Raw genomic sequence first — 42,726 nt, forward strand, 5'->3', positions numbered from 1 at the left:
TCGCCCGGTCCGCGCCCATCGCCAAGGCCGTGCGCAGCGTCTCCTGCGCCTTCGCAGGCCCCACCGATACCGCCACGATCTCCGATACCACGCCCTTCTCCTTCAGGCGGATCGCTTCCTCAACCGCTATCTCGTCGAACGGGTTCATGCTCATCTTCACGTTCGCAAGATCAACACCCGTTCCATCACCCTTCACTCGCGGCTTCACGTTGTAATCAATCACCCGCTTCACGCAGACCAGGGCTTTCATCGCAGCTTTCCTCTCTTCGACGGGCGGCAGGCGCGGCCCCGAATGATTTATTCAAGTTCCAGAATGATGGCGTCCACGGCCAGACTGTCGCCCGCCTTGGCATTGACGGCCTTGACCTTGCCAGCCTTTTCCGCGCGCAGGATGTTTTCCATCTTCATCGCCTCGATCACGGCGAGCGGCTGCCCCGCTTCCACCGCATCGCCTTCGCCCACGTTCAGCGCCACGAGCAGGCCCGGCATCGGGCAGACGAGGTACTTCGACATGTCGGGCGGCACCTTCTCGATCATGTGCCGCGCCAGATGCGCGATATGCCCCGGCAGAACCTGGACATCGTGGATCGCCCCGCGCGTGGTCAGCCGCAGGCCCGAAGCCTTCGCCTCCACCTTGACGATCAGCGCCTCGCCATCGGCCTCGGCATGGATGATGCGATCGCCCGGCGTGTATTCGAGCGCGAGGTCAATCTCGGCCCCGTCGACGGTGATCGTATCGCCGCCCACTTCCACCGCATGGGTTTCACCGGCGATCTTCACCGCCCACGCCGACGGGGGATCGAGTTCGTCGCCCAACTGGCCGTCGATCTGACGCGAGCGGTCGGCCCGCGCGGTGGCGAGGAAGCCCGCCAGCCCCGCCAGCGTGCGCTTCAGCGCATCCGACGTCGCCGCGCCGTGGAAGCCTTCGGGATATTCCTCGGCAATGAAGCCCGTGGTCAGCTCGCCCGACCGGAAGCGCGGGTGCTGCATGATCGCGCTGACGAAATCGATGTTGTGGCCCAGCCCCTCGATCTCGAAGGCGTCCAGCGCGGCGATCTGCCGGTCCGCCGCCTCGTCGCGCGTCCGCCCCCAGGTGATCAGCTTGGCGATCATCGGGTCATAGAACATCGAGACTTCGCCGCCCTCGTAGACGCCATCGTCCACGCGCACGCCGTCCACGCCGCGCCGTCCGTTGGCCTCGCCATCGTCGGTCCAGCCGGCCAGCGGCGGGTTGTAGCGGACCAGGCGTCCGGTCGAGGGGAGGAAGCCGCGATAGGGGTCTTCGGCATAGACGCGGTTCTCGATGGCCCAGCCGTCGATCTTCACGTCGTCCTGCGTCATCGCCAGCTTCTCGCCATAGGCGACGCGGATCATCTGTTCGACCAGATCGATGCCGGTGATCGCTTCGGTGACGGGATGCTCCACCTGCAGGCGGGTGTTCATTTCCAGGAAGTAGAAGCTCTCGCCCGTCTTGTCCGCGCCCGAGACGATCAGTTCGACGGTGCCGGCCGAATAATAGCCCACCGCGCGCGCCAGCGCGACGCACTGTTCGCCCATCGCCTTGCGCATGCTGGGCGTGACGAACGGCGAAGGCGCTTCCTCCACCACCTTCTGATGGCGGCGCTGGATCGAGCATTCGCGCTCGTTGAGGTAAAGGATGTTGCCGTGCTTGTCGCCGAGGATCTGGATCTCGATATGCCGCGGATCGAGAATGAACTTCTCGATGAACACGCGATCGTCGCCGAACGAATTGAGGCCCTCGCGCTTCACGCTTTCGAAGCCCTCGCGCACGTCCTTCTCGCTGTAGGCCAGGCGCATGCCCTTGCCGCCACCGCCGGCCGAGGCCTTCATCATCACCGGGTAGCCGATCTCGTCGGAGATGCGCACCGCGTGCTCGGTATCCTCGATCTCGCCCACGAAGCCGGGCACGACGTTGACGCCCGCCTGCTTGGCCAGCTTCTTGGATTCGATCTTGTCGCCCATCGCGGCGATCGCGCCCACCGGCGGGCCGATGAACGCGATGTTCTCCGCCGCCAGCGCCTCGGCGAACGAGGTGCGCTCGGACAGGAAACCATAGCCCGGATGGACCGCTTCCGCGCCGGTCTGCTTGCACGCCGCGATGATCTTGTCCGCGATCAGGTACGACTGCGCGGCCGGCGACGGACCGATATGCACCGCCTCGTCCGCCATCTGCACGAACGGCGCCCGCGCATCGGCATCCGAATAGACGGCCACCGTCTGGATACCCATCCGGCGCGCGGTCTTGATGACGCGGCAGGCGATTTCGCCACGGTTGGCGATGAGGATTTTCTTGAACATGCCTATCTTTCCGTCGCTGGAATTACTGTAATTCAGACCTGTTCGAGGGCCTGCGCCAAATCGGCCACGATGTCGTCGATGTGTTCAATGCCCACCGAGACGCGCACCGTGTCCGGCCCGGCGCCGGCGGCGACCAGTTCTTCCTCGCCCAGCTGGCTGTGCGTGGTCGAGGCGGGGTGGATGATGAGCGAGCGGGTATCGCCGATGTTGGCGAGGTGGCTGAACAGCTTGGCCGACTGGACCAGCTTCACCCCCGCCTCGTACCCGCCCTTCACCCCGAAGGTGAACACCGCGCCGCCCTTGCCGCCGAGGTATTGCCGGGCCAGCTGGTGATAGGGGTCTTCCGGCAGGCCCGCATAGCTCACCCACGCCACCTTGGGATGGTTCTGCAGCCACTGTGCGAGGTGCAGCGCATTGGCGCAATGCCGCTCCATGCGCAGGGCCAGCGTTTCCATGCCGGTCAGCGTGAGGAAGGCATTCATCGGCGCCATGGCAGGGCCAAGATCGCGCAGGCCCAGCACGCGGCAGCCGATGATGAAGGCGATCGGGCCGACGGGCTTCAACGCCTCGGTCAGCACTGCGCCGTGGTAGCTGGGGTTGGGCTGGGTGAGCGAGGGGAACTTGTCGCTGGCCGCCCAATCGAACTTGCCCGAATCCACGATCAGACCGCCGATGGAATTGCCGTGGCCGTTGAGGAACTTGGTGCAGGAATGGACGACAATGTCCGCGCCGTGTTCGATCGGGCGGCACAGCGCCGGGCTGGCCATGGTGTTGTCCACGATCAGCGGCACGCCCGCCGCATGGGCCACGTCGGCAATCGCCGCGATGTCCTGCACCACGCCACCGGGGTTGGCGAGGCTTTCGATGAACACGCCGCGCGTCTTGTCGGTGATCGCGGCGGCGACCGCAGCGGGATCGTCGGCATCGACGAACACCGCCTTCCAGCCGAACTTGGCGAAGCTGTGCGCGAACTGGTTGAGCGTGCCGCCGTAGAGCTTCTTGGCTGCCACGATCTCACAGCCCGGCTCCATCAGGGTGTGGAACACGATGAACTGCGCGGCATGGCCCGATGCCACGCCCAGCGCGCCCACGCCCCCTTCCAGCGCCGCGATCTTCGCTTCGAGCGCGGCATTGGTCGGGTTCATGATGCGGGTGTAGATATTGCCGAATTCGGCCAGGGCGAAGAGGTTCGCCGCGTGTTCGGCACTGTCGAACACGTAGCTCGCCGTCTGGTAGATCGGCGTGATCCGCGCCTTGGTGGTCGGATCGGGCTCGCACCCGGCATGGACCGACAGCGTCTCAAGCTTCTGCGTCATGGCATCCTCCTTGGCATAGGGCACAGGACCCTATCACGCCGCTTCGATCTCGCTACCCTGCGGCGGCATGTTGTGGCCCAGCAGCCGCAGCATGTCGGCCGCGCATTCCACCACGTTGGAGCCGGGACCGTAGATGCCCTGCACCCCCGCTTCGCGCAGGAATTCATAGTCCTGCGGCGGGATCACGCCCCCGGCGACGACCTTGATGTCCGCCCGGCCGGCGGCCTTCAGGTGCCCGATCAGTTCGGGGATCAGCGTCTTGTGCCCGGCGGCAAGGCTCGATGCCCCCACCGCGTCGACGTCCTTTTCCAGCGCCAGCGCGCAGGCTTCCTGCGGGGTCTGGAACAGGGGACCGCTGGTCACGTCGAAGCCCATGTCGCTGAACGCCGACGCGATCACGTTGGCGCCGCGATCGTGCCCGTCCTGGCCCATCTTGGCGACGAGCATCCGGGGCTTGCGGCCCAGGCGGCGAGTCACGGCCTCGACGCCGTCGAGCACCTGCCGGTAGCGGCTGTCGCCGGCATAGGCCGCGCCGTAGATACCCTTCACCGGGGTCGGCACGGTGCCATGACGGCCGAAGACGATTTCCATCGCGTCCGAAATCTCGCCCAGCGTGGCACGGTGGCGCGCGGCCTCCACCGCGAGTTCAAGCAGATTGCCGCCCGTCTTCGCGCCTTCGGTCAACGCATTGAGCGCGGCCCGGCACCGCGTTTCGTCACGCCCGGCGCGCACCGCCTTCAACCGCGCGATCTGCGCGTCGCGCACGGCGTGGTTGTCGACTTCGAGCGTTTCGATCTGGTCTTCGCTGGCAAGGCGATACTTGTTGACGCCGACGATCACGTCCTCACCACGGTCAACGCGTGCCTGGCGGCCGGCGGCGGCTTCCTCGATCATCGCCTTGGGCCAGCCGCCGGCAACCGCCTTGGCCATGCCGCCCTCGCTATCGACGCGCTCGATGATCTCCCAGGCCTTGTCGACCAGTTCCTGCGTCAGCGCCTCGATGTAGTACGACCCGCCCAGCGGATCGACCACCTTGGTCATCCCCGTTTCTTCCTGGATCACGATCTGCGTGTTCCGGGCAATGCGGGCGGAGAAGTCGGTGGGCAGCGCGATCGCTTCGTCCAGCGCGTTGGTGTGGAGCGACTGGGTGCCGCCCAGCATCGCCGCCATCGCCTCGATCGTGGTGCGGATGACGTTGTTGTAGGGGTCCTGCTCCTGCAGCGAGACGCCGCTGGTCTGGCAGTGCGTGCGCAGCATCTTGCTGCGTTCGTCCTTGGCGCCGAGCTTCGTCATCACACGGTGCCACAGCACGCGCGCGGCGCGCAGCTTGGCCACTTCCATGAAGAAGTTCATGCCGATGGCGAAGAAGAACGACAGGCGCCCGGCGAACTTGTCGATGTCGAGGCCGCTGGCCACGCCGTACTTCACGTATTCCATGCCGTCGGCGATGGTGAAGGCCAGCTCCTGCACCTGCGTCGCGCCGGCTTCCTGCATGTGGTAGCCGGAGATCGAGATCGAGTTGAACTTCGGCATCTCGCGGCTGGTGTAGCCGAAGATGTCCGAGATGATCCGCATGCTGGGTTCGGGCGGGTAGATGTAGGTGTTGCGGACCATGAACTCCTTCAGAATGTCGTTCTGAATGGTTCCGTCCAGCAGCTTGCGGTCGACGCCCTGTTCCTCGCCCGCGACGATGAAGAAGGCGAGGATCGGGATCACCGCGCCGTTCATGGTCATGGAAACCGACATCTGATCGAGCGGGATGCCGTCGAACAGGATTTTCATGTCCTCGACGCTGTCGATGGCGACGCCCGCCTTGCCCACGTCGCCCACCACGCGCGGGTGGTCGCTGTCATAGCCGCGGTGGGTGGCAAGGTCGAAGGCCACTGACAGGCCCTTCTGTCCGGCGGCAAGGTTGCGGCGATAGAACGCGTTCGATTCCTCGGCGGTGGAGAAACCGGCGTACTGCCGGATCGTCCAGGGCCGGCCAGCGTACATGCTGGCGCGCACGCCGCGCGTGAACGGGGCGAAGCCCGGCAGGCCCGGATCGACGGTCGCGTCATCGGCGGTGTAGAGCGGCTTCACGGCAATGCCTTCCGGCGTTTGCCAGGTGAGGTCCTTCCCCTTCACTTCCTTGGCGGCAGCGGCCTGCCAGTCTTCGATATTCGCCATGATCTTGTCCCTAGGCCCGTTCGGTTCGAGCGAAGTCGAGAACCCTGCGCGCCCGTGTCTCGACTTCGCTCGACACGAACGGTGTGTGGTCAGTGCGCCCCCTTGGGCGTTTCCATGATCTCGGTCAGTTGCCCGCCCATGTCGCGGGGATGCACGAAGAAGATCAACGTGCCGTGGGCGCCGATGCGCGGTTCGCCCAGCACGCGCTTGCCCTTGCTTTCGAACCAGGCCTTGGCCGCGTGGATATCCGGCACTTCGTAGCAGAGGTGGTGCTGGCCGCCGAGCGGGTTGGCGGCGAGCCACTTGCCCACCGCGCTGTCCGGGCTGGTCGGCTGGATCAGCTCGATCTGCGTGCCGGGGGTTCCGTCCTCGCCCGGCGTGTTGACGAAGCACACGCGCACCTGCTGGCTTTCCAGCACGAACGGCTCTGTGATGTCCGTCGCCCCCATCACGTCGCGATAGAACGCGATCGAGGCGTCGATGTCGGGCGTTGCCACGCCCACGTGGTTCAGGCGTCCCAGCTTCATGTCACACGCGCTCCACAACCATGGCGATGCCCTGCCCGCCGCCGATGCACATCGTAATCAGGCCGTACTTCCCGCCGGTGCGGGCCAGTTCGTAGATCGTCTTGACCGTCAGGATCGCGCCGGTGGCACCGATCGGATGGCCCAGGCTGATGCCCGATCCGTTGGGATTGGTCTTGGCCGGATCGAAGCCCAGCTCCTTGGCCACGCCACAGGCCTGCGCCGCGAACGCCTCGTTGCTTTCGATCACGTCGATCTGGTCGAGCGTCAGCCCCGCGCGCTTCAGCGCCACGGGCACCGCCTTGACCGGACCAAGACCCATGACATTCGGCTCCACGCCCGCATGACCCCACGCGAGGATCTTGGCGAGCGGCTTCAGCCCATGCTCGGCCACCGCCTCGCCGCTGGCCAGCACGACCGCGCCCGCGCCATCGTTGATGCCGCTGGCATTGCCGGCGGTGACAGTGCCATCCTTCTTGAACACCGGCTTCAGCGTGGCCATCGCCTCGACGCTGGCATCGGCACGGAAATGCTCGTCCGTATCGAAAACCGTCACGCCCTTGCGCGTCTTCACTTCGACCGGAACGATCTGCTCCTTGAAGTAGCCCGCCGCAGTGGCCGCCGCCGCGCGCTTGTGGCTTTCCACCGCCAGCGCGTCCTGCTCCTCGCGCGTGATCTGGTGGCGTTCGGCCACGTTCTCCGCCGTCACGCCCATGTGGATGTTCTCGAACGGATCGTGGAGCGCGCCGAGCATGGCGTCCATCATCACCTGATCGCCCATCTTCTGCCCGTTGCGCGCCGTCAGCACCATGTGCGGCGCGTTCGACATGACTTCCGCGCCGCCGCCGATGGCAATCCTGTGCTCGCCCAGCGCGATGCCCTGCGCCGCCGAGACGATCGCCTGCAGGCCCGAGCCGCACAGACGGTTGACGTTCATCGCCGGACTTTCGATCGGCACGCCGGCGTTCACCGCCGCAACACGGCTGACATAGGCGTCCTTGGGCTGCGTCGGCACCACCGTTCCGATGACCACGTTCTCGATCGTGTCAGGCGTCAGGCCCGCGCGGGCAATCGCCTCCTTGATCACGATGGTGCCCAGATCCGCCGGGCGGAACGAGGCGAGACTGCCGCCAAACGTGCCGATGGCCGTGCGCGCGCCGGAAACGATGAAAATGTCGGTCATGGTCGGTCCTCAGCCCAGATCCGCGCTTACAGCGGAATGTTGTCGTGCTTCTTCCAGGGGTTCTCGAGCGCCTTGTTGCGCAGCTTGCGCAGCCCCAGCGCAATGCGGCGACGCGTGGAATGCGGGTGGATCACCTCGTCCACGAAGCCCTTGCTGGCCGCGACGAACGGGTTGGCGAAGCGGTCCTCGTATTCCTTGGTCTTGACCGCCTGCTCCTCGGTCGAAAGGCCGCGGAAGATAATCTCCACCGCGCCTTTTGCGCCCATCACCGCGATTTCGGCGGTCGGCCAGGCGTAGTTGAGATCGCCACGCAGGTGCTTGGAAGCCATCACGTCGTAGGCGCCGCCATAGGCCTTGCGGGTGATCACGGTGATCTTGGGCACGGTCGCCTCGGCATAGGCGAACAGCAGCTTGGCGCCGTGCTTGATGATGCCGTTGTGCTCCTGGCTGGTGCCCGGCAGGAAGCCCGGCACGTCGACGAAGGTCAGGATCGGGATGTTGAACGCATCGCAGAAGCGCACGAAACGCGCGGCCTTCTTCGATGAATTGATGTCGAGCACGCCCGCCAGCACCATCGGCTGGTTGGCGACCACGCCCACCGCCTTGCCCTCGATCCGGCCGAAACCGCAGATGATGTTGGCGGCGTGCCTGGGCTGGATTTCGAAGAATTCGCCCTCGTCCACCGTCTTGCGGATCACCTCGTGCATGTCATAGGGCTGCGCGGCGGACGCCGGGATCAGCGTGTCGAGGCTGTGTTCCTGCCGGTCGTAAGGGTCGGACGTCGGCCGTTCCGGCACGGCTTCCTTGTTCGACAGCGGCAGGAAATCGAAGAATTCGCGCGCCTGCAGCAGGGCTTCGATGTCGTTTTCGCAGGCGAGGTCGGCAACGGAGGTCTTGGTAGTGTGCGTCACCGCGCCCCCCAGTTCCTCCTGCGTGACGATCTCGTTGGTCACCGTCTTGACCACGTCCGGCCCGGTCACGAACATGTACGAGCTGTCCTTCACCATGAAGATGAAGTCGGTCATCGCCGGGGAATAGACCGCCCCGCCCGCGCACGGCCCCATGATCAGGCTGAGCTGCGGCACCACGCCCGAAGCCAGCACGTTGCGCTGGAAGATTTCGGCATAGCCACCCAGCGAGGCGACGCCTTCCTGGATGCGCGCGCCGCCGGAATCGTTGAGGCCGATCACCGGCGCGCCGACTTTCATCGCCATGTCCATGATCTTGCAGATCTTCATGGCGTGCCGTTCAGACACCGCGCCGCCGAACACGGTGAAGTCCTGGCTGAACACGAACACCAGCCGGCCGTTGATCGTGCCCGAACCCGTGACCACACCATCGCCGGGGATCACCGTGTCCGGCATCCCGAAATCGACGCAATTGTGCTCGACGTACATGTCGACTTCCTCGAAGCTGCCTTCGTCCAGCAGCACCTCGAGCCTTTCGCGCGCGGTCAGTTTGCCCTTGGCGTGCTGCGCGTCGATGCGCTTCTGCCCACCGCCCATCCGTGCGGCATCCCGACGCTTTTCCATTTCGGCGATATTCGCAGACATATCCTCGCCCCAAACTGACCTGATAATCGGCCGCGATGGCGCAAGGGAGCGGCAGAGTCCAATGTTAAGTTGCAAACTTGCAAAGCATGAATTTGCAAATTATCGACCAAAGGATGAGCAAACGCCGCGTCTTTGCCGGAAACCAGCTGCGCACATTGCGAACGCGGCGCGGTTTGTTGCAGACCGCGATGGCGCGCGCGCTGGGCATCAGCGCTTCCTACCTGTGCCAGCTTGAAAACGACGAGCGCCACCTCACCCCCGCGCTGGCCGACCGGCTGCGCGCGCAATTTCCCGTGGATTGGGAAGATCTTGCTCCGGACCGGCAGGATCTGCTGGCCGATGCGCTGCGACAGGCGGTGGCCGATCCGCTGCTGCCCGCGGCGTTGCCCAGCGAACAGATCGAGCGCGTGGCCGAACAGTTCCCCGCCTTCGCCGAACAGTTCGTGCGGATGCACGCCATCCACCGTCGCGACCGGCAGCGGCTGGAAATGCTGGACGAAGCGCTGGGATCGGACAGCGTGGCGGCGGGGATCACCGGTGGCCGCCTGCCGTGGGAGGAAGTGCGCGACTGGTTCCACCTCGCCAACAACTACGTCGATCTGGTCGACCGCCACGCCGAAATCCTGGCGCGGGAACTCGCCCCCGATCAGGCGTCGCCCTCAATCGACCGGATGGAAGCGTGGTTCGCGGCGCGCGGCGTGACCATCGACTACCGTCCCGGCGGCCCGTTGCGCCTGTTCGATCCGGCACAGCGGCGGCTGGTGATCGATTCCAGCCAGCCGGTCGAAAGCAGCCGGTTCCAGATGGCCTACCAGTTGACCGCCATGGCGCTGGAGCAGGACATCGCCGCGATCGTCGAGGACACGTTGCTGGCCAGCGATGCCGCGCGGGAGCTGCTGACCGTGGGTCTGGGCAACTACGCCGCCGGCGCGCTGCTGATGCCCTACGAACAGTTCCGCACGGCCGCGCGCGCGCTGCGGCACGACGTGGACCGGCTGCGGCAGGTGTTCGGCACCAGCTTCGAACAGACCTGCCACCGCCTGTCCACGCTGCAACGCCCGCAGGCGCGCGGCATCCCGGTGTTCTTCTGCCGCGTCGACATGGCCGGCAACATCACCAAGCGCCATTCGGCCACGCGCCTCCAGTTCGGCCGGTTCGGCGGCGCCTGCCCGCTGTGGATCGTGCACGAGGCGGTGGCGATCCCCGACCGCATCCACGTGCAGGTGGCCGAGATGCCCGATGGCGTGCGCTATGTCTCGATCGCCAAAGGGCTGGTGAAGCCGTCGGCCAGCTTCTACCGCCCGCCGCGCCGCTATGCCGTGGCACTGGGCTGCGAAGCGGCGCTCGCCAGCGAGTTCGTCTATGCCGACGGCCTCAATCTCCAGCGCGACGAGGCGGTTGCGCGGATCGGCGCCTCCTGCCGCATCTGCCCGCGCGATACGTGCGACCAGCGCGCCTTTCCCCCCAGCGACAAGGCGATCATGGTCGATCCCAGCCAGCGCGATCTGGTGCCCTACCGGATCGGGGAATAGCGGCAATCCAGCACCGGCAAATCCGCCACGACACTTGACCGGATTACGAGTTATCAAGACTTGGCCCTTAAATGCGCGGCGAAGGGTGAAATTCGCCATGATCCCAGTGCCTCGCACCGCTCATGCTATCCTGCGTTTTCTTGCGCTGCGACGTATCGTCCTAGGCGATTTGCCCAGCAACCCCGCCCTGCTGGCGTTGCTGTGGGTCGCGACCTCCGTGATCAACGTGATCGATGCGGTTATGATCCGGCGAGACGAATACATCCCGCCCAGCCTGGCCCTGCATTACAGCGGGAGCCTTGTCCTTACCGCACTGATCGCGGCTTGGGCTATCGGACGGCGAACCGATGCGATCCGGCTTGCGATCGCGTTCATGCTCGTGGGCCTCGTGGTGGCCGTTGGCTGGTTCACCATCGCTCTGCTGACGGGGGACGATTCGCAAGCTGGAGAACTTTGCCGCATCGGCCTTGGCCTATGGGCGGGCGCTGCGGCGATCACGCTGCTGCGAAGAGGCTGGGGACAATCCCGATCGCACCGGGGCACGATGATCGCCCTGATATTCGCCGCGACGGTGGGCTTCATCACTATGGAGATGCCATCGTTCGACAGTTATCTCATGCCGCTATCGCCACAGTTCCGGGAAGCGCGCAACGAGATCGAGGATACCGCCCCCGTCAGTCCCGAGATACTGTGGCCGATGCAGCCCGAACTGGTGGAAGCGACAGCGATATCGTTGCGCCCGCAAGACATGGAACACCCGCCGGTGCGTGTTGTCGCGGTTGCCGCCGGGGGCAGCCAGCAATTGTTCGGTCGAGAGGCGAAGGCGGCTCTTACACTGCTGCGCGGCAGGTTCGGCCCACGTACGCCCGGCGCGTTGCTGTCCAACGCAAGGCTGGATCTGACCCATGTCCCACTCGCAACCAACGCCAATTTTTCGACGCTTCTCCGCCAGGCAACCATGGGCACCGACCTCGATGGTGACCTCATAGTCATCTATCTCGCAGGACATGGCAGCCGCGACGCGGCCCTGCGAACGGATTTGCCCGACTACCAGCCACTAATCCCAATATCGGCGCGAAGCCTGGCGAGATCGCTCGATGAAGCCGGCATTAGGCGGCGGATCGTCATCGTGTCGGCCTGCTATGCGGGGACATGGATCAAGCCACTCGCTTCGCCCGATACCATCGTTATCACCGCAGCCGCAGCCGACCGAACTTCGTTCGGATGCGATGATCGCCGCCAATACACGGTATTCGGCGAAGCATTCATCAGCGGACCGTTGCGTGGCGGAGCGTCGCTTCAGGAAGCATTCGAATATCTCAAGAAGCGCGTGGCGGCAGAGGAGGCCAAGGAAGGAGCGACGCCATCGCTGCCGCAAGCCTATGTCGGCGACCGGATGCGGGAAATATGGGCCGCAGCAAGCAGCGTCGCTGTCGATCGCTAGAGTCGATCAATCCACGTGCCCACCACGCCCCAGCGCCTCCCGCAGCGCGGCTTCATCCAGCTTGCCCTCCCAGCGCGAGACGACCACCGTCGCCACGGCGTTGCCGATGAAGTTGGTCAGGCTGCGGCATTCGGACATGAAGCGGTCGACGCCCAGGATCAGCGCCATGCCCGCCACTGGCAATGAGGGCACGATCGACAACGTCGCCGCCAGCGTGATGAAACCGGCGCCGGTCACCCCCGCCGCGCCCTTGGACGAAAGCATGGCGACACCGAGCAGCAGCACCTGTTGCCCCAGCGTCAGTTCCACGTTGCAGGCCTGCGCGATGAACAGCGCCGCCAGCGTCATGTAGATGTTGGTGCCATCGAGGTTGAAGCTGTAGCCGGTGGGCACAACCAGGCCGACCACGGCCTTGGGGCAGCCGGCGCGCTCCATCTTGTCGATCAGCGCGGGCAGCGCGCTTTCCGACGAGGACGTGCCCAGCACCAGCAGCAGTTCCTCCTTGAGATAGGCGATCAGCCGCAGGATCGAAAAGCCCGCCAGCCGCGCGACAACGCCCAGCACCACCAGCACGAACAGCGCCGAGGTAAGGTAGAACGTGAGCACGAGGTGGAAGAGGTTCGCCAGGCTGTCGATGCCATACTTGCCGATGGTGAAGGCCATCGCGCCGAACGCGCCGACGGGCGCCGCCTTCATCACGATCGCCACCAGCCGGAAGAACGCGACCGACACGTCTTCCAGCAGCGCCACCACGCGCTCGCCCCGCGCGCCCGTGGTGGCGAGCGCGATGCCGAACAGGATCGCCACGACGAGGACTTGGAGGATGTTGCCCTCGCTCAGCGACGACAGGAAGGTTTCCGGGATCATCGCCATGAGGAAGCCGGTCACGCTCGCTTCGTGCGCCTTGGCGGCGTAGGCGGCGACCTTGCCGGCATCGAGCGAGGCGGGATCGATATTCAGGCCCGCGCCCGGCCGCACGATGTTGCCCACGATCAGCCCCACGATCAACGCCAGCGTGGAGAAGAACAGGAAATAGGCGAACGCCTTGGCGGCCACCCGGCCGACCGAGGCAAGGTCGCGCATCCCCGCAATACCGGTCACGATCGTCAGGAAGATCACCGGGGCGATCACCATCTTCACCAGCTTGATGAAGGCATCGCCGAGCGGCTTCAGCGCTTCGCCCGTGGCCGGCGCGAAATGGCCGATCAGCACGCCGGCGGCGATCGCGACCAGCACTTGCAGATAGAGGTGCCCATACCAGCGGCGCGGCGCGGCGGGCGCATCGGCCAGCGTTTCGTCGTGAAGTTTCATGGGCACGGACCATTGCCCAGTCCGCGCCGCTTGTCATCCGATCGCACCGTCAAAAACGTGCATACCCGGCGTTAACCCGGGCACGGTAAAAAGCGGGCCATGATCGACAAGATCACCGTCCTTGTGCCACATTTCCTGATGGCTCTGATGATCTGGCGCCTGCTGCACCGGCCCGATCTCGATCGCGATCCGCTGGTCGAAGGCAAAGGCGGATCGCCGGATGCGCAGGACCGCAAACCAGGCCGTTGGCGTCAAACGGGTTCCACGCCCGACAGCAGGCCATAGCAAAAGCAGGCGGCATAGCATTCCACCGCCTGCGCCGGATCGTCGAAACCCGCCGCCCAGCTCCGCAATTCGTTGGCCGGATTGATCGTCGCCGCCAGCACTTCGGCGGCGACCAGCGGATCGACCGGCAGCAACGAACCGTCCGCAATCCCGTCCGAAAGCATCCCGGCGAACCGCCGCGCGATGCGCTGCGCGCTGTTCAGCACCGCGCCGCGCCGCTCCTGCGGCAGGGCCTGCAACGCCGTGGTGCGCAGCAGGGGCGTGGGATCGGAAAGCTGCAACGCCACCAGTTCGGCCACCGCGCTCGAAATCCGCCCCCAGCCGTTCCGCGGCAGCGTGGCAGCGGCGAACTGCACCGCCGCGATCCGTTCGTTGCCGTGTTCGAAGCAGGCCAGCACCAGATCGTCCTTGGCCTCGTTGTGGTGGTAGAAGCTGCCCTTGGTCACGTTCAGCCCGCTGGCGATGCGATGGACCGAGGCGCCTTTGTACCCGCGCTGGTTGATCGTGAGCGTGGCCATGCGCAGGAATTCGCCGTGGGGATTGCGCAGCCCCGCCGGTGGGGTCCGCCATGGCGCCTCACCGCCGCCGAGCGTTTGCGGCTGCCATGCTGCATCGCGCGGCGCGATGCCGTCCGCCAGCACGGCCAGCAGCCGCTGTTTGAGGCGCGGGAAATCCTGCTCGGAATAGAGCGGCGTCCACGCCGGCAGCCAGAACATCACCTGCAACAGGATGTGCGCCCGTGCGGTGCGCACGGCATGATCGCGCTCCCCCGCCCCGGCCGGCAGCAGATCGCGCACCACGCGGAACAGTTCGATGTACCGTTCCTGCAACGGACGGTGCAGCGCTTCGGGCAGCGTGCGCATTTCCGACAGGACGGCGATGCGCCCCTCCTCGCCCCGCCGGATCATCGCGCGCAGATCGACGTGTCCGTCGATCCAGCAGGCCAGCCGCGCGCGCGGGGTGGGCGCCTGCGCCGCGATCCGCGCCAGCGCGATCAGGCGGTCGATCGTGGCCTCGAACACCGCGTGGACAAGGTTCTCCTTGCGCCCGAAGTAGTAGGCAACGCTGCTGGTGTTGAGCCCGACGCGCGCCGCCACTTCGCTGAACGTGGTGCCCTTCACGCCCTTTTCGTTGATGAGGTCGGTCGCCGCGCGCACGATATCGCGGCGGCGGCGCTCGAACCGTCCGGCGTCGTTGTCGGGATGCGCCTCGCTCGCCATGCCGTTCAGGCGAAGTGCCGCCGCAGTTCGGACTTGAGGATCTTGCCGTTGGCGTTGCGCGGCAACGTCTCGGCGCTGAACACCACGCGGACCGGCACCTTGAACGCCGCCAGCCGCGCCGCCACGAAGGCACGCAGTTCCTCCTCGCTCGCCTGCGTGCCCGGCGCAAGGTGAACCACCGCCGCCGGCTCCTCGCCCAGCGTGCGGTGCGGCATGCCCACCAGCGCCGCGTCGGTCACCGCCGGGTGTTCGTAGAGCACGTTCTCCACCTCGATCGAATAGATGTTCTCGCCGCCCCGGATGATCACATCCTTGGCGCGATCGGCGATCGTGCAGAAGCCTTCCTGGTCGATCCGGGCAAGATCGCCGGTACGCACCCAGCCGTCGACGAACGTCTGCGCGGTCGCGTCCGGCCGGTTCCAGTATCCTGCCACGATCATCGGCCCGCGCGCCCACAATTCGCCGATCGCGCCCGCCGGCAGCACGGTCACGCCATCGTCGGCGCGCACCTCGATATCGGCGACGGCGACCGCCGGGCCGCAGCTCGACGGACGGTTGAGGTAATCCTCCGCGGCATGGTGCGTCAGCGTCGCCATCGTCTCGGTCATGCCCCAGCCGTTGCCGGGCAAGGCGCCGAAGGTCTGCCAGATCGCCTGCACCAGTTCCGGCGCGGATGGCGCGCCGCCATAGGCGATCGCTTCCAGCGAGGAGAGATCGTACTTCGCGCGGTCGGGATGCTCGATCAGTTGCCAGGCGATGAAGGGCACGCCGCCGGTGGCCGTGACCTTCTCGCGCTCGATCAGCCGGAAAGCCTCGACCGTATCCCACTTGTGCATCAGCACCAGCTTGCTGCCGCTGGCCAGCGAACCCATCAGCGTGGCGCTGCACGCGGTGACGTGGAACAGCGGGATCACCATCAGGATGGTGCGCGGCTGGGGCGCGGGCGGCATCTCGCCCCGGCGCAACGCGGATTGCGCGCCGCTGAAGGCACTGGACAGGATGTTGGTGGTGAGATTGCGGTGCGTGCCCAGCGCGCCTTTCGGCCGCCCGGTGGTGCCGCTGGTGTAGAAGATCGTGGCGGGATCGTCGGGCGAGATACCAGCGTCGGGCAAGGGACGGTCGGGCAGCGCCGCATAGCCATCCGGACCGCCGATCACGTCCTCCAGCAAACGGGTGCCTTCCGGCGCCGTGGTGTCCTTGTCCGCGCGGCACACCAGCACATGCGCCAGGCCAGGCAGTTCCGCACGATGGGGAGCGATGCGCTGCCACCGGTCGGCATCCGCGATCAGGACATGTGCACCGCTATCCGACAAAGCGAAGGCCAGTTCGTCGCCCTTCCACCAGGCGTTGAGCGGCACCGCGATCGCGCCGAGAACCGTGGCGGCGAACAAGGCCACCGTCCATTCGGGCAGGTTGCGCATGGCCATCGCGACGCGGTCCCCCTTGCCCACGCCCAGTTCCGCCAGATGGGCGGCGAGCGTGGCGACCGCGCGATGCCAGGCATCGAACGAAACCCGCTCCGTGCCATACACAAGGAACGTGCTGTCCCCGTGCTGGCGGGCCAAGGCGGCCAGAGCGCCGAGATGCGGCAGGGCGTTCTTCCACACGCGCGTCCGCACGCCCCGGATCGTCACCGTCTCCATCTCGAACGGCATGCCCGGAGCGCAAAGCTTCGCCCGCACCTCCTCCAGCGACATCGCCGGCCAGCCGGCGGGGATGGCGGGCAAGCGTTCGTCTCTGGCCGCATGGTCGGTGGCATGGCGTTGCTCTGTCATGGTGATCCCGTCCCGATCGGGCCATCCTGCCCGGATTGTCGTTCGCCGCGCAGACTATCTGCGCCACCCCCGTTCCGGCAACCCGTCGAAGCAAATTTTCATGAATAGGGTATGGCCTGCGCGAAGCACCGGATTCCGTAACGTAAAGCATGAAATTATCTGTTTTTTGCATGAAAATGCCGCCTGCATCACCGTGCGAATCCCCTTTTCTGAAAAGACGGTATGGACTAGCCACGGGATGGGATTCGGGCTTAACGTGCCCGCGGGAGAGATTGCGTCATCATGAAACCAAGCCTGGAAACCTCCGCCGCATGAGCCTGCTGCCATGAGCATGGGCGCACTGATCGCGCGGCTGCAGCCGGATGGCACTGACAGGCTGGTCCTGTCCGACGCGGACGGCTGGATGCAGGGACGCACCATGTATGGTGGCGCATCCGCCCTGATCGCTTATGCGGCCGCGCGCAGGCAGCGACCGGACCTGCCACCGCTACGCGGCGCGCAAATCGGCTTCGTCGCGCCGGTCGGCAGCGATGTGGAAGCGCGCGTTGGCGTCCTGCGCGAAGGGCGCAGCGTGGCGCAGGTGACGACCGACCTGTTCTGCGAAGGCGCGCCGGTGCTGCGCGCGCTGTGGCTGTTCGGGGCCGCGCGGCCGACCAACGGCGGCGTGCCTGCCATGCGAGCCGACGAAGCCATCCCCGTCGAAGAGGCCGCTCCCGTAACCGCGACCGGCGATGCGCCGCAGTTCATCCACAATTTCGAAATGCGCCGCGCGGAACCCCGGGGCGGGGCGCGACCGGGTGCCATCCGCCGCTGGGTGCGCCTGCGCGATCGCAAGGGTCTCGATCCCATCGCGGAACTGGTGGGCATCGGCGATGCCCTGCCGCCCGGCGCGGTCCGGGCCATGGAACGGCGCGGCCCGATCAGTTCGATCAACTGGTCGCTGACGCTGCTGGGCGACGCTCCGCAGACGCGCGACGGCTGGTGGCTGCTGGAAACCGCGTCCAACTACATGGCCGACGGCTTCAGCAGCGAAACCCTGCGCATGTGGAACGCCGATGGCGTGGAAGTGATGCGCGGCCTGCAAAGCGTGGCCATTTTCGGCTGATGGAGAACCAGCAAGCGATGGACCTGATCCGCCCCGAAGACGCCGGTTTCGACGCCGCCCGGCTCGCGCGCATCCCGGCCTTTCTCGAAGAACGCTACCTTGCCCCCGGCAAGCTGGCAGGAACCGACATCCTTGTGGCGCGCGATGGCCTGCCGTTCTACCGCGCCACGCTGGGCAAGGCCCGCGCCGATGGAACGCCGCTGCGCGAGGATGCCATCTTCCGTATCGCTTCGATGACCAAGCCGGTCACCTCCATCGCGCTGATGATGCTGGTCGAGGAAGGGCTGATCGCGCTTGACGATCCTGTCACGCGCTTCGTTCCGGAGTTCGCGAACCTGACGGTCTATGCGGGCGGCGGGGGCGAAGCGCCGTTCGTGCCGGGCAAGCCCGCCACGGGGATGCGGATCGTCGATCTGCTGACGCATATGTCGGGCCTCACCTATGGCATCCAGAACCGCACGAACGTCGACGCGGCCTATCGCAAGGGCAAGCTGGACGGGCACGCCAGCCTGCCGGGCAACGACCATTTCGTGACCGAACTCGCCAAGATCCCGCTGGAATACGCGCCGGGTACCGGCTGGAATTATTCGGTATCCACCGATGTGCTGGGCGTGATCGTGGCGCGCGTTTCGGGCTTAAGCCTGGGTGAATTCTTCCGCACGCGGATTTTCGAACCGCTGGGCATGGTCGATACCGCGTTCCATTGCCCGCCCGAAAAGCAGGACAGGCTGACCGACGCCTGGAACTACGTGCCCGGCAAGCCGCCCGAACTGCTCGACGAAGCGGCGAAGACCAATCTCACCCGCGAACCCCGCTTCGAAAGCGGAGGTGGCGGCCTGCTGTCCACCACGGCCGACTACCACCGCTTCTGCGCGATGCTGACCGGAGGTGGCGCGGCGAATGGGGCGCGGATCGTTTCGCCCAAGACGCTGCAACTGATGGCGCGCAATTACCTGCCGGGCGGCGTCGATCTCACCCAGGTCTCCACCTCGCTGTTCAGCGAAGCGAACAACGCCGGCACCGGCTTCGGGCTCGGCTTCGGCGTGCTGCTCGATCCGGCCAAGGCGCTGGTGCCCGGCAGCGCCGGCGAATTCTTCTGGGGCGGCATCTTCTCGACCGCCTTCTTCATCGATCCCGTGGAGAAGCTGCACATGGTCTTCATGACGCAGCTTCTGCCCTCCTCCGCCTATCCGATCCGGCGGCAGCTCAAGACCCTGATCTACGGCGCGATGGCGCAAAGCCGCGCCTGAACCCGCAACCAGACCCCATACTCAGGAGAGGTACATCATGTCCGACCCCATTCCCGGCGCCAAGGAACACATCGACGCGGCCCGCATCGCCGCCGCGCGCGTTGACGACATTCCGGCCGACACCCCGCTGCTGCCCGTCAACCGCGTAGGCGTGATCGGCGCGGGCACCATGGGCGGCGGCATCACCATGAACTTCCTGACCGCCGGCATTCCCGTGACGATCGTGGAAATGACGCAGGAAGCGCTCGATCGCGGTGTGGCCACGATGCGGAAGAACTACGAGAACACGGTGAAGCGCGGCAAGATGGACGCCGCGCTGGCCGAAGCGGCCATGGGCCGCCTCACGCCGACGCTGGACTTCGGCGCGCTGGCCGAAGCCGACCTCATCATCGAGGCGGTCTATGAGAACATGGACGTCAAGAAGGAGGTCTTCGGCCGGATCGACGGCATCGCCAAGCCCGGCGCGATCCTGGCCAGCAACACCAGCTATCTCGACGTCAACGAAATCGCCGGCGCCACGTCGCGTCCCGAAGCGGTGCTGGGCATGCACTTCTTCTCGCCCGCCAACGTGATGAAGCTGCTCGAAGTGGTGCGTGGCGCGAAGACCGGCAAGCAGCAGCTCGCCACGGTCATGGCTCTGTCGGTCAAGATCGGCAAGGTGCCGGTGGTTTCGGGCGTGTGCCACGGCTTCATCGGCAACCGCATGCTCTCACCGCGCCAGGCCCAGGCGCACGCGCTGATCATGGAAGGTGCGAACTACTGGGAAGTGGACGAGGCTCTGCTCGAATTCGGCTTCCCGATGGGGCCGTACCAGATGTCGGACCTCGCCGGCGTCGACATCGGCTGGCACCGCGATCCCAACCGCATCGAAACGCTGCGGGATTCGCTCTGCGCGGTCGGCCGCTGGGGCCAGAAGACCAAGAAGGGCTTCTACGATTACGACGAGAACCGTCAACGCACGCCGTCGGAAGAAGTGAAGACGATCATCGCCGAATGGGCCGCGCGCGAAGGCAAGCCCCAGCGCACGATCGGCAAGGACGAGATCCGCGAACGCCTGCTCTATCCGATGGTCAGCGAAGGCGCGCTGATCCTGGAGGAAGGCATTTCCCAGCGCGCGTCGGACATCGATACGGTCTGGCTGAACGGCTATGGCTGGCCAGCCTGGACCGGCGGCCCGATGTTCTGGGCCGACCACATCGGGCTGGATACGGTCGCCGCCGGCCTGGAAAAGTACGGCCTGCCGGTCGCGCCGCTGCTGGCGCGCAAGGCCGCCGCCGGCGAAACGTTCAACGCCTGATCCACCACGGCGGCGGGAGAGAAGCCTTGCGGATCGAAGATATCGCCGAAGCGGAGTTCGTCCCGCTCACCACCATCCTGCGCGCGCACGCCGCGCGCAGGGGGGATGCCACCGCCATTGCCGACGAACATAGCAGCGTAAGCTGGGCGGGGCTGGACGCGCTGCTCGACCGCGTCGCCGCCGCGCTCCAGCGCGAAGGCGTGGGCAAGGACGAACCCGTCGCCATTGCCGCGCTCAATTCGGTGCGCACGGGCCTTGCCTTCCTCGGCGCGATCCGGGCCGGCGCCGTGGCCGCGCCGCTGACGTCCACCGCCGCGCCCGAAACGGTGCTGGCGATGCTGGCCGACAGTGGCAGCCGCGTGCTGCTGCTCGATGCCGAGATGGCGGATCGGCTGGCGGGGCTGCCGTTCCCCGCTGTCGTCCGGCGCATCGCGCTGGACGACAGCGCCGCCGGGGAACCCTTCTCGCGGTGGCTTGCCCCGGAAGGCGCACAGCCCGAGGAACGTCTGCCCGCGCCCGGCGATCCGTTCAACATCATCTATTCGTCGGGAACCACCGGATCACCCAAGGGCATCGTGCAAAGCCACAAGATGCGCCACGAATACGCGCGGCGTACGATCGTCGGCGGCTATGACGACGATACCTGCGTGATCTGCTCCACGCCGCTCTATTCCAACACCACGCTGGTCAGCTTCCTGCCCACGCTTACCGCCGGCGGCAAGGTGGTGCTGATGAAGAAGTTCGACGCGCGCGGCTTCCTCGAACTCTCCCAGCGCGAACGGGTCACGCACGCCATGCTGGTGCCGGTGCAGTACCGCCGCATCATGGAAGTCCCCGATTTCGACCGCTTCGATCTGTCGTCCTACCGGCTCAAGTCCTCGACCTCGGCGCCCTTCCCCGCCTGGCTCAAGGCCGATGTCTTGCGGCGCTGGCCCGGCGGCCTTACCGACGGCTACGGCATGACCGAAGGCGGCGCGACGGCGATCCTGGTGGCGCACCTCCACCCGGACAAGCTCCACACCGTCGGCCAACCCAGCCCCGGCCACATCATCAAGATCATCGACGAGGCAGGCAACGAGCTGCCGCAGGGCGAAGTCGGTGAAATCGTCGGCCATTCCCCGATCATGATGAACGGCTACCACGGTCAGGACGAGAAGACGCGCGAAGTCGAATGGTTCGACGGCGAAGGCCGCCGCTACATCCGCCACGGCGATATCGGCAAGTTTGATGAGGACGGCTTCCTGATCCTGATGGACCGCGCTAAGGACATGATCATTTCGGGCGGTTTCAACATCTTCCCGACCGATCTCGAAGCCGAACTCACCCGCCAGCCCGCCGTGCGCGAAGCGGCGGTCGTCGGCGTGCCCAGCGAAAAGTGGGGCGAAACCCCGCTCGCGGTGGTCGTGCTGGCCGATTCCGCCGCCGATCCGCAGGCGATCCTGGCCGAAGCCAACAGCCGCCTTGGCAAAACTCAGCGCATTGCCGCCATCGAGGTGGTCAACGAACTGCCGCGCAGCCCGATCGGCAAGGTGCTCAAGCGCGAGCTGCGCGACCGCTTCGGCGGAAATCCGATTGCCCAAGCCACATCAATGACCCGGAACATCAAGGAGAACGACCATGCGTGATGCCGTTATCGTCGCCGCCGCGCGCACCCCGATCGGGCGCGCCTACAAGGGCGCGTTCAATGCCACCCCCGGCGCCACGCTGGGCGCGCTTTCGCTGCAGGCCGCCGTCGCGCGCGCCGGGATCGAGCCGGGCGAAGTCGATGACGTGGTGTGGGGCGCCGCGCTGCAACAGGGCGCGCAGGCCGGCAACATCGCCCGCCAGGTCGCGCTGCGGGCCGGCCTGCCGGTCACCACATCGGGCATGAGCATGGACCGCCAGTGCTCGTCGGGCCTGATGACCATCGCCACCGCTTCCAAGCAGGTCATCATCGACCGCATGGACGTGGTCGCCGCGGGCGGACAGGAATCGATCAGCCTTGTCCAGACCAAGGACATGCGCGTCATGCCCGACCGTTCGCTGGTGGAAATGCACAAGGCAATCTACATGCCGATGCTGCAGACGGCGGAAATCGTCGGTCAACGCTATGGCATCGGCCGCGAAGCCTGCGACGAGTACGCGCTCCAGTCGCAGCAGCGCACCGCCGCGGGGCAGGCGGCCGGCAAGTTCGATGACGAGATCGTCGCCGCCGATGCCTCGATGGCCGTGGCCAACAAGGAAACCGGGGAAGTCACCTATCAGGACGTCCACCTCGCCAAGGACGAAGGCAACCGGCCCTCGACCACGCTGGAAAACCTGACCGCGCTGAAGCCGGTGATCGAAGGCGGCATCGTCACCGCCGGCAACGCCAGCCAGCTTTCCGACGGTTCCGCCGCCGTGGTGATCATGGAAGCCGCCGTGGCCGCGCAAAAGGGCCTGACGCCGCTGGGCCGCTATGTCGGCATGGCGGTCGCCGGCACCGAGCCGGACGAGATGGGCATCGGCCCGGTCTTCGCCATCCCCAAGCTGCTGAGCCGCTTCGGCCTCAAGATGGACGATATCGGCCTGTGGGAACTGAATGAGGCCTTCGCCGTGCAGGTGCTGTACTGCCGTGACAAGCTGGGCATCCCCAACGATCTGCTCAACGTCAACGGCGGCTCGATCTCGATCGGCCACCCCTATGGCATGACCGGGGCGCGTTGCACCATGCACGCCCTGATCGAAGGCAAGCGCCGGGGCGCCAAGTACGTCGTGGTAACGATGTGCGTCGGCGGCGGCATGGGCGCGGCCGGCCTGTTCGAAGTGCTGTGAACCACGCGGAGGGGGCGCAGCCGCGCTCCCTCCGATCGGCGCGCATATGGTGCGTTGGCGCCCCGTCCGGATGGGGCGCTGCGTGCAAAACCGTCGATGCTGGAATGGTGAGCCCTGCTGGATTCGAACCAGCGACCTACTGATTAAAAGTCAGTTGCTCTACCGACTGAGCTAAGGGCCCGACCAAGGCCGGTCACCTAGGGCGCGGGGTGCGGCGGGTCAAGCGGGCGTTGTGGTGTTTTATGCGCAAGCCGGTTTCGGGATCGCGCCAGCCGGGGGCGATGGCGGCGGCCGGGGTGAGGACGAACGTCCGCTTGCGGTATTCCGGGTGCGGAACGCGCAGGGCCGGCGTGGCACCCGGCGCCTGCCGCCAGACACCCCCGCTCCACAGGATCACATCGAGATCGAGCGTGCGCGCCCGCCAGCGCTGGCCGCGTCGCACGCGGCCGAAATCGTGCTCGATCCGCTGGAGCAGCAGGAGCAGCGCGGGCGGCATCAGATCGCCAGCCACGATCGCCGCCGCGTTGGCATAGCGCCGGCGCGAAGGCCCGAGCGGAGCGCTGGCAATCGTGGGTGAAACCGCCTCCACTGCCAGCCCCTGCGCCGCGAGAGCGCGCACCGCGGCGCGCAGAACGGCGGCCGGGGCACCATGCCGCGCGTGGCGGACGTTGGACCCCAGCGCGATCAGGTAACGCTGCGGCGGCGAAGCGGTCACACGTCCTGCGCCAGCCGCGCGTAAAGCTGCGGGCGGCGATCGCGGAAGAAGCCCATGCCGGCGCGGTGCTTCGCGGCTTCGGCCAGATCGATGTCCGCCACCAGCACACCGGTCTCCTCCGCCCCGTATTCGGCCAGGAAATCGCCCCACTGGTCGCTGATGAAGCTGTGCCCGTAGAAGCGCTGTTCGTTCTCTTCGCTGCCGATGCGGTTGGCGGCGATCACCGGCATGCAGTTCGACGCGGCATGGCCCAGCATGGCCCGGCGCCAGATGCGGCTGGTATCGAAGCTGGCGTCATAGGGTTCGGAGCCGATCGCGGTGGGGTAGAACAGGAGTTCCGCCCCCATCAGCGCCATCGCGCGCGCGCATTCGGGATACCACTGGTCCCAGCACACGCCCACGCCGATGCGCGTGCCGAACACGTCCCACACCTTGAAGCCGGTGTTGCCGGGGCGGAAATAGAACTTCTCCTCGTATCCCGGACCGTCGGGAATGTGGCTCTTGCGGTAGACGCCCATGATCTCCCCGTCGGGGCCGATCATCGCCAGCGTGTTGTAGTAATGATGGCCATCGCGCTCGAAGAACGAGGTGGGGATGGCGATGCCCAGCGCTTTCGCCAGCTGGCGCATCGCGCGCACCGAAGGGTCCTGGTCGAGTGGATAGGCCAGCGCGAAGCGGGCTTCGTCCTCCGTCGTGCAGAAATAGGGGCCGGCGAACAGTTCCGGCGGCAGGACGACCTGCGCCCCGCGCGCGGCGGCCTGTTCCACCAGCGCGGCGACAGCGGCGATGTTCTGCGCTTCGCCGGCGTTGAGGGCGAGTTGCAGGGCGGCGACGGTGATCTTGCTCATGGCCGGGGACTTATTGCCCCCGGCCCGGCAATTCAACGGCAAGACTGTGACAAAGCGCCGCCACGGTCAGGACCTGGGGTCAGGGCCGCTTGCGAAACAGCAGCGTCATCCGGTCGCTTTCCCCCACGCCGGCGAAGCGCATGCGATCGGCATCCCCTTGCGAGAAAGTGGGCGGAAGCGACCAGACGCCGGCGGGGTGATTCGCCGGGTCCTTGGGGTTGGCGTTGATCTCGCTCTTGCCGACGAGTTCGAAACCGTGCGCCTCGACCATGGCGATCACGTCCTTTTCGCGCAGATAGCCCTTGCTGCCATCGGTGTAGGAGGCCGGGTCATCGGGCCGGGCGCGATGCTGGACGATGCCAAGCAGGCCGTCGGGCTTGAGCAGGCGGCGGATCGCCAGCAGATCGGGATAGAGCCAGCCCCCGCGCCACATGTTGTGCACTTCGCGGAAGATCAGCGCGCGATCGACCTTGCCGTCGAGATCGGCGGGCAGGCTGTCGGTATTGAAGGCCAGGATGCGCTCGGCGGGGACGCCGGTCCACTGCGCCGCCTTCGCCGGGAAGGTCGCGCCGAGGTTGCCGAAGGCCTGCTTCGTCCGTTCGGGCGCGTTGGCGACACCGGGATTGAGGCCAATATACTGGCCCTGCGGCCCGAGGTAGGGCACCAGGACGCGCGTGTACCATCCGCCCGACGGCAGGTAGTCCACCACCGTCATGCCCGGCTGCACGCGGAAGAAGCCCAGCGTTTCGGCGGGGTGACGCCAGATATCGCGGGCACGGTCACCATCGCGGCGCGGATCGGCCAGCACCGTCGCCATTGCCGGCGATGTTGCGGCGGGGGCCAGCGTTTCGGCCTGGACGGAGGTCTGGGGAACCAGGCCGGCGACTGCCATGGTCAGGCTGGCGGCAAGGGCTGTCAGGACAGTGCGCACGCGCAAATTCCTCTCTCGGTTGGGATCGTGCGCAAGGTAGCCGAGTGGGAAGCGATGACAAGCGCCGGTCGCCTTCCTATCTAGCCTGCATACAAACAGGAAAGGACAAGCGATGGCCCAGGCCATTTTCGCAGGCGGGTGCTTCTGGTGCACTGAAGCGGTATTTCGGGACGTGATCGGCGTCAGCAACGTGGAAAGCGGCTATATCGGCGGGGTGACGCCGAACCCGACCTACAAGCAGGTCTGTTCGGGCAACACCGGCCATGCCGAAGCCATCCGGGTGACGTTCGATCCCGATGCAATTTCCTACGGGCAATTGCTCGACATCTTCTTCGCCACGCACGATCCGACGCAGCTCAACCGGCAGGGCAACGACATCGGCACGCAGTACCGCTCCGCCGTGTTCCCGCTGGACGAGGAGCAGCAAGCCGAAACCGAAGCCGGCATCGCCCGCGCGCAGGCCGATCGCGCGGAGCCGGTCGTCACCACCATCGAAGGGCCGGCGGAATGGTATCCGGCGGAGGACTACCACCAGGAATACTGGGAAGGCGAAGGGCAGCGCAATCCCTATTGCATGGCCGTGATCCCGCCCAAGCTGATGAAGCTGCGCAAGAGCTTCGCCAACAAGGTCAAGGCGTAAGCATCAGACCTTGCGCCAGCGGGCGGCGAAGAAGCCATCGATGCCGCCCGCATCGACCAGCATCCCCGGATCGCTGCGCAACCAGCCTTCCGGGGTGGGCACGATGCCGGCGGGAAGCTCCGCCGCGGCGATGGGATCGGGCGCCAGCGCGGTGAAGGCGCGGGCCTGCGCCTCGCCCTCCTCCGGCTCCAGCGAACAGACCGCATAGACCAGCACGCCACCGGGGCGCAGCCATTCTGCCGCGCGCGCGAGCATCGAGCGCTGAAGCACGGCCAGTTCCTCGATTGCCGGCAAGCGGTGCAGCACATCGGGATGCCGGCGGCAGGTACCGGTGGCGGTACAGGGTGCATCGAGCAGGATCGCGTCGAACGGCTCCTCCGGCTGCCAGGCGAGCGCATCGGCCGCAACGACCTGTGCCTCCAGGCCGGTGCGCTTCAGGTTTTCGCGCAGACGATCAAGCCGGCGGGCCGATTTGTCGAGCGCGGTCACCTGCCAGCGGGCGGCCGCGAGTTGCATGGTCTTGCCGCCCGGCGCGGCGCAGAGATCGAGCGCGCGCCGCCCGGCCCCCTGCCCCAGCAGCCTTGCCGGCACGGTGGCGGCAAGGTCCTGCACCCACCACGCGCCTTCGCCGAACCCCGGCAGCGCTTCCACCGCGCCCGCGCGCGGCAGGCGGACATGGCCGGCGATCAGCGAGACGCCGCCCAGCCGCTCGGCCCACTCGGCGGTGGCATCCGGATCGCGCAGGGTCAGGTCGATCGGCGGCGGATCGGCCAGGCCCGTGGCGATCGCTCCCACTCGGCTGTGCCAGGCGGCTTGCCAGCGTTCGTCCACCAGCGCGGGCAGAGTTGGCGCCGCGGGCAGCTTTGCCGGACCGCGGATCACCGCCGAGAACACGCCATGGGCCAGCCGGCGCGGCCCACCCGCGAGCAGCGGCAGGCCGGTGGCCACCACGGCATGGGGTGGCAGCTCCAGCCGCAGGGCTTGCGCTAGCATCAGCCGCAGCACGGTGCGCGCCTTGGAATCGTCCGGCAAGCGCTGGCGCGTGGCCCCATCGATCAGGCGGTCGAGGTCCTGCATCCAGCGCAGCGTTTCCTGCGTGATCGCCATAACCAGCGCGCGATCGTCCCCACGCTCTATCCCGCGCAGGACAGGGGGGGCGATCTGGTCCAGCGGATCGCCCCGGCGCAGCACGGCATCGAGCAGGCGCAGGGCGGCGCGGCGAACCGGCAGGCCGGGCGTATCGTCTTGAACGGGGGGACGCGACATCGCGCGCCTATCGCGCGTCCGGCCGCGCTTGGCAATTGAACTCGGCGCCGGGAAGGTCGATATGGAGCGCATGGACAAGCCCACCCCCCGCGCGACCAAGCGACCGGCCGGTTTCACGCCGCCCGACTACTGGACCAATCCGCCCGTGCCGGAACCGAAAGCGGCCGTTCCGACGGACGACCCCGACGGGCTGGATCCCACGCGCTTCGGCGACTGGGAAAAGAACGGAATCGCGATCGACTTCTGATGGCTGGCGTTTGACTACTGACGCGATCAGCCTTCGATGATCCGCTTCTGCGGATGATGGCGGTCGAGATGCTTGCGGATGATGCGCAGGTTGCGCGTGTTCGAGCGGAACAGGAAATCGAAGGCGTCGCCCGCAACCGGCACCGCACCCAGCAATGCGTCGAACGCGACATTCGCACCCATCCGCAGCAGCTTCCATTTGGGCAGGCCGAGATTGCGCGCTTCCCACACGATCCACGCCCCCATCGCCGCCGTCACGAAATCCCCCACCACCGGGATTAGGCCGGCAAGCGCATCGAGGCCCACCGGCCGATTGATGCCGGGGATCACGAAGCTGCGTTCGAGCAGATGCTCCATCAGTTCGATGCGCTGACGCACCGACGCCGGATCACGACCGGTGCCGGGCAGTTCGATGCCCATCCGCACGGGACGGGTGCGGGATCGGGATGCCTGTGCCATGCCCCCTATTTGGGAAGCAGGGCCAGCGGCGGCAAGGGATGCCATCCCCAGGGGTTGGGCGCGAAGCCCGTCACGCGGCTGCGCACCAATGACCAGCGCAGCGGACGGGCGATGGGAATATAGCCGTTGACGGCGGTTATTTCCGCTTCGGCCTCCGCCAGCAGGGCGGCGCGCTGCTGCGGATCTTTCGCCGCGCGCGCGTCATCCAGCCGGGCATCGCCCGCCGGGCTGCACACCGGCCGCCGTGCGGCGCACGCCAACTGGTTCAGGAACCACGTGGCGCGACCATAGCGGGCGACGGAATCGATCAGGCGCAAGTCGGCCGGCGCGGTTTCGTCCACCCGCTGCACCTGAAGGCCGATGGCGGCGAAATCCGCGCGCAACCGGTCAAAAACGACCTGCGAACCGGGACCGCCGCCGATGGCGATGCGCAGCACCGGCAGCGGGTTGCCCGCCGCCTTCCAGCGCGCCACGCGCTCCGCCGCCGCCGCCCGGCGCTGCTCGATTCCCATTCCGGCCCAGCGTTCGCCGATGGTACCCAGATCGCCGGGCGTTTCCGGGGCCACGATCCGCGTGGTCCCCGACCAGCCGCTGACATTGAACGCGCCCAGCAACGCATCGCGATCGATCGCCATGGCCAGCGCCTCGCGATTGGCCGCCTCGCCCAGATAGCCCTGCGCGTTTTCGACCATCAATCCGAACAGGCCGCTGACGGGGTCTATCTGCACGTTGCCGCGGACCAGTCCGCCGACGCCCGCCAGCGGCAGGGAATCGATCCGGCCGCCCAGCAGAACGTCGATATAGCCGTCGTTGAAGCGGGCCACCGCCTTTTCGGCGGGCGCTACTTCGACGATTACGGAGCGAGCGCGGCGGGCGAAATCCTCCTGCGCCGGCAGCCCGCGCTTGCCGGGCGGGATAAGCGACAGCACCGCGCCCTGCGGGGTGCGCTGCATCGCCATAGGGCCGCCGCCCTGTCGCGCATGGGGAAGGCCGAGTTCGGGCTGCGCCAGCAAGGTCAGCAGATCGGGCAGCGGGCTTTGCAAATCAACCTCGATCACGCGATCGGTCATCACCCGGATCTCGTCGATCGAGGCAAGGTCGAGGCCCAGTGGCGATCCGCGCAGGGCGGCCAGCGCGCGCCGCAGCGAAGCGGCGACATCTTCGGCATCGATTCTGGCGCCACCGGGCCAGGTGCCGTCGCGCAGGCGGAAGATATAGCTCTGGCCATCGTCGGTCACGATCCAGCGATCGGCCAGCCCCGGCACCACCCGCCCTTCGGCGTCAAACCCCACCAGCCCTTCCACCGTGGCGGCGCGCAATGTCTGCCCGGCGGGAGAAAGCCGCACGCCTTGCGCCTTGAACGCATCCGAATCGCCCACCAGGCCGAGTTGGAGCGCACCGTCACCGCGCCAGCCGCACCCCGATGCCGAAGCGGCAAGGGCAATGGCCAGGGCAAGGCGGGAAAGACGCGGCATTTCAATACCGACCTAGCAGAAGGCAATCAGGTGGTCAGCGGTGAAAGCCGAGAAATGTGCGCATGGCGGAGAATGCCAAATGGCGCGGGACGCCGATACCACTCAGATCTTGCGCATCCGGCCGCGCTCATGCGTCGGCAGCGGCGGTCGCACGAAGCGGGGAGTCAGTTCGTCCGCCGTGGGCCCTGAGGCGGTGGCGCGCACCACCTTGGGATCGATGTCCTCGATGAAGGCGATGCCGAAGCGGTTTTCCTGAATCCAGGCGACGACGCCTTCGACCCAGCCCAGATTGCGCAGGTTCACTTCCAGCCGTTTCCCGACAACCACGCGGACGTTGCCTTCGGCCATCATCCCGCCAGCCGAAAGGTTGCGCACCTTGACCTTGTGTTCGCCATCCACGCCATCAAGACGCAGATCCGCCATAAGGAACAGGCTGTCGCGCCCGATCTGACGATGCTCAAGCTCTGTCACGGCGAAACCGACCACTCCTGCAAACCGCCGAAAATGCTCCGCAATGGATACCGAGCCGGCACCTTGGACAAATCGCATGATTCCCTCTCCACGTCCTATACGGATGTGGCAAAGAAATCGTTAAACGCACCCCGATTAACCAAGCAAACGTGCCATTTCCGGACAGTCCGCATGGTCCGGGGCGGAAAGGTTTGACTCACATATCGCGCGAGATTTTTTCCCGGCGTTCATGTGCTTCCTGCGCTTCGACGGTCATCGTCGCGATCGGGCGGGCGATCAGACGGCCCAGGCCGATCGGCTCTCCGGTCACCTCGCAGAAACCGTATTCGCCTTCGTCGATCCGGCGCATCGCGGAATCGATCTTGGCGATCAGCTTGCGCTGGCGATCCCGCGTGCGCAGTTCGATGCCCCAGTCGGTTTCGCTCGAGGCGCGATCGTTGAGATCGGGTTCGCGCAACGGTCCGTCCTGCAACGCGGAAAGCGTGCCAGCCGACGCGGACAGGATCGATTTCTTCCATTCGAGCAGAAGGCGGCGGAAATAATCGAGCTGCGCCTCGCCCATGTAGGGTTCGTCATCACTGGGAACGTAATCACCCGGCATGGCCCGGCGAGCCTTGGCCAGAACGTCAATCTCGTCACTCAAAACGCCAGCCATCCGGCCCTCCAGATAAACGCCTTCCGACCCGACCGGCAATCGCCGCGACGCATCGCGCGTTCCCGGTTTGTGGCGCCCTATAGGAGCCGCCCGGAACCGGCACAAGCCATTCCATGCGGGTGACGACACAAGGAAGTTGAAGCCCGGCGGAACGCCAAAGCGTCAGAAATCGCCGTTTTGGCGGGTTTTCCGGAGCCGCCCCACCCCGGCGTTAACCATTTGTTGAGCAAACTTGGTGACTGTCTGACACGCCGGGACCCGTGAAAGGCCCGGATAACTTGGTTTTCAACCGGGGGTATTGTTAAATGGGACAAGCCTGGATCAAGCTGGTCGCCGATGACGCGGCCATGACATACGCCGAAAATGCCGGTCTGCACGAAGGCGCCGACCTTCTGGTGGCAACCTGCCTGGCCGCCGCCGCGCAAGGGGACACCAACGCGCTGTTCGACCTGGGCGTGGCCTTTTCGACGGGCAGCCACGGGGTGGAATGCGATCTGATCGAAGCGCACAAGTGGTTCAACCTTGCCGCCGTGGGTGGCCATGACGATGCCGCGCAGTGCCGCGCCGACATCTCCGAGGAAATGACCGCGCGCGAAATCGCCGAAGCGCAACGCCGTGCGCGCGAATGGATCCGCGCCTCCAGCCGCCGCGCCGCCTGATCGACCTGTTGCCTAGTCTATCGGCCGGCACGCGCCGGACGGCTATCCTTTTCTGAAAGGCGTATGCTCGCCCAGCGTCAGCTGGTCCTGCGCCACGCCCTGCCTTTCCCGCTCGAGAAAATCGGCGACGGCGGCCCGAAATCCCGGGTCCACGATGTAGTGGGCCGACCACGTGCGCACCGGCTCGTAGCCACGCGCCAGCTTGTGCTGGCCCTGCGCCCCCGCCTCCACCCTGCCGAGGCCCAGCGCGATCGCCGCGTCGATCGCCTGATAGTAGCACAGCTCGAAATGCAGGAACGGCCTGTCGACGATCGCGCCCCAGTACCGGCCGTAGAGCGCGTCCGCGCCGATGAAATTGAGCGCCCCGGCCACGGCCTGCCCATCCAGGAAGGCCAGCACCAGCAGCACCCGATCGGCCATGCGATCGCCCAGCAGATCGAACGCCTGCCGGGTCAGATAGGGCCGCCCCCACTTGCGCGCGCCGGTATCCTGATAGAACTGCCAGAAGGCATCCCAGTGTTCGGGCCGCAGCGCGTCGCCGGTCAGCGCCCGGATATCCACGCCCTGCTGCGCCGCCGCGCGTTCCTTGCGGATGTCCTTGCGCTTGCGCGACGACAGCGCGGCCAGGAAATCATCGAACGAGGCATAGCCCCGGTTTTCCCAATGGAACTGGATGTCGGAGCGCAACAGCCAGCCCGCCTCCTCGAACAGCGGCAACTGGGCCGGTTCGATGAACGTGGCGTGGGCGGATGACAGTTCGTTGCCTTCGCACAGGCGCTCGGCCACGCGCAGCAACGACGGCGCAAGGTCGGACCGGTCCCCCAGCAACAGGCGCGGTCCGGTGGCAGGCGTGAACGGCACGCTGATCTGAAGCTTGGGGTAATAGCTGCCGCCCGCGCGCTGCCAGGCATCGGCCCAGCTGTGATCGAATACGTATTCGCCCTGGCTGTGCGCCTTGAGATAGGCGGGCAGGGCCGCCGCCGGGCGGCCGGCCTCGTCCTCGATCACCACCGGCAGCGGGGACCATCCGCTGCGCCCGCCGACGCTGCCCGATTCCTCCAGCAGCGACAGGAAGGTGTGCGCGGTGAACGGATTGCCGCCGCCCGCCAGCCGATCCCAGTCATCGGCCGCGATCTCGCTGATGGAATGATGGATACGCGCGGTGACGCTCACGGCAGGCCGGCGCCCTCGGCAATCGGGGCGTCAGCGTGGGCAGACGCCTTTTCCGCCAGTTCGGGCGAGCGCACCGTCCAGGTCAGCACCGGCAGACCCCGGCGGCGCTGGAGCGCGGCGAAACGGCTGGGGAGATCGCGCACGTCGTAGGCAAGGAACTGCGGCTTGCCGTGCCACAGCGCCAGATGCCGCTGAGCGCGCGCGAACAGGGTGCGGCGCCCTTCCTCGGTCACGACAAGGCCGTGGACGATGTGCGGCGAATAGCGGCGGAACCACGCCGGCACGCGCGGGTCGAAGCTCATGACCGCGACATCGCCGCGATAACCTTCCAGCACCCGGCGCACCGCCAGGCACAACGGCGCCACGCGCAGATCGCGGCGCGACTTTATCTCGATCAGCAGCGGCGCGCGCCCGGCGACCAGATCGAGCATCTGGCGCAAGGTAGGAATGTGCTCCCCTTCGGCACCGCTCAGCGCGATCGCGCCAAGCTGGGTGGAACTGTGGTCGATAATCGCGCCGGCAGCGTCGGTCAGGCGATCGAGGTCCCAGTCATGGAACACCATCGCCTGGCCATCGCTGGTGCGCTGCACATCGCATTCAATCCCCAGCCCGCGCTCGATAGCGAGCGCGAAGGCGGCGAGCGAGTTTTCCGGCACGCCCGCGCGGTGCAGACCACGATGGGCATAGACGCGCCCGCGCAGCCAACCGACCCGTTCCGCTGGCGGAACGGGGACGAGCCACCGGTCAAGCAGGGCGAACAGCAAATACAGCATCGACTTCCACGGCCGCGCCCAGCGGCAGGACAGGAACGCCAACGGCGCTGCGCGCGTGGCGGCCAATGTCTCCGAACACGGCGACCATCAGTTCCGACGCGCCATTGGCGACCTTCGGCTGATCGGTGAACGTCCCGGCGGAGTTGATGAACGCGCCCAGCTTGACGACGCGCTCCACGCGATCGAGCGAACCCAGCGCCGCCTTGACCTGCGCCAGCAGCATCAGACCGCAGGCCTGCGCAGCGGCGACGCCCTGTTCGAGCGAGACATCCTCGCCCAGCCGCCCGGTCACCAGCTTGCCATCGACGAACGGCAACTGGCCCGACACGTGCAGCAGCCCCCCGACCTCGACCGTCGGCACATAGGCCGCAACCGGCGCGGCGGCCTGGGGAAGCGCGAAGCCCAGTTCGGCAATCTTCGCGGCAACGGCATCAGTCATCATTCGCTCCATGAATTTGCGCCATCAGCCAGGGCAGCGCGGCGGACCATTCGTCGATCCGGGCGTGCGCGTGCCCCTGCTGATGCGCGCAGTCGATATGGGGGGCCAGCATCGGCTCTCCGCACAAGTGCAACCGCGTGACATGGGGTGCCAGTTCGGCAACCGATCCATGGTGCTGCGGCAGATCGTCGATGAACACCGCGCGTTCCGGGCGGTATTCATCGAGAATCGCCTTGAGCGCCGGCCCCTTGGGCCCGGTGTTGGTGAAGACCCGCGCGTTGATGCCGACATCGCGCAACTGCCGCGCGCGATCCTCGCGCCGGTGATCGCCCAGATTGGTGAGGATCACCACATCGGCATGTTCCGCCAGCGCGTTGACGCCGTCCACCGCGCCGGCGATCGGCTGCTGCCGGTACATCTCGGTATCGAAGAACAGGTTGAGCAGGCGCCAGATTTCGGCCGGTTCGACATACCCGCCATCGGCATAGCGCATGGCCTTGCCGAAATCGTTGCTCTGCATGGCAAAATCGATGCCGTGCCGTTCGGCCAGCCATTCCTTGTAGGGCGCGACCATGTGCAGCAGCACTTCATCGCAATCGCTGATGATCAGCGGGCGGCTCATCTCAATTTCTCCCGGATGGCGGCAAGGGCTTCGGGTGCAATGTCGAGTGCTTCCGCCGCCGCGACAAGGTCCGATTCATGGTTGGCGAGAAAATCCAGTACCGCGCCCAGCACGCCCGGATCGCCAAGGCCGGCGCGCAGGGCTTCGGGCGTCAGCCCCGTCAGCGCCAGGAACCGGTCGGCCCGGCCACTATCCGCCAGCACCCAGCCAAGCGCCTGCAAGGCCACGGTGCGCGCATCAGAAACCGGGGCGGGTTCACGAATGATTGTCAGGGCCTTTCCGGGTCAATAGAGGGTCAACGGCGCAGCCGGCTTCCGGCGCTCGCACCCGAGGGCTCAGTGGCAAAAAGAATTCTGGTTGTCGAGGATAACGACCTCAATCGCAAGCTGTTCTGCGACCTGCTGAAGGCCAACGGCTTCACCGTCGAACCCGTTGCCGACGGGCGCGAGGCGATCGAGCGGACCCGCCTGTTCGTCCCCAACCTCGTCATCATGGACATCCAGTTGCCCAACGTGTCGGGCCTGGAACTGATCGAGGCGCTGAAAGGCGACACCGAACTGCGCACGATCCCGGTGCTGGCCGTGACCGCCTATGCCGGCAAGGGCGACGAGGAACGCATCCGCGAAGCCGGTGCCGAAGGCTATCTGGCCAAGCCGGTATCGATCGGCCCGTTCATGGCGGCGGTGAACAAGCTGGTGTGAGCCGGCCCTGTCAGGAGGGTACGTAGGCGCGCAGGTGCTCGATCGCGAACGTCACGACCGTCAGGCACAGGCCGACCATGAACACGCGGTAGGCATAGCCGAGGAAGCGGTACTTCTTGCGCTGGAGCACCTGGCCGTTCTGGTAGATGTCGCGCAGCATCGTGCGGAACACGGTTTCATCGGCGTGGAGTTCCTCGAGCACGCTGTCGATCCATTCCTCTTCCGCGACGTGGGTGAAATAGCCGAAGAACAGCTTGTTGGGCGACGACGGGCCAGCCTGCCCCCTGCCCGTCTTGCCTCGGCCTGGCCCGCCGATCGAGGGCAGCACGGCGAACACCGCGCACATCGCGGAAATGAACGCCGACATTGCCAGCACGCCCAGCGACCACGGCATCGTTCCGCTTTTCGCCTGCCCGACCGCGATGGTGAACACCAGGAAGGTGGCCCCCATCAGCAGCGAAGCCTTGGCATCGGCCATCTGGCTGAGCGTAAGGTTCATCTGCTGCGAGGTGCGCACGAGATGGATGGCGTGGTTGGAGAAACCCGACGGCGAGAGCGGCGAGGGCGTGGCGCGGACCGGCTGCGCTCCGCCCGTATCCCCGGTTTCCGCTGAAGCGCCCGATGACGATGGCGGCAACGGCGACGGCTGGTTCAACGCATTTCCCCTTGATGCGGCATCGCGGCTGGGGATGACACAGGACGGTCCGGCTTGACAAGCGGACCGCGTGGCCGCTTTTCAGCCGCAATCGTCTGGCAGGGGGCTTGCCCCACAGTGGAGAATACCGATGGACCGCGCCGCAACCGCAAACCGGATCGCCGAGCTGATCGAGCCGTTCAACAAGAAGGGCATCGCGATCGCCGAGGATACGACCTTTGCCGGTGACCTTGAATGGGACAGCCTGACGGTGATGGATTTCGTGGCGGCGATCGAGGACGAATTCGACATCATCATCACCATGAACCAGCAGGCCGAGATCGAAACCTACGGCCAGCTGATCGACGCCGTGACCAAACTGCAAGGCTGACGCCCACGATGACCGATCTGTTCAGCAAGTTCGACCCGCTGATCGAACAGCGCCGCGCCCTTCTCGCCGGTGGCGTGGAAGACCCGTTCAACCTGGTGATGGAGCGCGTGCTCTCGCCCACCGTGGCCGTGTGCAACGGGCGCGAAACGATCCTGCTGGGCACCTACAACTACATGGGCATGACGTTCGATCCCGATGTGATCCTGGCGGGCAAGCAGGCGCTGGACGATTTCGGTTCGGGCACCACCGGCAGCCGCGTGCTGAACGGCACCTATGCTGGGCACCGCGCCGTGGAGGACGCGCTCAAGGACTTCTACGGGATGGAGCACGCCATGGTGTTCTCCACCGGATACCAGGCCAACCTGGGCATCATCAGCACCGTCGCCGGCAAGGGCGACTACATCGTGCTGGACATCGACAGCCACGCCTCGATCTGGGACGGCTGCAAGATGGGCGATGCCGAAGTGGTGCCGTTCAAGCACAACGACATCGTGGCCATGGAAAAGCGCCTGAAGCGCATTCCCGAAGGCGCGGGCAAGCTGGTGGTGCTGGAAGGCGTCTATTCGATGCTGGGCGACATCGCGCCGCTGAAGGAAATGATCGCCATCGCCAAGGAAAATGGCGCGATGGTGTTGGTGGACGAGGCGCATTCGATGGGCTTCATCGGCCCCAACGGACGCGGCGTGGCCGAAGAGCAGGGCGTACTGGACGACGTGGACTTCGTGATCGGCACGTTCTCCAAGTCGGTGGGCACCGTCGGCGGCTTCTGCGTGTCCAACCACCCCAAGTTCGAGATCCTGCGGCTGGTCTGCCGCCCCTATGTCTTCACCGCCAGCCTGCCGCCGAGCGTGGTCCACACCGCCGCGACATCGATCCGCAAGCTGATGCACGCGGGCAACAAGCGCGCGCACCTGTGGGAAAATTCACGCACGCTGCACAAGGGCCTGCGCGACCGGGGCTTCCAGCTTGGCACCGAAGAACCGCAGAGCGCGATCATTTCGGTCATCATGCCCGATCTGGAGCGCGGCGCGGGCATGTGGGAAGCGCTGCTCCACGAAGGGCTGTACGTGAACCTGGCGCGTCCGCCGGCGACGCCCGCCGGGATGACGCTGCTGCGCTGTTCGCTGTGCGCGGAACACACCGCCGGACAGGTGCAGACGATCATCGGCATGTTCGAACGCGCCGGCAAGAAAGCCGGAATCATCTGACTTGTCCGGCTTCTGACTGGCCCGGGCGGCCGGGGACTGCCCCCGGCCATCCACCAAGGTCAGTGCAGCCGGATCTCGCCGTCCACCGCCCGCCATTCGCTGGGGCGGATCAGGTGATTGTGCGCCACGCGGACCGAATGGATCACCGCCTCGATATCGCGCCGCCAGAAATCGAGGAACCGTTTCAGTTCCGGGAACCGGGGTGCGACGTCGTAGCGCTGCAGGACGAATTCCTGCAGCAGGCTGGGATGATCGGGCATGTAGTAATGGATCTGCCAGGTGGCCAGCCCGTAACCGGCCAACTGAAGCCGAAAGTCGCTGTCTTCCATAGTCCTCCTTCCCCCTCGCTGGTGAAGAAATACCGGGAAGCAGCATGCTCCTTCATGGTTAACGGACCGTCAACGGGGTCCGCCGCCCTTTTTTTGTGCATTGCAGCAAGCAGGAACCCGCGCGGCTCAGGCGCTGGCGGTGACCGACTGCATCGTGGCGCCGCTGCATTCGTCGGCGCCCTTCTGCCCGTGCCCGCCCAGCATCGCGGCGGCGACGAAGCCGGCCAGGATCAGCGCGATGAACCCGACCACGGCGAGGCCGAGGTAGCGATCGATCCACGCCTTGATCGGCGCGCCGAACAGGCGGAACAGCACGCCCACGATCATGAAGCCGATGCTGCGCGAGATCAGGCTGGCGAGCAGGAACTTGCCGATCGGCATACCGATGAAGCCGGCGGTGATGGTGATCAGCTTGAACGGGATCGGCGTGGCGCCCTTGGCGATGATCGCGAGGAAGCCCGCCTCGCCCCGCAGCTTGCACGCGGCGTAGGGGAAGCTCTGCGTCAGGTGCAGCGCGGACAGCAGCTGTTCGCCCACGCTGGCGAACAGGAAATGGCCGATCGCATAGCCCAGCATCCCGCCGATGACCGAGGCGATCACGGTGATCGCGGCGAAGCGGACCGCCTTCTTCGGTTCGGCCAGGCACATCAGCCCCAGCAGCGGATGCGGCGGGATCGGGAAGAAGCTGGCCTCGACGAAGGCGAACAGGGCAAGCCACCATTCGGCGCGCGGATGCGCGGCCTTGGCCATGGTCCAGTCATAGAGGCGGCGAAGCATGGGCAAGGCATCCGTTAACGCGGCTGAGTATCGCGCGGGTGCTTAGGGCAGCGGGCGGCAAAGTGCCATAGGCGGAATATCCGGCCCGCAGTTCGGCCTTGACAACGTGACGCTGAATGAGTACATAACAGGAACATCACGAAAGACCGAGTCGCCCGCCCCCCGTCGCGACCGGTGCGAAACCTTCCCCAGATACGGATATTTCATGGCAGCCAGATCACCAGGCGCGTCGCTGACGCGTGCCGCAAAAGCGTGTGCGGGCGAAACGTCCGCGCGCTGGGTCAAGCCGTTCCTGGCCGCGCTGGCCGACATCCAAAGTCGCCGCCGTCATTCGCAAAGCATTGGCGTGACTGGCGCTAGCGGCACATGCAGAGTCCCTTCAAGTGGTGGGAATTCATTGGAATATCCGTTCTTTTCGACACCGCGCCAACGCCCGCATCATGTGGTAGTTGACGGACTTGTATCCGATGCCGACCTGCTCGGAGATTTCCGCATAGGTCATGCGCTTCAGCCGGTGCATCAGGAAGATGCGGCGGGTCCTGCGCGGCAGGACGAGGAGCGTCCGGCGATAGACCCTCCGGACATCGCGCTCCTCGATCCGCCACGCCTGTTCGGGAGGGGTTGGTGCGTCCAGTCCCTCGTCGATCGGACAGGTGGCGATATGAACCGGGGTCTTCCGGCGCGCACGGTCAGCGAGGAGGTTGCGGGCGCTCCGAATGCAATAGGCTCGCGGATGCTCGATCTGTCCCGCCACGTCCGAAGTGAACAGCTTGAGGAAAACCTCCTGCGCGAGGTCGGAAGCATCGTCGGAGCCCACCCGCTTGCGGAAGAAGCGCAGGACCCGCGTGTACTCTGCTCGATAGAGCGCCTCGAAGGCGGCCGTGGAACCGGAGGGGCTCATCGCCTTGCCTCCCGCCATTCGTGTTCGTTCAGTGGTGAATCGCGCGAGGCGCGGTAGAGCGTGATGCCCGCTTCGATGCGGTCGAGGATGAAAGTGTCGCGCTCGATCCTGGCGATGCGGATGTCGGTCCTGGAATGGATGTCGAAATCGACCGCGCACCGGTTGCCCAGTTCGCTGTCGATGACAGCGCGCACCCGCTGCCAGCAGCGCTCGTCCTTGAAGGCGGGGTGGTTGACGACGATCCAGAATTCGAAATCCGAGAACTGGATGGTGCGCCGGTCCTCGTACCAGGAGCGGCGCGCATAGGGGCCGATCAGGATGATCCGCCTGATCTTCCCCGGCCGGGGTGCCTGGACCTTTTCGGGTTCGAAGCAGGCGCGCATGATGCGCGCGATGCGTTCGATCTCGCCCTGCTTGCGCCAGACCAGATGGCTGACGCGCGCCATCACGACTTCGCGCGCGTAGACGTCGGTACGGGATGTCATTTGCAGCTCGCACACCGGCGGTCCGCGCATCGGAGCGCGGATGGTGCAAGCGGTGTCCGCTGCGTGCCGTCATTTGCGGCTTGCAGCAACTGCCCGACCTCGGTGGCCGGGCCTACATGATGCCTGGCAGGGTTATCCCCGGGATGGCCGCCAGTCCTTCCATCCCGTGCCGCCGAATATGCCAGACACGAGGAATCCGGGCAAGCTGTCTGGCGGGATGGCTATTTCCGGGCGGCGACTTCCAGTTCGGCGATCCGCTCCGAGCAGACCTGATGGACGACGCGGCCCAGTTCCTCGACGCGTTCGCCGAGCCATGCCAGTTCTTCGGCGCTGATCCGGTAGTGCCGGGAATAGCGGGCCTTGGTGTAGGCCTCTTTCAGCTTCTGGAACATGGCGCGTTCGCGGCGCGTGGTTTCTGGCCAGATGCCGTAGAGCCGGCGGTCCAGCCCTTCGGCCAGCGACCGCAGGAAGGCGATGTTGTGATTGTGGGGCGCGTAGAAGGTCAGGGTGAGGAGCAGGCCCTGATAAAGGCTTTCCGTAGCCTGATGCAGCAGGAAGGCAGCTCGCTTCCAATCCCCTTCGGTCATACAGAAGCGGAATACCTTTTGGAAACCAGCCGCATTCGGCAGCCATTCCTCGAAGTACTCTTTTGCTGTGTCGAGCGCTTGCTGGGGCGTCTTTGGCTGCGGCGTCGCCAGTTCCCTGCCGTCTGCCTCGTAAAGTGCAACCCCATCCTTGGCGACTTCCATGAAGAAGACGCGGCCATGGGCGAGGCCGTCATTCACCTCGTGTAGCGAATGGACGATGAAATTGACCGGCGTGCGCAGCGTCTTCTCGATCGTGTAGGCAAGGATCAGCCGTTCCTCGGCCTTCGCCCAGTAAGCGGCCCGGTCGGTCAGTTCCTTCTGGCTGACGATGATGAGGATATCGTAGTCGGACTTGTACTGGTTCGCCGACAGCGGCGCATCGACCCAGTCGCCCCGCGCGTGGCTGCCAAACAGCACGATCTTCAGGATGCGCGCGCCTTTCCGAGGGCCGGTGGCATTCCCGATCGCGTCGCGAAATTCCTCGAAAATGACCTCGACGATGCGCTCAAGCTCGCGCTGCTTTGCCGCAGGAAGATGGTCGATGTCGGTGCGCATGGCCCGGGATTCTTTCGGCATTCGCCCTTGTTTGGCAAGTGCAATCGCGGTGAGCGCGCCCATAACTCAATGCGGGCTCAACCTGAACGACCCACACCCAGTCCATGGAATAGGGCAACCAGACCTTAGCTCGGCCTGTATCAGGAGCACGTAAGCATGGAATGATGGAGCCCGGTACGGCTGTACTAAGACTGCGCCCCCCAGACGATAGGCTACGGTGATGCCGCAACGCCGGCGCTGCGATAGGAGACTAACGTTGCCCGTCTCGAACACTTCGGACCCTGCCGAAGCCGTCCTCGAAACGGACGCACCGCAGCGAATCCATCTCTAGCAGATCATGCACGCATCGCTCCCCCTGTCGTTTATCATCCTCCTTGCCTCCTGAGCCACCGTTTCTTCTTCATCGACGTAAGACTTCGACCGAACAGACAAGTTTCGCATCCATAACGGCTCAATTTCACCTCTCGCTCCATCTATGGGAGCTGTCCCTGCTGGACACGCTGGCACACACAACGGTGGAACGACGCTCGAAGACGACCAGCACTGGCTCGTCACGGAAAGCGCCAAGGTTGTCTTCGCCAGGCATGCGCGCGCTATTGCCATCCTGAGCGGAGGGGGCCGGCGCTTTCTTCCTCCGCGCGAAGGCATGCGGGTGTTCGATCGCGAACAGCGATGCTTCCGCCTGTTTGCGGACATATGGGGCGGGTTCGACGCACCGGCGCTGCCCACGGGCGGCAGCATGATCGACGTGGAAGCGCGCGCCTTCATCGCCGATCTGGTTCAAAGTTTGCGGGATTGCGGTTTGCTCCGCTGAAATCGCGGGAACAAACGCCCGCTTTAATCATTTCGGCGGAACATGAGGGTATTTCTGCCGCGGTTTACGAAGATGCACAGCGCAACAGCGATGTATTTTCGCAACACCTGGCAAGCGTGCCCGCTTGCATGAGCACTTGAGAACCGGTAGACAACCGCCACGACGTGGCAAGATTATCGCTAAAAGGGGAATCAATAATGCGGAAACTGGTCCTAGGCCTGGCCATGGCGTCGAGCGCCCTGGCTACGCCAGCTCTCGCCCGGGATAAGTCCTGGTACGTCGAGGGTGACGCGGGTGCCATGATTGTGGAAGACATCTACAATTTCACCGGCAAGAACAACGACGGCACGCTGGACACCAAGGCCGGCTACGACTTCGGCGGCATCGTCGGCTACGACTTCGGTCCGTTCCGCCTCGAAGCCGAAGCCAGCTATCGTCGCGCCGAGGAAAAGGGCTATCGCAGCTCGACCCAGAACTACAACGACGCCCAGCTGGGTGGCGGCGCCAGCGCGCTGAGCTTCATGGCCAACGGCCTGCTCGACTTCGGTCCCGATGACGGCCTGCAGGGCTTCGTCGGCGGCGGTGTTGGCGTTGGCCGCGTCAAGAACGCGGTGATCACGCCCGTGACCGGCCCGACCTCGGTGAACGTTGTCGATTCGGACACCGGCTTCGCTTGGCAGGCTCTCGCGGGTATCCGCGCGCCGATCAGCAAGCACGTCGACGTGGGTCTGAAGTATCGCTTCTACAACCAGGACCACAACGATCTGGTGAACAACGCTGGCGCCAACGTGCGCACGCGCTTCCGTTCGCACTCGCTGATGGCGACGCTGGCTTACAACTTCGGTGGCGCAGAACCGGTTGCTCCGCCCCCGCCCCCGCCGCCGCCCCCGCCCCCG

The 42,726-nt window shown here is 66.0% G+C and carries 43 protein-coding genes, 1 tRNA gene and 2 pseudogenes; 15 read left to right on the plus strand and 31 right to left on the minus strand.

Features of this window, described 5'->3' with window-relative positions; translation table 11 throughout:
• From EH199_RS17885 to EH199_RS17915, 7 genes and pseudogenes are all read right to left on the minus strand, one after another.
• Positions 1–250 (minus strand): annotated as a pseudogene (locus EH199_RS17885) (electron transfer flavoprotein subunit beta/FixA family protein); the annotation flags it as partial.
• Between the two features lie 47 nt (positions 251–297).
• On the minus strand, positions 298–2,319 hold the full coding sequence (locus EH199_RS17890) for an acetyl/propionyl/methylcrotonyl-CoA carboxylase subunit alpha (protein WP_124810554.1): 2,022 nt from the start codon (positions 2,317–2,319) through the stop codon (positions 298–300).
• 32 nt (positions 2,320–2,351) lie between these two features.
• Positions 2,352–3,635: an O-acetylhomoserine aminocarboxypropyltransferase gene (locus tag EH199_RS17895; RefSeq protein WP_124810555.1), complete on the minus strand. Its 1,284-nt coding sequence runs from the start codon at positions 3,633–3,635 to the stop codon at positions 2,352–2,354.
• A 33-nt stretch (positions 3,636–3,668) separates the two neighbouring features.
• Entirely contained in the window at positions 3,669–5,804 is a 2,136-nt protein-coding gene (gene scpA / locus EH199_RS17900) for a methylmalonyl-CoA mutase (protein WP_124810556.1), read from the minus strand.
• A gap of 89 nt (positions 5,805–5,893) precedes the next feature.
• A complete protein-coding gene (gene mce / locus EH199_RS17905) occupies positions 5,894–6,331 on the minus strand; it encodes a methylmalonyl-CoA epimerase (protein ID WP_124810557.1) in 438 nt (145 codons plus the stop codon).
• Between the two features lies 1 nt (position 6,332).
• On the minus strand, positions 6,333–7,511 hold the full coding sequence (locus EH199_RS17910; protein WP_124810558.1) for an acetyl-CoA C-acyltransferase family protein: 1,179 nt from the start codon (positions 7,509–7,511) through the stop codon (positions 6,333–6,335).
• Positions 7,512–7,537: 26 nt separating this feature from the next.
• Positions 7,538–9,064: an acyl-CoA carboxylase subunit beta gene (locus EH199_RS17915; protein WP_124810559.1), complete on the minus strand. Its 1,527-nt coding sequence runs from the start codon at positions 9,062–9,064 to the stop codon at positions 7,538–7,540.
• 113 nt (positions 9,065–9,177) lie between these two features.
• On the opposite strand from EH199_RS17915, the gene EH199_RS17920 reads away from it, so the two are divergent.
• On the plus strand, positions 9,178–10,596 hold the full coding sequence (locus EH199_RS17920) for a short-chain fatty acyl-CoA regulator family protein (RefSeq protein WP_124810560.1): 1,419 nt from the start codon (positions 9,178–9,180) through the stop codon (positions 10,594–10,596).
• Between the two features lie 97 nt (positions 10,597–10,693).
• The gene (locus EH199_RS17925; RefSeq protein WP_124810561.1) at positions 10,694–12,040 is read left to right on the plus strand and encodes a C13 family peptidase; all 1,347 of its coding nucleotides are present in this window, start codon (positions 10,694–10,696) and stop codon (positions 12,038–12,040) included.
• Positions 12,041–12,046: 6 nt separating this feature from the next.
• Here EH199_RS17925 and EH199_RS17930 read toward each other — a convergent pair whose 3' ends face one another.
• From EH199_RS17930 to EH199_RS17945, 4 genes are read right to left on the minus strand one after another with little or no spacing between them, the layout of a single operon-like run.
• Positions 12,047–13,351: a dicarboxylate/amino acid:cation symporter gene (locus EH199_RS17930; protein ID WP_124810562.1), complete on the minus strand. Its 1,305-nt coding sequence runs from the start codon at positions 13,349–13,351 to the stop codon at positions 12,047–12,049.
• A gap of 33 nt (positions 13,352–13,384) precedes the next feature.
• Positions 13,385–13,606, minus strand: coding sequence for a hypothetical protein (locus tag EH199_RS24465; protein ID WP_190287331.1), 222 nt, complete (start codon positions 13,604–13,606; stop codon positions 13,385–13,387).
• A complete protein-coding gene (locus EH199_RS17940; RefSeq protein WP_124810564.1) occupies positions 13,603–14,856 on the minus strand; it encodes a TetR/AcrR family transcriptional regulator in 1,254 nt (417 codons plus the stop codon). The genes EH199_RS24465 and EH199_RS17940 overlap by 4 nt, the downstream gene beginning before the upstream one ends.
• Positions 14,857–14,861: 5 nt before the next feature.
• Complete coding sequence (locus tag EH199_RS17945; RefSeq protein WP_124810565.1) at positions 14,862–16,631, minus strand: class I adenylate-forming enzyme family protein; 1,770 nt, start codon at positions 16,629–16,631, stop codon at positions 14,862–14,864.
• A 325-nt stretch (positions 16,632–16,956) separates the two neighbouring features.
• On the opposite strand from EH199_RS17945, the gene EH199_RS17950 reads away from it, so the two are divergent.
• The 5 genes and pseudogenes from EH199_RS17950 (at position 16,957) to EH199_RS17970 (ending at position 23,076) form a co-directional block, all read left to right on the plus strand.
• Positions 16,957–17,736 carry a thioesterase family protein gene (locus EH199_RS17950; RefSeq protein ID WP_124810566.1) on the plus strand — a complete coding sequence of 260 codons (780 nt, stop codon included), beginning with the start codon at positions 16,957–16,959 and terminating at the stop codon, positions 17,734–17,736.
• Positions 17,737–17,753: 17 nt separating this feature from the next.
• A complete protein-coding gene (locus EH199_RS17955; RefSeq protein WP_124810567.1) occupies positions 17,754–18,986 on the plus strand; it encodes a serine hydrolase in 1,233 nt (410 codons plus the stop codon).
• 58 nt (positions 18,987–19,044) lie between these two features.
• Positions 19,045–20,283 (plus strand): annotated as a pseudogene (locus EH199_RS17960) (3-hydroxyacyl-CoA dehydrogenase NAD-binding domain-containing protein); the annotation flags it as partial.
• A gap of 26 nt (positions 20,284–20,309) precedes the next feature.
• Positions 20,310–21,908, plus strand: coding sequence for a class I adenylate-forming enzyme family protein (locus EH199_RS17965; RefSeq protein WP_124810569.1), 1,599 nt, complete (start codon positions 20,310–20,312; stop codon positions 21,906–21,908).
• Positions 21,901–23,076, plus strand: coding sequence for an acetyl-CoA C-acyltransferase (locus tag EH199_RS17970; protein WP_124810570.1), 1,176 nt, complete (start codon positions 21,901–21,903; stop codon positions 23,074–23,076). The genes EH199_RS17965 and EH199_RS17970 overlap by 8 nt, the downstream gene beginning before the upstream one ends.
• A gap of 105 nt (positions 23,077–23,181) precedes the next feature.
• On the opposite strand, the gene EH199_RS17975 is transcribed toward EH199_RS17970, so the two are convergent.
• The 4 genes from EH199_RS17975 to EH199_RS17990 form a co-directional block, all read right to left on the minus strand.
• Positions 23,182–23,257: transfer RNA gene (locus EH199_RS17975), tRNA-Lys, on the minus strand.
• Between the two features lie 12 nt (positions 23,258–23,269).
• A complete protein-coding gene (folK, locus tag EH199_RS17980; protein ID WP_124810571.1) occupies positions 23,270–23,791 on the minus strand; it encodes a 2-amino-4-hydroxy-6-hydroxymethyldihydropteridine diphosphokinase in 522 nt (173 codons plus the stop codon).
• Positions 23,788–24,639: an N-carbamoylputrescine amidase gene (gene aguB, locus EH199_RS17985; RefSeq protein WP_124810572.1), complete on the minus strand. Its 852-nt coding sequence runs from the start codon at positions 24,637–24,639 to the stop codon at positions 23,788–23,790. The genes folK and aguB overlap by 4 nt, the downstream gene beginning before the upstream one ends.
• A 79-nt stretch (positions 24,640–24,718) precedes the next feature.
• The gene (locus EH199_RS17990; protein ID WP_124810573.1) at positions 24,719–25,570 is read right to left on the minus strand and encodes a class I SAM-dependent methyltransferase; all 852 of its coding nucleotides are present in this window, start codon (positions 25,568–25,570) and stop codon (positions 24,719–24,721) included.
• A gap of 112 nt (positions 25,571–25,682) precedes the next feature.
• Between EH199_RS17990 and msrA the strand changes: the two genes are divergently transcribed.
• Positions 25,683–26,210, plus strand: coding sequence for a peptide-methionine (S)-S-oxide reductase MsrA (gene msrA, locus EH199_RS17995; protein WP_124810574.1), 528 nt, complete (start codon positions 25,683–25,685; stop codon positions 26,208–26,210).
• A gap of 3 nt (positions 26,211–26,213) precedes the next feature.
• Here the strand turns inward: msrA and EH199_RS18000 are convergent, their stop codons facing one another.
• Positions 26,214–27,476, minus strand: coding sequence for an RsmB/NOP family class I SAM-dependent RNA methyltransferase (locus EH199_RS18000; protein ID WP_124810575.1), 1,263 nt, complete (start codon positions 27,474–27,476; stop codon positions 26,214–26,216).
• A 61-nt stretch (positions 27,477–27,537) separates the two neighbouring features.
• Between EH199_RS18000 and EH199_RS18005 the strand changes: the two genes are divergently transcribed.
• Positions 27,538–27,723: a DUF1674 domain-containing protein gene (locus EH199_RS18005; RefSeq protein WP_370449697.1), complete on the plus strand. Its 186-nt coding sequence runs from the start codon at positions 27,538–27,540 to the stop codon at positions 27,721–27,723.
• Positions 27,724–27,749: 26 nt separating this feature from the next.
• Here EH199_RS18005 and EH199_RS18010 read toward each other — a convergent pair whose 3' ends face one another.
• The 4 genes from EH199_RS18010 to dksA all read right to left on the minus strand — a co-directional run bounded on the left by EH199_RS18010 (position 27,750) and on the right by dksA (position 30,782).
• Positions 27,750–28,181: a DUF4112 domain-containing protein gene (locus tag EH199_RS18010; RefSeq protein WP_223806747.1), complete on the minus strand. Its 432-nt coding sequence runs from the start codon at positions 28,179–28,181 to the stop codon at positions 27,750–27,752.
• Positions 28,182–28,186: 5 nt separating this feature from the next.
• Positions 28,187–29,656: an ABC transporter substrate-binding protein gene (locus EH199_RS18015; RefSeq protein WP_124810576.1), complete on the minus strand. Its 1,470-nt coding sequence runs from the start codon at positions 29,654–29,656 to the stop codon at positions 28,187–28,189.
• A gap of 102 nt (positions 29,657–29,758) precedes the next feature.
• Complete coding sequence (locus tag EH199_RS18020) at positions 29,759–30,205, minus strand: PilZ domain-containing protein (RefSeq protein ID WP_124810577.1); 447 nt, start codon at positions 30,203–30,205, stop codon at positions 29,759–29,761.
• Between the two features lie 118 nt (positions 30,206–30,323).
• A complete protein-coding gene (gene dksA / locus EH199_RS18025) occupies positions 30,324–30,782 on the minus strand; it encodes an RNA polymerase-binding protein DksA (RefSeq protein WP_124810578.1) in 459 nt (152 codons plus the stop codon).
• A gap of 305 nt (positions 30,783–31,087) precedes the next feature.
• Between dksA and EH199_RS18030 the strand changes: the two genes are divergently transcribed.
• Positions 31,088–31,441, plus strand: coding sequence for a sel1 repeat family protein (locus tag EH199_RS18030; RefSeq protein WP_124810579.1), 354 nt, complete (start codon positions 31,088–31,090; stop codon positions 31,439–31,441).
• A 42-nt stretch (positions 31,442–31,483) separates the two neighbouring features.
• Here the strand turns inward: EH199_RS18030 and EH199_RS18035 are convergent, their stop codons facing one another.
• From EH199_RS18035 to EH199_RS18055, 5 genes are read right to left on the minus strand one after another with little or no spacing between them, the layout of a single operon-like run.
• Positions 31,484–32,614 (minus strand): GNAT family N-acetyltransferase, encoded by a 1,131-nt coding sequence (locus tag EH199_RS18035; protein WP_124810580.1) that lies wholly within the window; start codon positions 32,612–32,614, stop codon positions 31,484–31,486.
• A complete protein-coding gene (locus EH199_RS18040) occupies positions 32,611–33,387 on the minus strand; it encodes a glycerophosphodiester phosphodiesterase family protein (RefSeq protein WP_124810581.1) in 777 nt (258 codons plus the stop codon). Before EH199_RS18040 ends, EH199_RS18035 begins: the two co-directional genes overlap by 4 nt.
• Entirely contained in the window at positions 33,359–33,826 is a 468-nt protein-coding gene (locus EH199_RS18045) for a RidA family protein (RefSeq protein ID WP_124810582.1), read from the minus strand. Before EH199_RS18045 ends, EH199_RS18040 begins: the two co-directional genes overlap by 29 nt.
• Positions 33,819–34,448 carry an HAD family hydrolase gene (locus tag EH199_RS18050; RefSeq protein ID WP_124810583.1) on the minus strand — a complete coding sequence of 210 codons (630 nt, stop codon included), beginning with the start codon at positions 34,446–34,448 and terminating at the stop codon, positions 33,819–33,821. Before EH199_RS18050 ends, EH199_RS18045 begins: the two co-directional genes overlap by 8 nt.
• Complete coding sequence (locus tag EH199_RS18055; RefSeq protein WP_206694850.1) at positions 34,445–34,720, minus strand: DUF3572 domain-containing protein; 276 nt, start codon at positions 34,718–34,720, stop codon at positions 34,445–34,447. The genes EH199_RS18050 and EH199_RS18055 overlap by 4 nt, the downstream gene beginning before the upstream one ends.
• Positions 34,721–34,786: 66 nt before the next feature.
• Here EH199_RS18055 and EH199_RS18060 point away from each other — a divergent pair, with 66 nt between their 5' ends.
• Positions 34,787–35,149, plus strand: coding sequence for a response regulator (locus tag EH199_RS18060; protein ID WP_124810585.1), 363 nt, complete (start codon positions 34,787–34,789; stop codon positions 35,147–35,149).
• Between the two features lie 10 nt (positions 35,150–35,159).
• On the opposite strand, the gene EH199_RS18065 is transcribed toward EH199_RS18060, so the two are convergent.
• Positions 35,160–35,804, minus strand: coding sequence for a Pycsar system effector family protein (locus EH199_RS18065; protein ID WP_223806748.1), 645 nt, complete (start codon positions 35,802–35,804; stop codon positions 35,160–35,162).
• Between the two features lie 130 nt (positions 35,805–35,934).
• Between EH199_RS18065 and EH199_RS18070 the strand changes: the two genes are divergently transcribed.
• Together EH199_RS18070 and EH199_RS18075 are read left to right on the plus strand one after the other, a co-directional pair.
• Positions 35,935–36,174, plus strand: coding sequence for an acyl carrier protein (locus tag EH199_RS18070; RefSeq protein WP_124810586.1), 240 nt, complete (start codon positions 35,935–35,937; stop codon positions 36,172–36,174).
• 8 nt (positions 36,175–36,182) lie between these two features.
• Positions 36,183–37,382, plus strand: coding sequence for an aminotransferase class I/II-fold pyridoxal phosphate-dependent enzyme (locus EH199_RS18075; protein WP_124810587.1), 1,200 nt, complete (start codon positions 36,183–36,185; stop codon positions 37,380–37,382).
• A 59-nt stretch (positions 37,383–37,441) separates the two neighbouring features.
• Here the strand turns inward: EH199_RS18075 and EH199_RS18080 are convergent, their stop codons facing one another.
• The 5 genes from EH199_RS18080 to EH199_RS18100 form a co-directional block, all read right to left on the minus strand.
• Positions 37,442–37,711: an usg protein gene (locus EH199_RS18080; protein ID WP_124810588.1), complete on the minus strand. Its 270-nt coding sequence runs from the start codon at positions 37,709–37,711 to the stop codon at positions 37,442–37,444.
• 126 nt (positions 37,712–37,837) lie between these two features.
• On the minus strand, positions 37,838–38,488 hold the full coding sequence (locus EH199_RS18085) for a YqaA family protein (protein ID WP_124810589.1): 651 nt from the start codon (positions 38,486–38,488) through the stop codon (positions 37,838–37,840).
• Positions 38,489–38,882: 394 nt separating this feature from the next.
• The gene (locus EH199_RS18090) at positions 38,883–39,407 is read right to left on the minus strand and encodes an RNA polymerase sigma factor (RefSeq protein WP_124810590.1); all 525 of its coding nucleotides are present in this window, start codon (positions 39,405–39,407) and stop codon (positions 38,883–38,885) included.
• Positions 39,386–39,874 (minus strand): hypothetical protein, encoded by a 489-nt coding sequence (locus tag EH199_RS18095; RefSeq protein ID WP_223806749.1) that lies wholly within the window; start codon positions 39,872–39,874, stop codon positions 39,386–39,388. The genes EH199_RS18090 and EH199_RS18095 overlap by 22 nt, the downstream gene beginning before the upstream one ends.
• A gap of 221 nt (positions 39,875–40,095) precedes the next feature.
• Positions 40,096–41,016: a nucleotidyltransferase and HEPN domain-containing protein gene (locus EH199_RS18100; RefSeq protein WP_124810591.1), complete on the minus strand. Its 921-nt coding sequence runs from the start codon at positions 41,014–41,016 to the stop codon at positions 40,096–40,098.
• A gap of 475 nt (positions 41,017–41,491) precedes the next feature.
• On the opposite strand from EH199_RS18100, the gene EH199_RS18105 reads away from it, so the two are divergent.
• Positions 41,492–41,830 (plus strand): DUF2793 domain-containing protein, encoded by a 339-nt coding sequence (locus tag EH199_RS18105; RefSeq protein WP_124810592.1) that lies wholly within the window; start codon positions 41,492–41,494, stop codon positions 41,828–41,830.
• 197 nt (positions 41,831–42,027) lie between these two features.
• Positions 42,028–42,726: outer membrane protein (locus EH199_RS18110; RefSeq protein WP_148092164.1), on the plus strand; the 699-nt coding region annotated here is incomplete at its 3' end.

The sequence above is a fragment of the Novosphingobium sp. LASN5T genome (assembly GCF_003856955.1).
Taxonomy (GTDB): Bacteria; Pseudomonadota; Alphaproteobacteria; order Sphingomonadales; family Sphingomonadaceae; genus Novosphingobium.

Excerpts from the sequence above, each read along its gene's own strand:
- EH199_RS17890 (WP_124810554.1), bottom strand. The coding sequence starts at position 2,319 with ATGTTCAAGAAAATCCTCATCGCCAACCGTGGCGAAATCGCCTGCCGC.
- EH199_RS17895 (WP_124810555.1), bottom strand. The coding sequence starts at position 3,635 with ATGACGCAGAAGCTTGAGACGCTGTCGGTCCATGCCGGGTGCGAGCCC.
- scpA (WP_124810556.1), bottom strand. The coding sequence starts at position 5,804 with ATGGCGAATATCGAAGACTGGCAGGCCGCTGCCGCCAAGGAAGTGAAG.
- mce (WP_124810557.1), bottom strand. The coding sequence starts at position 6,331 with ATGAAGCTGGGACGCCTGAACCACGTGGGCGTGGCAACGCCCGACATC.
- EH199_RS17910 (WP_124810558.1), bottom strand. The coding sequence starts at position 7,511 with ATGACCGACATTTTCATCGTTTCCGGCGCGCGCACGGCCATCGGCACG.
- EH199_RS17915 (WP_124810559.1), bottom strand. The coding sequence starts at position 9,064 with ATGTCTGCGAATATCGCCGAAATGGAAAAGCGTCGGGATGCCGCACGG.
- EH199_RS17920 (WP_124810560.1), top strand. The coding sequence starts at position 9,178 with ATGAGCAAACGCCGCGTCTTTGCCGGAAACCAGCTGCGCACATTGCGA.
- EH199_RS17925 (WP_124810561.1), top strand. The coding sequence starts at position 10,694 with ATGATCCCAGTGCCTCGCACCGCTCATGCTATCCTGCGTTTTCTTGCG.
- EH199_RS17930 (WP_124810562.1), bottom strand. The coding sequence starts at position 13,351 with ATGAAACTTCACGACGAAACGCTGGCCGATGCGCCCGCCGCGCCGCGC.
- EH199_RS17940 (WP_124810564.1), bottom strand. The coding sequence starts at position 14,856 with ATGGCGAGCGAGGCGCATCCCGACAACGACGCCGGACGGTTCGAGCGC.
- EH199_RS17945 (WP_124810565.1), bottom strand. The coding sequence starts at position 16,631 with ATGACAGAGCAACGCCATGCCACCGACCATGCGGCCAGAGACGAACGC.
- EH199_RS17950 (WP_124810566.1), top strand. The coding sequence starts at position 16,957 with ATGAGCATGGGCGCACTGATCGCGCGGCTGCAGCCGGATGGCACTGAC.
- EH199_RS17955 (WP_124810567.1), top strand. The coding sequence starts at position 17,754 with ATGGACCTGATCCGCCCCGAAGACGCCGGTTTCGACGCCGCCCGGCTC.
- EH199_RS17970 (WP_124810570.1), top strand. The coding sequence starts at position 21,901 with ATGCGTGATGCCGTTATCGTCGCCGCCGCGCGCACCCCGATCGGGCGC.
- aguB (WP_124810572.1), bottom strand. The coding sequence starts at position 24,639 with ATGAGCAAGATCACCGTCGCCGCCCTGCAACTCGCCCTCAACGCCGGC.
- msrA (WP_124810574.1), top strand. The coding sequence starts at position 25,683 with ATGGCCCAGGCCATTTTCGCAGGCGGGTGCTTCTGGTGCACTGAAGCG.
- EH199_RS18000 (WP_124810575.1), bottom strand. The coding sequence starts at position 27,476 with ATGTCGCGTCCCCCCGTTCAAGACGATACGCCCGGCCTGCCGGTTCGC.
- EH199_RS18005 (WP_370449697.1), top strand. The coding sequence starts at position 27,538 with ATGGAGCGCATGGACAAGCCCACCCCCCGCGCGACCAAGCGACCGGCC.
- EH199_RS18010 (WP_223806747.1), bottom strand. The coding sequence starts at position 28,181 with ATGGCACAGGCATCCCGATCCCGCACCCGTCCCGTGCGGATGGGCATC.
- EH199_RS18015 (WP_124810576.1), bottom strand. The coding sequence starts at position 29,656 with ATGCCGCGTCTTTCCCGCCTTGCCCTGGCCATTGCCCTTGCCGCTTCG.
- EH199_RS18020 (WP_124810577.1), bottom strand. The coding sequence starts at position 30,205 with ATGCGATTTGTCCAAGGTGCCGGCTCGGTATCCATTGCGGAGCATTTT.
- dksA (WP_124810578.1), bottom strand. The coding sequence starts at position 30,782 with ATGGCTGGCGTTTTGAGTGACGAGATTGACGTTCTGGCCAAGGCTCGC.
- EH199_RS18030 (WP_124810579.1), top strand. The coding sequence starts at position 31,088 with ATGGGACAAGCCTGGATCAAGCTGGTCGCCGATGACGCGGCCATGACA.
- EH199_RS18040 (WP_124810581.1), bottom strand. The coding sequence starts at position 33,387 with ATGCTGTATTTGCTGTTCGCCCTGCTTGACCGGTGGCTCGTCCCCGTT.
- EH199_RS18045 (WP_124810582.1), bottom strand. The coding sequence starts at position 33,826 with ATGACTGATGCCGTTGCCGCGAAGATTGCCGAACTGGGCTTCGCGCTT.
- EH199_RS18050 (WP_124810583.1), bottom strand. The coding sequence starts at position 34,448 with ATGAGCCGCCCGCTGATCATCAGCGATTGCGATGAAGTGCTGCTGCAC.
- EH199_RS18070 (WP_124810586.1), top strand. The coding sequence starts at position 35,935 with ATGGACCGCGCCGCAACCGCAAACCGGATCGCCGAGCTGATCGAGCCG.
- EH199_RS18075 (WP_124810587.1), top strand. The coding sequence starts at position 36,183 with ATGACCGATCTGTTCAGCAAGTTCGACCCGCTGATCGAACAGCGCCGC.
- EH199_RS18080 (WP_124810588.1), bottom strand. The coding sequence starts at position 37,711 with ATGGAAGACAGCGACTTTCGGCTTCAGTTGGCCGGTTACGGGCTGGCC.
- EH199_RS18085 (WP_124810589.1), bottom strand. The coding sequence starts at position 38,488 with ATGCTTCGCCGCCTCTATGACTGGACCATGGCCAAGGCCGCGCATCCG.
- EH199_RS18090 (WP_124810590.1), bottom strand. The coding sequence starts at position 39,407 with ATGGCGGGAGGCAAGGCGATGAGCCCCTCCGGTTCCACGGCCGCCTTC.
- EH199_RS18095 (WP_223806749.1), bottom strand. The coding sequence starts at position 39,874 with ATGACATCCCGTACCGACGTCTACGCGCGCGAAGTCGTGATGGCGCGC.
- EH199_RS18100 (WP_124810591.1), bottom strand. The coding sequence starts at position 41,016 with ATGCGCACCGACATCGACCATCTTCCTGCGGCAAAGCAGCGCGAGCTT.
- EH199_RS18105 (WP_124810592.1), top strand. The coding sequence starts at position 41,492 with ATGGGAGCTGTCCCTGCTGGACACGCTGGCACACACAACGGTGGAACG.